The 56785-nt window shown below is 68.0% G+C and carries 55 protein-coding genes and 2 tRNA genes (2 of these 57 cut by a window edge); 48 read left to right on the forward strand and 9 right to left on the reverse strand.

Going from position 1 to position 56785, the window contains the following annotated elements:
• Window positions 1-699 carry the final stretch of a helix-turn-helix domain-containing protein gene (locus tag OB895_RS16220; RefSeq protein ID WP_079113375.1) on the forward strand. The gene continues 753 nt to the left of window position 1, outside the view, so the window shows 699 of its 1452 coding nt (coding positions 754-1452); its start codon lies beyond the left edge, outside the window; it ends in the stop codon at window positions 697-699.
• Window positions 700-838: 139 nt separating this feature from the next.
• Here the strand turns inward: OB895_RS16220 and OB895_RS16225 are convergent, their stop codons facing one another.
• Entirely contained in the window at window positions 839-1492 is a 654-nt protein-coding gene (locus tag OB895_RS16225; RefSeq protein ID WP_228385557.1) for an amino acid deaminase, read from the reverse strand.
• Between the two features lie 135 nt (window positions 1493-1627).
• On the opposite strand from OB895_RS16225, the gene OB895_RS16230 reads away from it, so the two are divergent.
• From OB895_RS16230 to OB895_RS16255, 6 genes are read left to right on the forward strand one after another with little or no spacing between them, the layout of a single operon-like run.
• Window positions 1628-2272 (forward strand): HAD family hydrolase, encoded by a 645-nt coding sequence (locus OB895_RS16230; protein WP_228385556.1) that lies wholly within the window; start codon window positions 1628-1630, stop codon window positions 2270-2272.
• 52 nt (window positions 2273-2324) lie between these two features.
• Window positions 2325-3314 (forward strand): phosphate/phosphite/phosphonate ABC transporter substrate-binding protein, encoded by a 990-nt coding sequence (phnD, locus tag OB895_RS16235; protein ID WP_042539522.1) that lies wholly within the window; start codon window positions 2325-2327, stop codon window positions 3312-3314.
• 22 nt (window positions 3315-3336) lie between these two features.
• Window positions 3337-4140, forward strand: a complete 804-nt coding sequence (phnC, locus tag OB895_RS16240) for a phosphonate ABC transporter ATP-binding protein (protein ID WP_194286046.1) — start codon at window positions 3337-3339, stop codon at window positions 4138-4140.
• On the forward strand, window positions 4137-4946 hold the full coding sequence (phnE, locus tag OB895_RS16245) for a phosphonate ABC transporter, permease protein PhnE (RefSeq protein WP_079113373.1): 810 nt from the start codon (window positions 4137-4139) through the stop codon (window positions 4944-4946). The genes phnC and phnE (OB895_RS16245) overlap by 4 nt, the downstream gene beginning before the upstream one ends.
• Complete coding sequence (gene phnE, locus OB895_RS16250; protein ID WP_079113372.1) at window positions 4943-5776, forward strand: phosphonate ABC transporter, permease protein PhnE; 834 nt, start codon at window positions 4943-4945, stop codon at window positions 5774-5776. Before phnE (OB895_RS16245) ends, phnE (OB895_RS16250) begins: the two co-directional genes overlap by 4 nt.
• A 28-nt stretch (window positions 5777-5804) precedes the next feature.
• Window positions 5805-6629, forward strand: a complete 825-nt coding sequence (locus OB895_RS16255; protein ID WP_231567495.1) for a MurR/RpiR family transcriptional regulator — start codon at window positions 5805-5807, stop codon at window positions 6627-6629.
• A 14-nt stretch (window positions 6630-6643) separates the two neighbouring features.
• On the opposite strand, the gene OB895_RS16260 is transcribed toward OB895_RS16255, so the two are convergent.
• Window positions 6644-8152 carry a PucR family transcriptional regulator gene (locus OB895_RS16260; RefSeq protein ID WP_079114031.1) on the reverse strand — a complete coding sequence of 503 codons (1509 nt, stop codon included), beginning with the start codon at window positions 8150-8152 and terminating at the stop codon, window positions 6644-6646.
• Between the two features lie 117 nt (window positions 8153-8269).
• Here OB895_RS16260 and gabT point away from each other — a divergent pair, with 117 nt between their 5' ends.
• From gabT to poxB, 7 genes are all read left to right on the forward strand, one after another.
• Complete coding sequence (gene gabT / locus OB895_RS16265; protein WP_056373790.1) at window positions 8270-9637, forward strand: 4-aminobutyrate--2-oxoglutarate transaminase; 1368 nt, start codon at window positions 8270-8272, stop codon at window positions 9635-9637.
• Between the two features lie 111 nt (window positions 9638-9748).
• Window positions 9749-11134, forward strand: a complete 1386-nt coding sequence (locus OB895_RS16270; protein ID WP_079114030.1) for a flavin monoamine oxidase family protein — start codon at window positions 9749-9751, stop codon at window positions 11132-11134.
• Window positions 11131-12015: a universal stress protein gene (locus OB895_RS16275; RefSeq protein WP_056373788.1), complete on the forward strand. Its 885-nt coding sequence runs from the start codon at window positions 11131-11133 to the stop codon at window positions 12013-12015. The genes OB895_RS16270 and OB895_RS16275 overlap by 4 nt, the downstream gene beginning before the upstream one ends.
• Entirely contained in the window at window positions 12015-13559 is a 1545-nt protein-coding gene (locus OB895_RS16280; protein ID WP_079113370.1) for an APC family permease, read from the forward strand. Before OB895_RS16275 ends, OB895_RS16280 begins: the two co-directional genes overlap by 1 nt.
• Window positions 13560-13607: 48 nt before the next feature.
• Window positions 13608-15074, forward strand: coding sequence for an NAD-dependent succinate-semialdehyde dehydrogenase (locus OB895_RS16285; protein ID WP_056373784.1), 1467 nt, complete (start codon window positions 13608-13610; stop codon window positions 15072-15074).
• Between the two features lie 73 nt (window positions 15075-15147).
• Window positions 15148-16512: an NAD-dependent succinate-semialdehyde dehydrogenase gene (locus OB895_RS16290; RefSeq protein ID WP_079113368.1), complete on the forward strand. Its 1365-nt coding sequence runs from the start codon at window positions 15148-15150 to the stop codon at window positions 16510-16512.
• 132 nt (window positions 16513-16644) lie between these two features.
• Entirely contained in the window at window positions 16645-18369 is a 1725-nt protein-coding gene (gene poxB / locus OB895_RS16295) for a ubiquinone-dependent pyruvate dehydrogenase (protein ID WP_079113367.1), read from the forward strand.
• A gap of 156 nt (window positions 18370-18525) precedes the next feature.
• Here the strand turns inward: poxB and OB895_RS16300 are convergent, their stop codons facing one another.
• Window positions 18526-21324, reverse strand: coding sequence for a hypothetical protein (locus tag OB895_RS16300; RefSeq protein WP_079113366.1), 2799 nt, complete (start codon window positions 21322-21324; stop codon window positions 18526-18528).
• 37 nt (window positions 21325-21361) lie between these two features.
• On the reverse strand, window positions 21362-23185 hold the full coding sequence (locus OB895_RS16305) for an HSP90 family protein (protein ID WP_311878276.1): 1824 nt from the start codon (window positions 23183-23185) through the stop codon (window positions 21362-21364).
• 191 nt (window positions 23186-23376) lie between these two features.
• Here OB895_RS16305 and OB895_RS16310 point away from each other — a divergent pair.
• The 8 genes from OB895_RS16310 to OB895_RS16345 all read left to right on the forward strand — a co-directional run bounded on the left by OB895_RS16310 (window position 23377) and on the right by OB895_RS16345 (window position 28628).
• Window positions 23377-23449: transfer RNA gene (locus OB895_RS16310), tRNA-Trp, on the forward strand.
• A gap of 39 nt (window positions 23450-23488) precedes the next feature.
• A complete protein-coding gene (gene secE, locus OB895_RS16315) occupies window positions 23489-23761 on the forward strand; it encodes a preprotein translocase subunit SecE (RefSeq protein ID WP_042539545.1) in 273 nt (90 codons plus the stop codon).
• Window positions 23762-23802: 41 nt separating this feature from the next.
• Complete coding sequence (gene nusG / locus OB895_RS16320; protein ID WP_079113364.1) at window positions 23803-24855, forward strand: transcription termination/antitermination protein NusG; 1053 nt, start codon at window positions 23803-23805, stop codon at window positions 24853-24855.
• 189 nt (window positions 24856-25044) lie between these two features.
• Entirely contained in the window at window positions 25045-25476 is a 432-nt protein-coding gene (rplK, locus tag OB895_RS16325; protein ID WP_042539549.1) for a 50S ribosomal protein L11, read from the forward strand.
• Window positions 25477-25487: 11 nt separating this feature from the next.
• Window positions 25488-26177, forward strand: coding sequence for a 50S ribosomal protein L1 (rplA, locus tag OB895_RS16330; protein WP_042539551.1), 690 nt, complete (start codon window positions 25488-25490; stop codon window positions 26175-26177).
• Window positions 26178-26335: 158 nt separating this feature from the next.
• Window positions 26336-27148, forward strand: coding sequence for a transporter substrate-binding domain-containing protein (locus OB895_RS16335; protein ID WP_311878280.1), 813 nt, complete (start codon window positions 26336-26338; stop codon window positions 27146-27148).
• Window positions 27149-27151: 3 nt separating this feature from the next.
• Window positions 27152-27817: an amino acid ABC transporter permease gene (locus tag OB895_RS16340; RefSeq protein ID WP_042539555.1), complete on the forward strand. Its 666-nt coding sequence runs from the start codon at window positions 27152-27154 to the stop codon at window positions 27815-27817.
• The gene (locus OB895_RS16345; RefSeq protein ID WP_079113362.1) at window positions 27804-28628 is read left to right on the forward strand and encodes an amino acid ABC transporter ATP-binding protein; all 825 of its coding nucleotides are present in this window, start codon (window positions 27804-27806) and stop codon (window positions 28626-28628) included. The genes OB895_RS16340 and OB895_RS16345 overlap by 14 nt, the downstream gene beginning before the upstream one ends.
• A 45-nt stretch (window positions 28629-28673) precedes the next feature.
• Here OB895_RS16345 and OB895_RS16350 read toward each other — a convergent pair whose 3' ends face one another.
• On the reverse strand, window positions 28674-29336 hold the full coding sequence (locus OB895_RS16350; protein ID WP_311878282.1) for a LysE/ArgO family amino acid transporter: 663 nt from the start codon (window positions 29334-29336) through the stop codon (window positions 28674-28676).
• Window positions 29337-29406: 70 nt separating this feature from the next.
• Between OB895_RS16350 and OB895_RS16355 the strand changes: the two genes are divergently transcribed.
• The 6 genes from OB895_RS16355 to OB895_RS16380 all read left to right on the forward strand — a co-directional run bounded on the left by OB895_RS16355 (window position 29407) and on the right by OB895_RS16380 (window position 33590).
• Window positions 29407-30282 carry a LysR family transcriptional regulator ArgP gene (locus OB895_RS16355; protein WP_079113360.1) on the forward strand — a complete coding sequence of 292 codons (876 nt, stop codon included), beginning with the start codon at window positions 29407-29409 and terminating at the stop codon, window positions 30280-30282.
• Between the two features lie 236 nt (window positions 30283-30518).
• Window positions 30519-31142, forward strand: a complete 624-nt coding sequence (locus OB895_RS16360; RefSeq protein WP_079113359.1) for a SipW-dependent-type signal peptide-containing protein — start codon at window positions 30519-30521, stop codon at window positions 31140-31142.
• A 2-nt stretch (window positions 31143-31144) separates the two neighbouring features.
• Window positions 31145-31762: a SipW-dependent-type signal peptide-containing protein gene (locus tag OB895_RS16365; RefSeq protein WP_311878287.1), complete on the forward strand. Its 618-nt coding sequence runs from the start codon at window positions 31145-31147 to the stop codon at window positions 31760-31762.
• A gap of 39 nt (window positions 31763-31801) precedes the next feature.
• Entirely contained in the window at window positions 31802-32434 is a 633-nt protein-coding gene (locus OB895_RS16370) for a signal peptidase I (RefSeq protein ID WP_052492908.1), read from the forward strand.
• Window positions 32431-33069, forward strand: coding sequence for a hypothetical protein (locus OB895_RS16375; RefSeq protein ID WP_311878290.1), 639 nt, complete (start codon window positions 32431-32433; stop codon window positions 33067-33069). The genes OB895_RS16370 and OB895_RS16375 overlap by 4 nt, the downstream gene beginning before the upstream one ends.
• Window positions 33066-33590, forward strand: a complete 525-nt coding sequence (locus OB895_RS16380; RefSeq protein WP_079113356.1) for a hypothetical protein — start codon at window positions 33066-33068, stop codon at window positions 33588-33590. Before OB895_RS16375 ends, OB895_RS16380 begins: the two co-directional genes overlap by 4 nt.
• On the opposite strand, the gene OB895_RS16385 is transcribed toward OB895_RS16380, so the two are convergent.
• Both OB895_RS16385 and OB895_RS16390 read right to left on the reverse strand, forming a co-directional pair.
• Window positions 33587-34279: a YqaJ viral recombinase family protein gene (locus OB895_RS16385; protein WP_042539571.1), complete on the reverse strand. Its 693-nt coding sequence runs from the start codon at window positions 34277-34279 to the stop codon at window positions 33587-33589. The genes OB895_RS16380 and OB895_RS16385 overlap by 4 nt on opposite strands.
• Window positions 34280-34367: 88 nt before the next feature.
• Window positions 34368-35732: a glucose-6-phosphate dehydrogenase gene (locus OB895_RS16390; RefSeq protein ID WP_079113355.1), complete on the reverse strand. Its 1365-nt coding sequence runs from the start codon at window positions 35730-35732 to the stop codon at window positions 34368-34370.
• 51 nt (window positions 35733-35783) lie between these two features.
• Between OB895_RS16390 and OB895_RS16395 the strand changes: the two genes are divergently transcribed.
• From OB895_RS16395 to rplL, 3 genes are all read left to right on the forward strand, one after another.
• Window positions 35784-37577 carry a glycoside hydrolase family 15 protein gene (locus tag OB895_RS16395; RefSeq protein ID WP_079113354.1) on the forward strand — a complete coding sequence of 598 codons (1794 nt, stop codon included), beginning with the start codon at window positions 35784-35786 and terminating at the stop codon, window positions 37575-37577.
• A gap of 233 nt (window positions 37578-37810) precedes the next feature.
• Window positions 37811-38299: a 50S ribosomal protein L10 gene (rplJ, locus tag OB895_RS16400; protein ID WP_042539577.1), complete on the forward strand. Its 489-nt coding sequence runs from the start codon at window positions 37811-37813 to the stop codon at window positions 38297-38299.
• 48 nt (window positions 38300-38347) lie between these two features.
• Window positions 38348-38725 carry a 50S ribosomal protein L7/L12 gene (gene rplL / locus OB895_RS16405; protein WP_042539579.1) on the forward strand — a complete coding sequence of 126 codons (378 nt, stop codon included), beginning with the start codon at window positions 38348-38350 and terminating at the stop codon, window positions 38723-38725.
• Between the two features lie 127 nt (window positions 38726-38852).
• On the opposite strand, the gene OB895_RS16410 is transcribed toward rplL, so the two are convergent.
• Window positions 38853-39857, reverse strand: coding sequence for a LacI family DNA-binding transcriptional regulator (locus OB895_RS16410; RefSeq protein WP_079113353.1), 1005 nt, complete (start codon window positions 39855-39857; stop codon window positions 38853-38855).
• Between the two features lie 281 nt (window positions 39858-40138).
• Between OB895_RS16410 and OB895_RS16415 the strand changes: the two genes are divergently transcribed.
• From OB895_RS16415 to OB895_RS16450, 8 genes are all read left to right on the forward strand, one after another.
• Window positions 40139-41458, forward strand: a complete 1320-nt coding sequence (locus tag OB895_RS16415; RefSeq protein ID WP_311878292.1) for an ABC transporter substrate-binding protein — start codon at window positions 40139-40141, stop codon at window positions 41456-41458.
• A 105-nt stretch (window positions 41459-41563) separates the two neighbouring features.
• Window positions 41564-42703 (forward strand): carbohydrate ABC transporter permease, encoded by a 1140-nt coding sequence (locus OB895_RS16420; protein ID WP_042539585.1) that lies wholly within the window; start codon window positions 41564-41566, stop codon window positions 42701-42703.
• On the forward strand, window positions 42700-43659 hold the full coding sequence (locus OB895_RS16425; RefSeq protein ID WP_079113352.1) for a carbohydrate ABC transporter permease: 960 nt from the start codon (window positions 42700-42702) through the stop codon (window positions 43657-43659). Before OB895_RS16420 ends, OB895_RS16425 begins: the two co-directional genes overlap by 4 nt.
• An 89-nt stretch (window positions 43660-43748) precedes the next feature.
• A complete protein-coding gene (locus OB895_RS16430) occupies window positions 43749-45125 on the forward strand; it encodes a cystathionine beta-synthase (RefSeq protein ID WP_079113351.1) in 1377 nt (458 codons plus the stop codon).
• A gap of 55 nt (window positions 45126-45180) precedes the next feature.
• Window positions 45181-46332, forward strand: coding sequence for a cystathionine gamma-synthase (locus tag OB895_RS16435; RefSeq protein ID WP_079113350.1), 1152 nt, complete (start codon window positions 45181-45183; stop codon window positions 46330-46332).
• Window positions 46333-46647: 315 nt separating this feature from the next.
• Entirely contained in the window at window positions 46648-48012 is a 1365-nt protein-coding gene (locus OB895_RS16440) for a multidrug effflux MFS transporter (protein ID WP_376708819.1), read from the forward strand.
• Window positions 48013-48042: 30 nt separating this feature from the next.
• A complete protein-coding gene (locus OB895_RS16445; protein WP_079113349.1) occupies window positions 48043-48678 on the forward strand; it encodes a phosphatase PAP2 family protein in 636 nt (211 codons plus the stop codon).
• Window positions 48679-48707: 29 nt separating this feature from the next.
• Window positions 48708-49307: a GNAT family N-acetyltransferase gene (locus OB895_RS16450; protein ID WP_079113348.1), complete on the forward strand. Its 600-nt coding sequence runs from the start codon at window positions 48708-48710 to the stop codon at window positions 49305-49307.
• Between the two features lie 198 nt (window positions 49308-49505).
• Here OB895_RS16450 and OB895_RS16455 read toward each other — a convergent pair.
• Window positions 49506-49590: transfer RNA gene (locus OB895_RS16455), tRNA-Ser, on the reverse strand.
• 223 nt (window positions 49591-49813) lie between these two features.
• Between OB895_RS16455 and OB895_RS16460 the strand changes: the two genes are divergently transcribed.
• The 9 genes from OB895_RS16460 to mpaP all read left to right on the forward strand — a co-directional run.
• Window positions 49814-50692, forward strand: coding sequence for a hypothetical protein (locus tag OB895_RS16460; RefSeq protein ID WP_311878297.1), 879 nt, complete (start codon window positions 49814-49816; stop codon window positions 50690-50692).
• A gap of 143 nt (window positions 50693-50835) precedes the next feature.
• The gene (gene mpaB, locus OB895_RS16465) at window positions 50836-51903 is read left to right on the forward strand and encodes a daptide biosynthesis RiPP recognition protein (protein WP_079113346.1); all 1068 of its coding nucleotides are present in this window, start codon (window positions 50836-50838) and stop codon (window positions 51901-51903) included.
• Window positions 51900-53165 carry a daptide-type RiPP biosynthesis aminotransferase gene (gene mpaD, locus OB895_RS16470; protein ID WP_079113345.1) on the forward strand — a complete coding sequence of 422 codons (1266 nt, stop codon included), beginning with the start codon at window positions 51900-51902 and terminating at the stop codon, window positions 53163-53165. The genes mpaB and mpaD overlap by 4 nt, the downstream gene beginning before the upstream one ends.
• Window positions 53155-54297, forward strand: a complete 1143-nt coding sequence (gene mpaC, locus OB895_RS16475) for a daptide-type RiPP biosynthesis dehydogenase (RefSeq protein ID WP_079113344.1) — start codon at window positions 53155-53157, stop codon at window positions 54295-54297. The genes mpaD and mpaC overlap by 11 nt, the downstream gene beginning before the upstream one ends.
• A gap of 1 nt (window position 54298) precedes the next feature.
• The gene (gene mpaA1 / locus OB895_RS16480) at window positions 54299-54433 is read left to right on the forward strand and encodes an MpaA1 family daptide-type RiPP (protein WP_257788257.1); all 135 of its coding nucleotides are present in this window, start codon (window positions 54299-54301) and stop codon (window positions 54431-54433) included.
• A gap of 40 nt (window positions 54434-54473) precedes the next feature.
• Window positions 54474-54599 carry an MpaA2 family daptide-type RiPP gene (gene mpaA2 / locus OB895_RS16485; protein WP_258184265.1) on the forward strand — a complete coding sequence of 42 codons (126 nt, stop codon included), beginning with the start codon at window positions 54474-54476 and terminating at the stop codon, window positions 54597-54599.
• A gap of 36 nt (window positions 54600-54635) precedes the next feature.
• Window positions 54636-54755, forward strand: a complete 120-nt coding sequence (gene mpaA3 / locus OB895_RS16490; protein ID WP_309690458.1) for an MpaA3 family daptide-type RiPP — start codon at window positions 54636-54638, stop codon at window positions 54753-54755.
• Between the two features lie 120 nt (window positions 54756-54875).
• A complete protein-coding gene (mpaM, locus tag OB895_RS16495) occupies window positions 54876-55649 on the forward strand; it encodes a daptide-type RiPP biosynthesis methyltransferase (RefSeq protein ID WP_311878300.1) in 774 nt (257 codons plus the stop codon).
• A 28-nt stretch (window positions 55650-55677) separates the two neighbouring features.
• A protein-coding gene (mpaP, locus tag OB895_RS16500; RefSeq protein WP_079113342.1) for a daptide biosynthesis intramembrane metalloprotease crosses the window boundary here: on the forward strand, window positions 55678-56785 show its 5' portion. The gene runs 548 nt beyond the window's last position; the window shows 1108 of its 1656 coding nt (coding positions 1-1108); the start codon lies at window positions 55678-55680; its stop codon lies off the right edge, out of view.

A 56785-nucleotide genomic window follows, 5' to 3' on the forward strand; every position in this document is an offset into this window, starting at 1 on the left:
GAGTTCCTGCGCCAGCGCGTCGAGACGAACTATCTCACCGGGGCGCTGCTGGTTCCCGAGGCCCACGTGGTGCCCGCCTTGAAGGATGCGAAGTCCCGCAGGGCCATTTCGATCGAAGACCTCCGAGACGCCTACTCGGTGTCGTACGAGACGGCGGCGCATCGGTTCACGAACCTCGCGACCCGCCACCTCGACATCCCGGTGCACTTCCTCAAGGTGCACGAGTCGGGGACGATCACGAAGGCATACGAGAACGACGACGTGAACTTCCCGACGGACAGGCTCGGTTCGATCGAGGGACAGATGTGCTGTCGCCGATGGACGAGCCGTGTCGTGTTCGACGAGGACGACCGCTTCAACCCGTATTACCAGTACACCGACACGGGCAACGGCACCTACTGGTGCACCGCCCGTGTCGAGGCGTCGAGCGAGGGGCTGCACTCGGTCAGCGTGGGCGTGCGCTTCGACGACACGAAGTGGTTCGTCGGCCGGGACACCCCGCATCGGGGGGTCTCGAAGCACTCGGTCGAGGTCTGCTGCCGCCGCGCGCCGGCCGACCTCGAGGGGCGGTGGCGCGAGAACTCCTGGCCGAACGTCAAGACTCCTCGCACCCTGCTCGCCACGCTGCCGACCGGTGCCTTCCCCGGGGTCGACACGACGGACGTCTACGAGTTCCTCGAGGCGCACGCACCGCGCTGACGTGCCTCAGCCGAGAGTCGCGGGCTTCTTCGGCACCAGGGATACGGCCACCGCCGCGACGATCGCCACGAGTGCGAAGGCGACGAAGTTCCACTCGACGCCGATCAGCATCGTGACCGGCGCGCCTGCTGTATGTGGATCACACCGCGTTCCAGCGCAGGCGAGGAGTGCTCGCGAACTCCGTCAGGACGACGCCCGCGTCGGCGACGGGGAACATCGTGATCAGCAGCGGAGTGGTCTCGGAGGCGGCGGCGACCGCGTAGACCAGAGCCGCGGGTCCCTGCTCGCGGGTGACCCCGACGCGGGTGTGTCGCTCGTCGACGGTCGCTGTGCGCGACGATGATGCGCTGTGGAGGATCTCGGATGCGGCGGTGCCTGCCCTGTCGAGCAGTGTGGCGTCTTCGCGCCAGGGCAGGAACGCGTCGGGTGTGAGAGCGCACGCCTCGGCGAGAGCGGCTGTCACCCAGCGGTCGCGCTTGAGCCCGTATGGCGTCTCGACGAGTGACAGCAGATACCCGTAGCAGTGCAGGAGGCCGGCGTTGCCGACGGGCCACTGCGCCCTCACGCCCGCTCGGCGGTGCAACTCGTCGAACAATGCCCGAGAGATCACGGGCGCGCCGATGTTCTCGTCGATCACGGTCGACCGACCCCAGGCGTCGAAGCGTCCGTGCTCGCGGTCGTCCTCGAGTGAGGCGACGAGCCACGGGAGACTGTCGACGGCTGCACGTGCGGCCGTCGCCGAGTCGGACTGCGCCCGGGTTGCAGCGGTCGTGAGGTCGTCGATTCCGGACACGGCGTTCACGCTACAAGATCCCGATGGACGGAGTGTTCACACGGCGTTCACATGATCGGGACTTTCTGTCCACAATCACTGAGCATGCTGGACGGAGCGTCCGCGAGATCAGAGTGCGGATGCGGAAAGAACACCGTGAACTCCATTCTCCTCTTCGACTTCGACGGCACGATCGCCCTCGGGGACGGGCCCGTGCTGGCGTACGCCACGCAGGTGGCTGCCGCTCTCGATGACCACCACGGCTTCGTCGACGGCATCCGCGAGACGCTCTCCGCTGCTGACGGTGAGGCCCTCGACGGCTACGACGCAGTGCGGCGGGCTGCGGCTGCTCGAGGTGCGGATGCCCGGATGCTCAGCGCCGCGTATCTCGCGAGCCGCGCAGAACTCGCCACCGCAGCGGCTCCGATCACCGCACCCGACGGCCTCGCAGCCTTCCTCGCCGCTGCTGCGGCTGACGCGGAGCTCGTCCTCGTCACCAACGCACCGGCGATCCGCATCGACCAGGCGCTGGACGCGCTCGGCCTCGCCGGGCTCTTCGACCGCATCGTCACGAGTGCGGGCAAGCCGGCCGGTCTCGATGCGTTCCTGGCTGACCTGCCCGCTGATGCGCGGGTGCTGAGCATCGGAGACATCTGGCACAACGACCTCGCCCCCGCCCACGCCCGTGGCCACGAGACCGCGCTGATCGGCGGATTCGCCGACCCGCACGCGACCCCCACCTATCGCGCTGCCGATTTCGCGACGCTGATCCCTCAGCTCACCGCATGGCTGCGTTCCTGAACCCGCACCACTCCACCCTCCCTCACACCCACCACCCCATCGAAGGATGACAATGCGTACCTCCCCCTTCCGCCGGACCGCCGCGGGGCTCGTCGCCGCGGGCGCCCTGCTCGCCGTCGTGCTCACCGGCTGCTCGACCGACACCGCCGCGCCCGACGAGTCCGCCGCCCCCGCTGCCGACCCAGAATCGCTCGTGCTCGCGCTCGTCCCCTCGCAGGACCAGGACGGCCTCGTCGACACCGCAGCTCCGCTCACCGACTACCTCACCGAGGAGCTCGGCATCGAGGTCACGGGTGTGGTCTCCAAGGACTACCAGGCCGCGGTCGAGGCGATGGGAGCAGGTCAGGCGCAGATCGGGTTCCTCCCGTCGCTGCAGCTGTGGCAGGCCAACGACATGTACGACGCATCGGTCGTGCTGCAGACCGAGCGCAACGGCAACATCACCTACCCCGCGCAGTTCATGACGAACAACCCGGACAAGTACTGCGACGACGAGCCGGTCGAGCGCGACGGGATGCTGTTCTGCAACGGCGCCGACGCCATGTCGGGTCCTGCCGGTCTCGACAGCATCGACAAGGTCGAGGGCGCGAAGGTCGCGTTGCTCGGACCCGGCTCGCCGGCCGGCTACATCTACCCGGTCCTCGCGCTGCAGGAGGCGGGACTCGACACCGACACCGACATCCAGCAGATCCCCGTGACAGCGAACGACGCGTCCGTGCTGGCGGTCTACAACGGCGACGCCGAGGTCGGCTTCAGCTTCTGGGATGCCCGCACGATCGTGCAGAAGGACACCCCCGATGTGGGTCAGAAGGTCGTCGTCTTCGCCCTGACCGAGGAGATCCCGAATGACGGCGTCGCGCTGTCGTCCGACCTGTCGCCCGAGCTGCAGGACCGCATCTCCACGGCTCTCGAAGACTTCTCGAACACCGAGGAGGGCTCCGAGATCCTCACGAGCATCTACTCGATCACGAAGCTCGCGCCCGCCGATCCCGAGTCGCTCGACGTCGTCGCCCGCGCCGCCCAGGCCCTGGGGCTCCAGTAAATTGTCCGATCAGATCCAGCACGTGGACGCCGCAGCCCAGGCTGCGGCGTCCACGCCGTGGTCCATCCGTCTCGATGGCGTCACGGTGCGATACCCGAACGGGACGGTCGGTCTCGACCGTGTCTCGCTCGACATCGACGCCGGAGAGATGGTCGCGGTCGTGGGCCTCTCAGGGTCGGGCAAGTCCACTCTCATCCGCACGATCAACGGCCTCGTGCCGGTGACGAGCGGAACGCTGGACGTCGGCGAGCACCGCGTCAGCGGAGCCTCGCCCCGCACTCTTCGACGCCTGCGCGGCGACATCGGCATGGTGTTCCAGGGGTTCAACCTCGCAGGCCGGGCGAGCGTCCTGCAGAACGTGCTCGTCGGGCGTCTCGCCCACACGCCCCTGTGGCGCACCCTGCTCGGCGCCTACCCCGACGCCGACCGGCGACTGGCCTATCAGGCGCTCGACCGTGTCGGCATCCTGCCGAAGATCCACTCGCGCGCATCCGACCTCTCGGGTGGGCAACAGCAGCGCGTCGCCATCGCACGCGCACTGGCGCAGGAGCCGCGCATCGTCCTGGCCGACGAGCCGGTCGCGAGCCTCGACCCGCCGACCGCGCACGGTGTCATGAACGACCTCCGCCGCATCAATCGGGACCTCGGCATCACCGTACTGGTCAACCTGCACCTGCTCGACCTCGCCCGCGAATACGGAGCGCGGATGATCGGCATGCGCGCGGGGAGGATCGTCTACGACGGTCCGGCAGCGAGCGCGACGGATGCCGACTTCGAGAGCATCTACGGTCGATCCCTCACCGCTGACGATCGGCTCGACACATGACCGAGGCGACACCGGCACCGCTCGAGATACCTCGGCGGCCGTCCGGCGCGTGGCGTGGGCCCGTGATCCTGCTGGCCATCGTCGCCATCACCGTGGTCATGTGCCTGCCCGGCATCGGCATCGGGGTCGACCTCTCGGCGATCGCGCGCAACTGGCAGAACGGCGCCGACAAGATCATCAAGCTGCTGATGCCCGACTGGAGCTTCTTCCCGCGCACGCTCCCGCCGCTCATCGAGACGCTGCAGATGGCCGTCATCGCGACGGCGATCGGCGCGGTGATCTCGCTGCCGCTGAGCTTCTGGGCGGCTCGCGCCACCAACCCGAACGCTCCGGCGCGCATCATCGTGCGCGGCATCCTGAACGTCATCCGCAGCGTCCCCGACCTGCTCTACGCGGCGATCCTCGTCGCGATGGTGGGTGTCGGCGCGCTCCCCGGCATCCTCGCGCTGCTGCTGTTCAATATCGGAATCATCGTCAAGCTCGTGTCGGAGGCGATCGACACCAACGACCGGGGTCCGCTCGAGGCGGGCCGCGCGGTCGGAGCCACTCAGACGAAGATCAACCGCACGCTCGCGCTCCCGGACGCCTGGCCGGCGTTCGCGAACCAGACCCTCTACGTCTTCGAGCTCAACGTCCGCGCCTCGACGGTGCTCGGTCTGGTCGGCGCCGGCGGCATGGGCCTGCTCATCGACGCCGTCCGCACGTTCTACCGCTACGACCAGCTCTCGCTCATCATCCTGGAGATCCTCATCGTCGTCATCGTGATCGACCTCGTCTCCGACGCCATCCGACGGAGGCTCGTATGACCACCGTGCTCACTCCGCCTCCTGCCATCACCGTCATCCCCGACAGGCCGCGACGCCCGTGGCTCATTGCCTCGTGGATCATCGTCACCGCCATCGTCGTGCTGGCTTTCTGGTCGATCGACATCAACTGGGCACGTCTCGCCGACCTGCCTGCGGAGATCGTCCGCTACACGTTCCTGATGTTCGGCAGCCCGAACTGGGAGCAGCTGCCCGAGGCGCTCTGGCAGACCTGGCGCAGCATCGAGATGGCGTGGGTCGGTACGATCCTCGGCATCCTGCTCGCGACCCCCATCAGCCTGCTCGCCGCGCGCGGATTCGGCCCCGCCTCGCTGCGCGCGCTGCTGCGCGGCCTGTTCTCGCTCATCCGGGCCGTTCCCGAGATCATCATCGCGATCGTGATCCTGTCGGTCACCGGGCTCACGCCGTTCACGGGTGCGCTCGCGCTGGCGATCAACGGCATCGGCACACTCGGCAAGTGGGGATACGAAGCGGTAGAGGCCGTGCCGTCCGGGCCGATCGAGGCCGCACGCGCGGCAGGTGGCGGTACCCTGCAGGTGCTGCGTTGGGGTGTCTGGCCGCAGGTCGAGCCCGCGTTCTGGTCGTTCTGGCTGTATCGCTTCGAGATCAACGTGCGCTCGTCGGCCGTGCTCGGTCTGATCGGCGTCGGCGGAATCGGTGACATGCTCACCTCCTATACCCAGTACCGTGAGTGGTCGACGGTGGGCGTCCTGCTCATCGTGGTCGTCGCTGTCACGATGCTGATCGATGCCGTGTCCGGCGCGATCCGCCGCCGGATCATGGAGGGAGCCCGCGCCCGTGTTCTCTCCTAGCGCCCCACCCACCGCTCGAATCGCCGCGGTGCTCAACACCCTGCAGCCCGCCGAACGCCGCGTCGCCGAGCTGATCGTCGAGTCGGCGGAGGCGGTGGTCGAATGGACCGCCCAGGAGCTCGCCGACCGAGCGGGTGTCGGCCGCGCCACGGTCGTGCGCGCGTGCCAGAGCTTCGGCTACCGCGGATACCCGCAGCTGCGCGTCGCGCTCGCCTCCGAACTCGGCAGCGGGCCGGGGGAGGCGGGCATCGACCACGGACCGGGCGCGCTCGGGCGGATGCGGGGCGAGATCGATCGCGTCGCGGCATCCCTTCCGGCCCTCGCGAGCCTGCTCGACGCGGATGCCGTGAGCGAGGCCGTCCGGCTCGCAGCGTCCGCTCGCCGGCTGCTCGTGCTCGCGAACGGTCTGTCCTCGCCCATCGCGAACGACCTCGCCATGCGGCTGACCGCGTCGGGTCGTGCGGCGGAGTTCATCGCGGATGCCATCGCGCAGCAGATCGCCGCACGTCATCTCACACCCGACGACGTCTGCCTCATCGTCAGCGGATCGGGCGCGAACGAGGCGAGCCTGCGCGTCGCGACCGCGGCAGCCCGGGGCGGTGCGACGGTGATCGCCCTCACCTCCTTCGCCTCATCGGCGCTGACCGAGGCCGCGACGCTGTCGCTCGTGATCGCCCCGACCGGGGTGAGCTTCCGCGACGAGCTCGAGCACACCTCGCGCGTCGCATATCTGGTGTTCGCCGAGGTGTTCGCCGCGGCCGTCACGGCGGAGCGGGGCGCGGATGCCGTGCAGGCGCGGGCTCATGCGCTCGAGGTCGTCTCCGACAACCTCGGCGAGGGCGCGGGGGAGTAGCGACGCCGAAGGCGTCAGTCCCGAGCGGTCTGCAGCAGCGCCCACAGCTCTGCGCGGGCGGGGAACGACGACAGATCGCTGCCGAGCAGGGCGCCGGCCTGCGTGATCCGCGACCGCAGCGTGTGACGGTGCACCCCGAGAGCAGCGGCCGCCGGATCGGCCTTCGCATCGTGCTCGAGCCAGGTTCGCAGAGAGCGTTCCAGGTCGCCGCCGGATCGCGCATCGTGGTCGCGCAGGGGAGCGAGGCGCGACTCGGCGACCAGGCGAGCCTCGTCGGTCGCGAGCGCGCTGAGGATGCTGGATCCTGCCGCATCGGCGAAGTGGAAGACCCCTGTGCCGGACTGCTGGCGCAGGGCCGCGAGCGCCTGAGCGTGGGCACGCGAGAACGCGTCGTACGACTCCGAGCCCGATGCGCCGACGCGGATGCCGAAACGTGCGGCGACCTCGTCGAGCAGTGCGTCGTCGGCCATCGACACGCAGAGCACGACGCCCTCCGACGACTCGGCGAGGAAACTGGCGGTGCCGTGCTCGGCGCGGCGGCGGTCCCACCAGTCGGCGAACGGTCCGGTCGGAGCGTCCGCGGCGATCGCCACCACGACGGGCGCCGACGGCATGCCGCCGAGCACCTTCCGTGCAAGGGACGGGTCGTCATCGAGCAGAGAGCTCAGCAGCTGCGAGTTCAGCCGACGCTTGCTGCGGGCGAGCTGGTCGCTCTGCTCGAGGGCGAGCCCGGCCATCGCGATCACCGAGGTCACGACCGTGCGCGCCTCGGCGTCGAGCGCATCGACGGCCAGCGCGATCACTCCCCGCAGGTGTCCGCCGCGGCCGACCGTGAAGAGCGTGAACGTCTCATCGTCGATCGTCAGCGACTGCCCTGCTTCGAGTCCGCGGGTGAGGATCTCGGTGGCGCGTTCGCCGAGCTCGGTCAGGCGGCCCGCAGACACGGCTGACCGGGGGTGCGACAGCTGCAGAGCACCGGCCGCGTCGTACATGCCGACCCAGACGCCGAGGCGACGGCCGAGTTCGGCGACGGTCGCGTCGAGTCCCCGCGGGCGGAGAGCCGCCAGTGCGAGCGCGCGCTGGGTGTCTAGCGCCCATGATCTGCGGGCATATGCCTGAGCGGCTATGGCCTCGGAGTGTGCGCGGGCGACCGCGATGAACGGCGTGCGGTAGGGCACCTCGAAGAGGGGGATCCCGCGGCGTGCGCACTCGAGGATCAGCTCCTCGGGGATCCCTGCGCGGTGCACGTCCGTGCCGAATCCGAGGCCGAGCACCCCGCGATCCGCGAGCCGCCCCACGTAGACATCGACGTCGGTGCCGGCGTCGAACTGGGTGCCTGTGGTCAGCAGAGCGAGATCCTCGGCGAGGAACGGCGTCGGGTCGGCGAGGTCGGAGCTGTGCACCCAGCGCAGTGGACGATCGAGGGCGCCGGCCGGAAGCTCTTCTTCGGCCGAGATCAGGCCGAGTCCGAGGTCACGACGTCGGAAAAGGGCGCGCAGGGTGGGCTGCTCGGTGTCATCCATGCGACGCTCCTCTCTCGTCTCCGCGGTCAGCGCGTTATACGGTCGGGCGATGATCTCTTCGAGATTGTACAGCCGGGCGAATGCGCCCACGGCGGATCCGGTCGTACGCTCACGAACATGGCTCTCCTCGACACCGCAGCTGTTGCAGTCCCCCTCGGCGGACCCGACCTCCCCCAGGAGCGTCGCCTCGTGACCGAACTCCCCGGCCCCCGATCGGCCGAGATCCTCGCCCGCAAGGCGGATGCCGTCGCCGCAGGCGTCGGGCACACCGTTCCCGTCGCCGCCGTCGCGGCCGGCGGGGGAGTGGTCGTCGACGCCGACGGCAACTCGCTGATCGACCTCGGCTCGGGCATCGCCGTGACGACCGTCGGCAATGCCCACCCCAAGATCGCCGCAGCGGTGGCCGCCCAGGCCGCGCAGTTCACGCACACCTGCTTCATGATCTCGCCGTACGAGTCGTACATCGAGGTGGCCGAGGCGCTGAACCGTCTCACCCCCGGTGACTTCGCCAAGAAGACCGCCCTGTTCAACTCGGGTGCCGAGGCTGTCGAGAACGCGATCAAGATCGCCCGCAAGCACACCGGTCGCCAGGCGGTCGTCGCCTTCGACCACGGCTACCACGGCCGCACCAACCTGACGATGGCGCTGACCGCCAAGTCGATGCCCTACAAGAGCGGCTTCGGCCCGTTCGCCCCCGAGGTCTACCGCGCACCGATGTCGTACCCGTTCCGCGACGGGCTCGAGGGCGGCGAGGCTGCGGCCCGCGTCATCCTGCAGCTCGAGAAGCAGATCGGCGCAGACAACCTAGCCGCCGTGATCATCGAGCCCATCCAGGGCGAGGGCGGCTTCATCGTGCCGGCCGACGGATTCCTGCCGGCGATCGCCGACTGGTGCCGCGCCAACGGCGTCGTCTTCATCGCCGACGAGGTGCAGACCGGCTTCGCCCGCACCGGCCACATGTTCGCGAGCGAGATCTTCGGCATCGAGCCCGACCTCATCACGACCGCGAAGGGCATCGCCGGCGGTCTGCCGCTCGCCGCCGTCACCGGGCGCTCCGAGATCATGGACGCCTCGCACGCGGGCGGCCTCGGCGGCACCTACGGCGGCAACCCGATCGCCTGCGCCGCAGCGCTCGCCGCGATCGACGTCTTCGAGAACGACGGCGTGATCGAGCGCGCCCGTGAGATCGGCGAGATCCTCGTGCAGCGTCTCGGCTCCATGCAGGAGAAGGATGCCCGCATCGGTGACATCCGCGGTCATGGCGCGATGATCGCGGCCGAGTTCGTCGACCCCGAGACCAAGGCGCCTGACGCCGCTCTGACCTCCGCGGTCGCCAAGGCGTGCGTCGCCCAGGGGGTCATCGTCCTCACCTGCGGCACGTACGGCAACGTCATCCGCTTCCTGCCGCCGCTGTCGATCGGCGACGACCTGCTCAACGAGGGCCTCGACGTCGTCGCGGCCGCACTCGCCGCGAACGCGGCCTGACAGACCAGCGGTCGCGCTCAGTCGTGACCGCCACCACACGTCCGGCCGCGACGAGGATCGGGGGATTTCGAGTCGCGGCCGGCACACACATTTCCAATGAAGGAGAAGCAGATGGCTGAGATCACTCGTGACGTGCTGATCGTCGGAGCCGGAGCCGCAGGGCTCACGGCCGCGAACGACCTGCGCAAGGCAGGCCTGTCGGTCGCCGTCCTCGAGGCGCGTGACCGCGTCGGCGGCCGTCTGTGGACCGACGTCATCGACGGCGCCATGCTCGAGATCGGCGGCCAGTGGGTCTCGCCCGATCAGGATGCCCTGAAGGACACGATCGAGGAGCTGGGGCTCGAGACCTACAGCCGCTATCGCGAGGGCGACAGTGTGTACGTCGGCCCCGACGGACAGACGCACCGCTTCACGGGCGAGATGTTCCCGGTGTCCGCCGAGACCGAGGCCGTCATCGCCGAGATCACCGAGCGTCTCGACGCCATGGTCGCCGAGATCGACCCCGACCGCCCCTGGGAGCACGCGAAGGCGAAAGAGTGGGACTCGGTCACGTGGGATGCCTGGCTGCGCGCGCAGACCGACGACGACGAAGCAGTGCGCAACCTGGCATTCGCCACCGGATCCGCGATGCTCACGAAGCCCACGCACTCGTTCTCGCTGCTGCAGTCGCTGCTGATGGCGGCATCCGCCGGTTCGTACTCGAACCTCGTCGACGCCGACTTCATCCTCGACAAGCGCGTCGTCGGCGGCCTGCAGAAGGTGCCGCTGCTGCTCGCCGAGCGCCTCGGGGACGACGTGCTGCTGAACCAGCCGGTGCGGTCGCTCGAATGGAGTGCCGACGGCGTTACCGCGACGACCGATGACACCACGGTGCGCGCGCGCTTCGCGATCCTCGCGCACGCCCCGATCCTCTACAGCCGCATCGCCTTCGTGCCGCCGCTGCCGCGTCGCCAGCACCAGATGCACCAGCACATCTCGATGGGCTTCGTGATCAAGGTGCACGCCGTCTACGACCGCCCGTTCTGGCGCGAACAGGGCCTCAGCGGCACCGCGTTCAGCCCCTACGAGCTCGCGCACGAGGCGTACGACAACACCAACCACGGCGACGAGCGGGGCACCCTGGTCGGCTTCGTGAGCGACCAGAACGCCGACGACCTGTTCACGCTGTCGGCAGAGGAGCGCAGAGAGCGGATCCTCGAGTCCCTCTCGCACTACTACGGCGACGAGGCGAAGAACCCGGTCGTGTACTACGAGAGCGACTGGGGCACGGAGGAGTGGACCCGCGGCGCGTACGCGGCGAGCTTCGACATGGGCGGACTGCACCGCTACGGCGCCGACCTGCGTTCGGCCGTCGGACCCATCCACTTCGCCTGCAGTGACATGGCGGGCGCCGGATACCAGCACGTCGACGGCGCGATCCGCATGGGGCACCTCGTCGCGTCGACCATCGTCGAAGCCGCGCGTGCCGCGGGCGACACCGCCGAGGTCGACGGATGACCGGCGCGATCGTCGTCGGCTACACGGCGACGGATGCGGGAGCGGATGCCGCAGCGCTCGGCGCACGGCTCGCGCGCAGCCTCGGCGCGGTTCTGCACCTGGTGATCGTGCTTCCCTCTGAGGGCACCCGCAACGCGGCGGTTCCGCCCGAGCGGGCATACGAAGAGCACATCCGCCGGCAGGCGAAGGAGTGGCTCGAGGATGCCGTCGTCCGGCTGCCGCAGGAGCTCACCCGCACGGGTCATGTGCGCTTCGCCGAGTCGTTCGCGGAAGGGCTCATCGCCGCCGGCGAGGAGTTCGATGCGCGGCTGATCGTCATCGGCACCGCCGGCGGCAGCATCTTCGGACGCCACCGTCTCGGCAGCGTCGCCTCTGAGCTGCTGCACTCGTCGACCATCCCCGTCGCGCTCGCCCCGGCCGGCACGGCAGAGCAGGACGACCACGTGCTCCCGCGGGTGACGGCGGCGGTCGGCAACCGCGCCGGCGCAGACAATCTCCTCGACGAGGCCGCTGCGATCGCGACCGAGTCGCGCGTCGGTCTGCGTCTGGTCTCCCTCGTGCCGTTCGACGTGCCCCCCGGTCTCGACACCGGGGCGATCCGCGTGGTCGGCGACGAGCACGCGAACGAGGTTCTCGAGATCGCCAAGGGTCTGCTGCCCGAAGAGCTCAAGGCCGAGGTCGAAGAAGCCCCCGGCGACACGGTCGAAGACGCCGTCGCTCATCTGTCGTGGCTGCCCGGCGAGGTCGTCCTCGTCGGTTCCAGCCGCCTGGCGCAGCCGCGCCGCCTGTTCCTGGGCTCGACCGCAGCGAAGATGCTGCACGAACTGCCCGTGCCCATGATCGTCGTCCCGCGCACGCGCGCCGAAGCAGGAGTCCGCTGATGAGCAGCTCGAACCGGGCGACGGAGCCCGCATCCGGTGTGACGACCGGCATCTCGCAGAAGGGCCTGCGCGCGGGGGCCGTCGGAGTCCTCGGAGCCGTCGTGATCGGCGTCTCCACGATCGCCCCGGCCTACACGCTCACCGCGTCGCTCGGCCCGACCGTCGCTGTCGTCGGCACGCAGGTTCCGGCGATCATCCTCGTCGGCTTCATCCCGATGCTCCTGACCGCGTTCGGCTATCGCGAGCTCAACCGCATGATGCCGGACTCGGGCACCTCGTTCACCTGGGGAGTGCGAGCCTTCGGCCCGTGGATCGGCTGGATGACGGGGTGGGGCCTGATCGCCGCCACCGTGATCGTGCTGTCGAACCTCGCCGGCATCGCCGTCGAGTTCCTCTTCCTGCTGATCGCACAGCTCAGCGGCAACCCCGAGATCGCCGACCTGGCCTTCAACCCGATCATCAACGTCGTCGTGTGCCTGCTCTTCATGCTCGGCGCGACGCTCGTGTCGTACCGCGACATGCAGACGACGCAGAAGTTCCAGTACATCCTCGTCGGCTTCCAGGTGCTGGTGCTCGTGATCTTCGCCACCGTCGCGATCGTCAAGGCCGTCTCCGGCGATGCCCCCGAGCCCACGGCGTTCTCCTGGTCGTGGTTCAACCCGTTCGAGGTGCCGTCGTTCAGCGCCTTCGCCGCCGGCCTCTCCCTGTCGATCTTCATCTTCTGGGGCTGGGACGTCGTCCTCACCATGAACGAGGAGACGAAGGATCCCGAGAAGACTCCCGGTCGTGCGGCGATGGTCACCGTCGTCGTCGTGGTCAGCCTCTACCTGCTGCTCGCGATCGGTCTCATCATGTTCGCCGGTGTCGGCACGGGCGACTACGGGCTCGCGAACGAGGACATCTCGGCGAACGTGTTCTTCGCGCTGTCAGACCCGATCCTGGGCCCGCTCGCGTTCCTCGTCTCGCTCGCGGTGCTGTCGAGCTCGGCGGCGTCGCTGCAGTCGACCGCCGTCGGGCCCGCCCGCACGCTGCTGGCGATGGGGCACTACGGCGCCCTGCCGAAGAAGTTCGCACGGGTCAGCCCGCGCTTCTTCACGCCCGGCTATTCGACGATCGTCTCGGCCGTCGTCGCCTCGGTCTTCTACGCCGTGATGCGACTGGTGAGCGAGAACGTGCTCACCGACACGATCCTGTCGCTCGGCATGATGATCTGCTTCTACTACGGCCTCACCGCGTTCGCGTGCGTCTGGTACTTCCGCAAGCAGTGGTTCGACTCGGCCAGGAGCTTCTTCTTCACGTTCCTGTTCCCGCTCGTCGGCGGCGCGATCCTCGCCGTGCTGTTCGTGACGACGCTCATCGACTCGATGGACCCCGCGTACGGCAGCGGATCGAGCATCGGCGGGGTCGGGCTCGTGTTCGTCCTCGGCGTCGGCATCATCGCGATCGGCATCGTCATCATGATCTGGCAGTCGATCAAGCGCCCGGCGTTCTTCCGCGGCGAGACGCTCAGCATGGATGCTCCCGCGAGCATCCGCAGACGCTGACCGCATCCGCGGCATCCGCATTCCTTCCTCCCCACAGAAAGAGATTCCATGAGCACTCAGACTGAGCAGGCGCTGCTCGACAGCATCCCCACCGGCCTCTTCATCGGGGGAGAGTGGATCGACGGCGAGACCGGCGGCACGTTCGACGTGATCGACCCGGCGACCGGAGCGGTGATCCGCACGATCGCGGATGCGACCCCCGGCGACGGCATCCGTGCGCTGGATGCGGCCGTCGCCGCGCAGGATTCGTGGGCGGCGACCGCACCGCGCACCCGCAGCGAGATCCTGCGCCGTGCGTTCGACCTCGTGCAGGAGCACAAGGAGGACCTCGCGCTGCTGATGACGCTCGAGATGGGCAAGCCGCTCGCCGAGGCACGAGGAGAGGTCGGCTACGGCGGCGAGTTCCTTCGGTGGTTCAGCGAGGAGGCGGTGCGCATCAGCGGCCGCTACGGCATCAACCCCGAGGGCACCGGCCACATGGTCGTCTCGCAGCGTCCCGTGGGCCCCTCGTTCTTCGTGACGCCGTGGAACTTCCCCTTCGCGATGGCGACGCGCAAGATCGCCCCTGCCCTCGCCGCCGGCTGCACCGTGGTCATCAAGCCTCCGGCACTCACGCCGCTGACGACGATGTTCTTCACCTCGCTGCTCGAGAAGGCGGGCCTCCCCGCCGGTGTCGTCAACGTGGTGCAGACGTCGAAGTCGTCGGCGCTGTCGGCCCCGATCATCGCGGACCCGCGTCTGCGCAAGCTGTCGTTCACGGGTTCGACCGAGGTGGGCCGCAAGCTCATCGCCCAGGCCGCCGAGGGCGTGCTGCGCGTGTCGATGGAGCTCGGCGGCAACGCCCCGTTCGTCGTCTTCGACGATGCCGACCTCGACAAGGCGGTCGACGGCGCGCTTGCCGCGAAGTTCCGCAACATCGGCCAGGCCTGCACCGCCGCCAACCGCTTCATCGTGCACCAGGACGTCGCCGACGAGTTCGCCCGCAAGGTCACCGAGCGCGTGAAGGCGATGAAGATCGGCCGCGGCACGGAAGAGGGCGTGGCCATCGGACCGCTCATCGACGAAGACGCCGTCGCGAAGGCCGGCGAGCTCGTCGATGACGCCGTCGAGCGCGGAGCAACGCTGCTCGCCGGAGGCAAGGCGCTCGAGGGCACCGGCACCTTCTACGAGCCGACCGTGCTCACCGACGTGGTCGCAGGTTCCGCGATCCTTCGGGAGGAGATCTTCGGCCCGGTGCTCGCGATCGCGACCTTCGAGACGGAGGACGACGCCGTGCGCCTCGCGAACGACACCGAGTACGGGCTCGTCTCGTACGTGTTCACCGAGAACCTGCAGCGCGGGCAGCGGATGATCGACAAGCTCGAGACCGGCATGATGGGTCTGAACGTCGGTGTCGTGTCGAATGCAGCTGCCCCCTTCGGCGGCGTCAAGCAGTCGGGCGTCGGCCGCGAGGGCGGTCTCGAGGGCATCCACGAGTACCTGTCGACCAAGTACACCCTGATCCCGATCTCCTGATCCTTCCGGTCGTCGGGCGGGCGGAGCTCCGCTCCTCGCTCGACGACCGGGAACCGAACGAGAGGAAAAGAACATGACCGATTACGCCGTCATCAACCCCGCCACCGGAGAGACGCTGGCGTCCTTCGACACGTTCACGGATGCGCAGATCGAGGAGGCGGTCGCGGCCGCCGACGCCGCGCACCGCGACTGGTCGCGTTCCTCGACCGTGGCTGAGCGCGCAGCGCTGCTCCGTCGTGCAGCCGAGCTGCACCGCGAGCGTCGCGAGCAGCTCGCCGACGTGTTCGTGCGCGAGATGGGCAAGCCGCGCGAGGCGGCACTCGGAGAGGTCGACTTCGCCGCCGACATCGCCGAGTACTACGCAGACCAGGCCGAGGCGATCATGGCCGACCAGCCGATCGCCATCCTCGGAGAGGGCTCGGCGATCGTCCGCAAGTCGTCGCTCGGACCGCTCGTCGGGATCATGCCGTGGAACTTCCCGGCGTACCAGATCGTCCGCTTCGCGGCGCCGAACCTGATCGTCGGCAACACGATCCTGCTGAAGCCCGCGCCGCAGTGCCCCGAGTCGTCGACCGCGATCGAGGCGATCTACCACGACGCCGGATTCCCGAAGGGCGCCTACCAGAACGTGCTCGCGACGAACGAGCAGATCGCCGACATGATCGCCGACCCGCGCGTGGCCGGCGTCTCGCTCACGGGCTCGGAGCGCGCAGGCGCCGCGGTCGCCGAGATCGCCGGGCGCAACCTCAAGAAGGTCGCGCTCGAGCTGGGCGGCTCAGACCCCTTCATCGTGCTGTCGACCGACGACCTCGACGCCACGGTGCAGGCCGGCGTCGACGCGCGTCTCGACAACAACGGACAGGCGTGCAACGGCGCCAAGCGCTTCATCATCGTCGACGGCCTGTACGACGAGTTCGTCGAGAAGTTCACCGCCGCGATGGCGGCCGTGCAGCCCTCGGACCCGACACTCGACGACACCGTGCTCGGGCCCGTCTCATCTGAGACGGCGGCCGAGAACCTGCAGAAGCAGATCGACCAGGCCGTCGAGCAGGGCGCGACGCTGCTGACCGGCGGAACTCGCGACGGAGCGTTCTTCGCGCCGACCGTGCTGGCCGATGTGACGCCCGAGATGAACGTCTACCGCGAGGAGCTCTTCGGCCCCGCCGCGGTCGTCTACCGGGTCGCCGACGAGGACGCCGCCGTCGCTCTCGCGAACGACACGACCTTCGGTCTCGGGTCTTACGTCTTCACCACCGACGCCGAACAGGCCGAGCGCGTCGCCGACAACATCGAGGCGGGCATGGTCTACGTCAACCTCGTGCTGGCCGACAGCCCCGAGCTGCCGTTCGGCGGCATCAAGCGCAGCGGCACCTCGCGCGAGCTCGGCCACCTCGCGGCCGACGAGTTCGTCAACAAGAAGCTCATCCGCATCGGCTGAGCGACGCTCGCCGCACGAAGGGGCGGATGCTGCGGCATCCGCCCCTTCGTGCGCACGGTGGCCGGTGCCTGACGCGCCCGGGGTCCGACGGATGCCGGAGCCCGCATGCGCACCCGGGCGTAGGTTGGAAGCATGGCAACCGTCGCAGCGAACATCGTCAAGACCCTCCGCGCCAACGGGATCGACCGTGTCTACGGCCTTCCGGGTGATTCCCTCAACGGCTTCACCGACGCCCTCCGAAAGGACGGCGGCATCCGCTGGGTGCACGTGCGGCACGAGGAGTCGGCGGCCTTCGCGGCGGCGGCGGATGCGGCGCTCACGGGCGAGCTCGCCGTCGTCGCCGGCTCGTGCGGACCGGGCAACCTGCACCTGATCAACGGCCTCTACGACGCCAACCGCTCACGAGTCCCCGTGCTCGCGATCGCGGCGCACATCCCCACGACCGAGATCGGCACGGGGTACTTCCAGGAGACCCACCCGCAGGAGCTCTTCCGCGAGTGCAGCGTCTACGTCGAGTACGTCGCAGACCCCAAGCAGATGCCGCGCCTTCTCGAGATCGCGATGCGCGCGGCGATCGAGCAGCGCGGAGTCGCGGTGCTCGTGATCCCCGGCGACGTCGCCCTGGCCGAGATCGCCGACGACCGAGCCGTGGTCATCGAGCGATCCCACCCCGTGATCGTGCCGAGCGGCGACGAACTCGCCAGGGCGGCGACACTGCTCAATGCCTCGAAGAAGACCACGATCCTCGCCGGAGCCGGTGTCGAGGGCGCCCACGACGAGGTCATCGCACTCGCCGATCGGCTCGGCGCGCCGATCGTGCATGCGCTCCGAGGCAAGGAGTTCATCGAGTACGACAACCCGTTCGACGTCGGAATGACGGGCCTTCTCGGCTTCGCCTCCGGCTATCGGGCGATGGAGGCGGCTGACACGCTGCTCGTGCTGGGCAGCGACTTCCCGTACGAGCAGTTCTATCCCGAGCACGCGACGACCATCCAGGTCGACATCCGCGGCTCACAGCTCGGCAAGCGGCATCCGCTCGATCTCGGTCTGGTCGGTGATGTCCGCGCCACCGCTGAGGCACTGCTGCCGAGGCTGGCGGAGAAGAGCGACCGCGATCACCTCGATGACTCGACCGCGCACTATCGCAAGACCAGGGCGAAGCTCGACGACCTCGCGACACCGACGAAGGCCGGTCGGCCGATCCACCCGCAATACCTCGCGCGACTGCTCGATGAGCAGGCGGCAGATGACGCGGTGTTCACTGCAGATGTGGGCTCGCCGACCGTCTGGGCCGCCCGCTACCTGTCGATGACCGAGAATCGACGGCTGATCGGCTCGTTCACGCACGGATCGATGGCCAATGCCCTGCTGCACGGCATCGGCGCGCAGGTCTCGCATCCCGATCGACAGGTCATCGCACTCGCCGGCGACGGCGGACTCGCGATGATGCTGGGCGAACTGCTCACCCTCACGCAGAACAAGCTGCCCGTGAAGACGATCGTGGTGAACAACTCGTCGTTGAACTTCGTCGAGCTCGAGATGAAGGCCGCCGGTTTCGTGAACTACGGCACTGCGCTCGACAACCCGAGCTTCGCGGCGATCGCCGAGGCCATGGGAATCTTCGCCCGCCGCGTCGAGAACAGCGAGGATCTGCCGGATGCCGTCCGCGAGGTGCTCGCACACGACGGCCCCGCGCTGCTCGATGTCGTCACCGAGCGGCAGGAGCTGTCGATGCCGCCGGCGATCGAGGCCGCGCAGGTCAAGGGCTTCGCGCTGTACGCGATCCGCACGGTCATGTCGGGCAAGGGAGACGAACTGCTCGACCTCGCGCGCGCGAACTGGCGTCAGTTCCTCTGAGCTTCGGGCGCTCGGGAGGACAACGCCTCTTGGGGAGGAGGAATCGGCCCGATTCCTCCTCCCGAGGGGAAGATCTCCTCCCGACGAGCAGGCAGCCGCGGTGAGGTGCTGCCACGGTGTCGAAACCGCGGCGAAGCGAAGGCTCCGAACCCGCGCCTAGCTCTCGATGAGCGCGCGCACCTCGGCTGCCTCGACCTGGCGACCGAGCGACTCGAGCACGTTGCCGAGCTCGAGCGCCGACACCTGACGCAGCGGCGCATGCTCCACCGCGTGCTCGAGCGCGCTGCGGTAGACCGGCACGGCGTCAGCCGCGCGGTCGTCGCCAGCGAGCAGGCGGGCGGCGAACAGCTCGGAGCCGCCCGCCGACCCCGCATCCCCGATCGCCGCGAATCCGTCGGCTGCCGTGAGAGCAGCGGCAACAGCCTCGTCGATCCGCCCGAACTGAGCGAGCACCCGACCTCGCGAATCGGTCACGTCGGCGAGCAGCCACCCCGCCTCGTGCTCCTGAGCCAGCGCTGCGACCTCGTCGAACAGGGCGAAGGCGCGGTCGTCCTGCTTCGCGCCGTAGGCCTGCCCGAGGTTGTGCAGCACGTCGGCGAGGGCGCCGACCGCCTCGGGGGCCTTGCGCACGATCTCGGATGCCGCTTCGAGCGACTCGATCGCGTCGTCGTGCTCGTCGAATCGGGCGAGGATCTTCGCACGTTCGGTCAACGCCATGGCCTGATCGGCGTGTTCCTCCGCCTCACCGAAGAGATCGGCCGCATACCCGAAAGCGCCGACCGCCTGACCGAACTCGCCGGCCGAACCCAGGGAGCGGGCGAGGAGCGATGCCGTCATCGCCCGAGAAGCGGCAGGCACCTCGGCCTGCTCCTCACGCTCGAGCACCTGACCGAACAGCTCGGCGGCCACCTCGGCGTCACCCGCGGCGAGCATCGCCCGCGCGAGGCGGAAGTCCGCCCCCGCCTGGTCGCCGCCCTCCTGGGCGACGAGACGCGAGGTGACGCGGTAGCGGGCGACCGCCTTCTCGGGGTCGCCGGCGTCCTCCCAGAGCGCCCCGGCGAGCAGGTGCGCCGTTGCCAGTGCTGTGGTCGCGCCGAGCCCGGCGAGCAGCCGGGACGCCTCATCGGCATCCGCCGCGCCTCGCGCGTAGTCTTCGCTGCCTCCGCGCACCCTGGCACGCGTCTGCAGGGCCTGGGCGCGGTGACCGACGCTGAGATCGTCCTGGGCCAGGAAGCGATCGAGCAGAGCGGATGCCGCCTCGATGTCGCCCTTCTGCAGCACCGCCGCGATGGCCACGAGAGTCGTCGTGTTCGAGAGGCGCACATCGTCCGCGTCGGCGAACGCCCGGGCGGCGATCTCCGCCATGTCGAGCGCCGCATCCGGTTCGTCGGCCTGCATGTGCAGCGAGGCCCGGCTGATCGCGACATCTCCCCGCGACCAGGCCGGGAGGGACTCGGCGTTCGCGAGCTCGTCCTCGAGCGCCGCTGCGGCATCGGCGGTGTTCAGCCCGAAGGTCGCCAGACCCACGCGCTGCTCGAGATCGGCCTGTGCATCGAGGCCGGCGGCGCGCAGTGCATCGATCCGTGCCGGCAACAGGTCGGCGGCCTCGTCGGCGCGATCGAGCGCGATGAGGATGCCGAGGCGCATCGACATGAGCTGAGCGACCTTCGAGGGGTCCTCGACCGCCAGGGCATGCGGCAGAGCCTGCAGCGTCTCGTGCTCCGCCCCGAACTGGGCGAGATCCATGACCCGGTCGAACCAGGCGTCCGGATCGCCGGGCGTGGCCGAGTCCGGCGTGGTGGCGAAGGCGTCCGACCTGATCGGCACGTCGTAGTGCTCGTCTGCGAGAGCGCGCATGCGGGCGAGGCTGCGTGCGTGGCCCTCGGTGCCGTCGCGGCGATCGAACTGGGAGCCGATGCGCTCGGCAGCGCCCCATGCGGCGGCGGCGAGTTCGGCTGCGCCCCACGCCCCATCGTGCTCGCCGAAGAACGCGATGAGCGAGGGGGAGTCGGCACCGCGCACCGGGGCGTCGCCGTGGCCTGCTGCGGTGACGCGGTCGAGGGCGAAGGCGAATGCGGCCAGCGCCGCGAAGTGCGCGTCGACGTTGAGGCCGTCGTGCGCGAGCCACGCGATATGGCGCTCGACCTGGGCGAGCGCCCTGGCCTCGTTGCCGGTGAGGGCGGAGAACACGATGTTGTTCGCGACGATGCGCAGGTTGTCGGGGTTGTCCTTCGCCAGACGGTAGCTGCGCAGATGCGCGCTCTTCGCCTCGTCGAGGCGTCCAGCGCGCAGGTAGGGCACGAGCACGCGCGACAGCGCATGCTCCGGCTCTTCGCCGCATGAGAATCCGCCCTCGAGCATCTCCTCGACGAGCCGGATGGCCTCGGCGTCTCGATCGGTCTCTGCGAAGAACCCGGCGAACTGGCTGCGCCCGCACGCGTCGCAGTGGCTATGGTCGTCGCGGGGCGTGGCTTCCAGCTGCACGCGCAGCGCTTCGGCGTCGTCGATGCGCCCGGCGTCCCAGGCGTCCTCGAATCGGGCCGTGAGCACCCCGCTCATGCCGAGCCCGGCTGTGCGGTAGTGCGTCTCCATGTCGTCGAGCACCGCCGCGATCTGCTCGACGGAGAAGGCGGGAGACGAACGCAGGGACGAGGCCATCCACTTGAACTGCCACATCAGATCGGCCCCGCCGTACTCGAGATCGGCGGGGAACCGCTGCGGGTCGGCGTCGTGCCTGGCGAGGCACCACGCGAAGGAGTTCAGCATCACGTCGGTCGCGCCGTTCATGTTCGCCGACGCGGTCTGCCGCATCCGTGCCTCGTACTCGAGCCGCTCGTCGCCGAGCTCGACGGCGAGTGCGACGGCATCCGCCACCAGCGCCTGCTCCGCCGGGCCCCACGGAGTGCGGTCGATCTCCTCGATGAGCTGCGTGAAGCGCTTCTTCGGACGTGTCATGGGAATCCTTCGGACGGAGCGGATGGCAGAGCTGCGGTCAGACGGCGTCGCCGAAGGGGATCGAGTCCTCTTCGATGCCGGCCGACAGCGACACGAGGTCGGAGAGCGCCGTCGTCATGAGTGCACGATCGGCGTCGGAGAGCGGATGGTGACCGGCCAGCAGAGCCTGGATGTAGAGCAGCTGCACGGTGCGGGCGAACACCGCGTCGTCCTGCACGCGCACGAGCGCCCGCACGACGCGGTTCGACCAGTTCAGGCAGAGGCGCGCGCTCAGATCGTCGTCGCGGGAGGCCGAGACGGTCGAGTTGATGCGGTCGAGCACGCCGCCCCACAGCGATCCGGTGATGCCTTTCGTGCGACCGCGGTCGGTCCGGCGCAGCACCTCCGGATCGGCGACGTAGAGCGCTGCGAGCTCCGGCTGGTCGATCGAACGCACCGTGACGGAGCATCCGGATGCCGTCAGCACGCGGCCCGCTCGTTCCTCCAGCGCCATCGCGGCATCGCGGTCGTCGAGGGGCGGCGGGTCGAGGCGGTCGAGCTCACCCGCGACGTCGACGAGCTCGATCGTGACATGGGGGTAGAGGTCCGGCAGCATTCGCACGAGGTCTGCGTCGTACAGGTAGCCGCCGTTGACCAGGACCTCGGAGCCGGGCGAGATGCCGGCGACCTGGCGGAACTCGTCGACCGTCTGCGCGTAGCGCACGTGCGGGTACCGCTCGACGAGATCGCCGATGCGCATCGTGCCGTGCGTCGTCTCGAGGGTGAGCCACCGGGTGATGAACGTCGCCAGCTCGTCGTCGTGGCGCACGAGAGACTTCAGACCGACCTCGTGGATCGCCACGAACTGGGCCAGTCTGTGCGGCTCGCGCAGCCCCAGCTCGAGCACCCAGCGGCGGATGCCGGCGCCCAGCTGCTCGCGGACGCGCTCGAGCGCCGCGTCGTCGACGAGTGACTCGCGGCTCGCCGTCGGGGCGAGGCCGGTCGAATCGACGACCGCCCGCACGAAGAAGGCCCATTCGGGCAGCACGTCGTCGACCCGCTCGCCGAGCAGCATCCTGCCGAGGTACATGCGAGTCGCCTGGCGGGCACCCGGTGGGGGAGCGTAGGGGAGCACGAAAGCGAGCCCTCGAGTGCCCGTGGCGGGTTCGCTGAGCTCGATCGCGTCGAGCGGAGTGGCACCCAGCAGGTCGCGTCCGTACTGCACCGCGCCGTCGATGTCGTCGACGGCGTCGAGGAAGGGCGCGCGTCTCGTGATGTCGATGTCGCCGTTCGAGGACTCGAGCGTCACCCGCACGGGCAGGAACTCGGCGAAGGCGGTGGCCAGTTCGCGCACGGCTGCGGGGCGCAGCAGCTCGTCGGCGTCGAATCGGGGCTTCAGGTGCACGCTCGTGCCGACGGGCAGGTCGTCGTCGATCTCCACGACGCGGAAGGTGCCGTCGGCGCTGCCCGTCCACTCGACGGCCGAACCGCCCCGTGCGCTGCGCGAGCGGATCACGATCGAATCGGCGACCATGAAGCAGCTGAGCAGGCCGATGCCGAACTGACCCAGATAGTCGCTGCGAGGGAGATCGAAGATGTCGCGCTTCGAGCTGCGTCCGACCGTGGCGAGCAGATCGCCCACCTCGGCGGCGTTCAGGCCCACTCCGTCGTCTCGCAGCACGAACTCGCCGGAGTCGTCCGTCAGCGCGGTGATGCGGATGCTCCCGCCTCCGCCGTCGACCTCGCGTCGTGCCGTGATGGCGTCGCGGGCGTTCTGCAGCAGCTCGCGCAGATACACGCGCGGGCTCGAGTAGATGTGGCGGCTCAGGAGGTCGACGACACCGCGCAGGTCCACCTGGAACTGCTGCACGTCAGCGCTCACTGCGCCCCCTCCCGTTTCATCCGCTCGCCGAGCCTAACAACAACGACGAGAGCGGGCCCGGTTCGGCACCGACCGGCGGATGCCGTATGCTTGACCAGCAGTTGTTGTCTGCATTCTTTCGCCGTGCCCGGTCCTTCCGGTCCGACAGCGGTGGCAGGATGGAGACGACACCCCGAGACCTCCCGGTCTCTAGGGCGGTAGCTCAATTGGCAGAGCAGCGGTCTCCAAAACCGCAGGTTGCAGGTTCGATTCCTGTCCGCCCTGCGCGTCAGCACACGCTGACACACGAAAGGTACATTCAGGATGGATCAGGACGAACCGCGCGGCGAGGTCGTCGCGGCCGGCGCCACCCGCGAGAAGAAGCGTGGCATCGCGGGCTTCTTCGCAGGGATCGCCCTGTTCTTCCGTCAGGTCATCGCAGAGCTGCGCAAGGTCGTCACGCCGACCCGCAAAGAGCTGGTCAAGTTCACCGCAGTGGTGCTCGTCTTCGTTCTCATCGTCATGGGCATCGTCTACGGACTGGACACCCTGTTCGCCTGGGTGACGCACATCGTCTTCGGGGTCCCGGGCGCCTGACGCCCTCGCGGCCCTGGCCGCAGTGATTGGAAAGAAACAACGTGTCTGAACGATATTCCGACGACGCCGACTGGGCGACGGCTGCCGAGCAGTCCAGCGAAGAGGACGAGGCCCAGGAGGGCAACGTGCTCGCTGCGGAGGAGCAGTCGGTCACCTCGGCCGAACATGTCGCCCTCCACATCGAGGACGTCGACGGAGACGACGACGCCGACGTGCAGGACGACGACACCGACATCGACATCAACGACCCGGAGGCGGACGCTATCGTGAACGACGCTCTCAACCTGGACGAAGCGGCTGAGTCTGAGGCTGCAGCCGAGGTCCTCAACGACTCTGTGGCGGAAGAGACCGCCGAGCTCAAGGCTGCTGAGGCCGACGAGGTCACCCCGTACGACGGACCCGACGTCAACGGCGACGATGACATCGTGGCCGGGGCCGACGACGCCGAGTCCGACGAGGACGACGCCGAGGAAGACCCGTACGAGGCCTTCCGCATGGACCTCCGGATGCTTCCGGGCAAGTGGTACGTCATCCACTCGTACGCCGGATTCGAGCGCAAGGTCAAGGCCAACATCGAGCAGCGCAAGTCGACGCTCGAGGTCGAGGACGAGATCTACCAGATCGAGGTCCCGATGGAAGACGTGGTCGAGATCAAGAACGGCCAGCGCAAGATGGTCACCCGCGTGCGCATCCCGGGCTACGTGCTCGTGCGCATGGAGCTCACGGAAGACACCTGGTCGGTCGTGCGCCACACTCCCGGAGTCACCGGCTTCGTGGGCAACGCCCACAACCCGACCCCGCTGCGCTTCGAAGAGGCCTTCAACATGCTGAAGTCGCTCGTCGAGGTCAAGGACGTCCCGACGGCCAAGAACATCGCGTCGAAGGGCGGCCTCGCGGTCGCTCGTCCGCTTCCCGCCGAGGTCGACTTCGAGGTCGGCGAGACCATCACGATCAAGGAGGGCTCGTTCGCGGGTCTTCCCGGTTCGATCAGCGAGATCAAGCCCGAGAGCGGCAAGCTCACCGTGCTCGTGTCGCTCTTCGAGCGCGAGACCCCGGTCGAGCTGTCGTTCGACCAGGTCACGAAGATGATCTGACATACGCCTCAGAGAACGGCCGTCCCATTCCGGGGCGGCCGTTCCTGCGTAGGAGGCATGCCTCCGGATCAGGTAGACTTGTGTGGTTTGCGTGCCGCTTCGGCGTGCGCGCGGACGACCGCAGCCCGGAGATGCCGGGTTCGCGGGAGAGCGGATGCACCCGCATCCGTTCGATGAAAGGAAGAGGATATGGCACCGAAGAAGAAGGTGACCGGCCTGATCAAGCTTCAGATCAACGCCGGTGCAGCCAACCCGGCGCCGCCGATCGGCCCCGCGCTCGGTCAGCATGGCGTCAACATCATGGAGTTCTGCAAGGCGTACAACGCCGCGACCGAGTCGCAGCGCGGCAACGTCATCCCCGTCGAGATCACCGTCTACGAGGACCGCAGCTTCACGTTCATCCTGAAGACCCCGCCGGCCGCGGAGCTCATCAAGAAGGCCGCCGGTGTGGCCAAGGGCTCGTCGACGCCTCACACGGTCAAGGTCGCGAAGATCACCAAGGACCAGGTTCGTCAGATCGCCGAGACCAAGCAGGCCGACCTGAACGCTAACGACATCGAGGCTGCCTCGAAGATCATCGCCGGCACCGCCCGTTCCATGGGCATCACGGTCGAGGGCTGAGGAGAATAATCATGGCTACGAAGTCCAAGGCTTACAAGGCTGCCGCCGAGAAGATCGAGGCAGACCGTTTCTACACTCCGAGCGAGGCAGTCGCCCTCGCGAAGGAGACCGGCTCGTCGAAGTTCGACTCGACCGTCGAGGTCGCGCTCAAGCTCGCAGTCGACCCCCGCAAGGCAGACCAGATGGTGCGTGGCACCGTCATCCTGCCCCACGGCACCGGCAAGACCGCCCGCGTCATCGTCTTCGCCACCGGCCCCGCGGCCGAGGCAGCGATCGCCGCAGGTGCAGATGAGGTCGGCGGCGCCGAGCTCATCGAGAAGGTCGCCGCAGGCTGGACCGCGTTCGACGCGGCCGTCTCGACCCCGGAGCTCATGGGCCAGGTCGGTCGTCTCGGAAAGGTCCTGGGTCCGCGTGGACTCATGCCGAACCCGAAGACCGGCACGGTGACCCCCAACACGGCCAAGGCCGTCGAGGAGATCAAGGGCGGAAAGATCGAGTTCCGCGTCGACAAGCACGCCAACGTGCACTTCGTCGTGGGCAAGTCGTCGTTCTCGGCTGAGCAGCTCGACGAGAACATCGGCGCAGCGCTCGAGGAGATCGTCCGCCTCAAGCCGTCGAGCTCGAAGGGCCGTTACATCCAGAAGGGTGCGGTGTCGACCACGTTCGGCCCCGGCATCCCGCTGGACGTCAACGCCATCTGAGTGTGATTCCGGAAAGGCCCCCGCATTCTGCGGGGGCCTTTCTGCATCCAGAACGACATCGAGCGTCATCGGATGTTGGGGTGCGGGTCGGATGCCGCGTACTGTGAATGAGTTCCGCGCCACAGCAATCGCGCCTCATCGCACCCCAGGAGGGTCACATGTCCCGTCGCCTCATCGCCGTCACCGCACTGGTCGTCACCGCAGCAGCACTCACCGCCTGCAGCGGAAGCACGACCCCCGCTGAGAGCAGCTCGAGCGAGGCCGGCTCGGACTTCGGTCTCGTCAACGACGGCGTGCTCACGGTCGCCACCGAAGGGACCTACCGTCCGTTCAGCTTCCACGGCGACGGCGGCACGGGTGACCTCACCGGCTTCGACGTCGAGATCATCCAGGCTGTCGCCGACAAGCTCGACCTCGAGATCGAGTTCCAGGAGACCCAGTGGGACGCGATCTTCGCGGGCCTCGACGCCGGACGCTTCGACCTCATCGCGAACCAGGTCAGCATCAACGAGGAGCGGCAGGAGAAGTACCTGTTCAGCACTCCGTACACCGTCTCGCCCGGCGTCATCGTGGTCGCCGATGACGACGACTCGATCTCCTCGTTCGACGACCTCGAAGGCAAGACCACCGCGCAGTCCCTCACCAGCAACTGGTATGAGCTGGCCACCGAGTCCGGTGCCACGGTCGAGGGCGTCGAGGGCTGGGCGCAGGCCGTCGAGCTGCTCCGCCAGGGCCGTGTCGACGCCACCATCAACGACAAGCTGACCTTCCTCGACTACGAGACCACCAACAGCCCGTCCGGTCTGAAGATCGCCGCCGAGACCGAGGAGGCGGGCGAGCAGGCGTTCGTGTTCACCAAGGACAAGACCGACCTCGTCGAGGCCGTCGACGGCGCGCTCGAAGAGCTGCGGGCAGACGGCACCCTGGCCGAGATCAGCGACAAGTACTTCGGCGAAGACGTGACGCAGTAGCCGATGGAGAATCCCTGGCAGCTGTTCTTCGATTCACTCGGGCCGATAGCCCTGGCGGGAGTGACGGTGACGGTGCCGCTCGCGCTCGTGTCGTTCGCGCTGGGGCTCGTGCTCGCGATCGGCGTCGCCCTGATGAGGATCTCGGTCAATCCGCTGCTGTCGGGGATCGCCAGGTTCTACATCTCGGTGATCCGAGGCACGCCGATGATCGTCCAGTTGTTCGTGATCTTCTACGGGCTCGGGTCGATCGGACTCAAGATCGACCCGTGGCCCAGTGCGATCATCGCGCTGTCGCTCAACGTCGGCGGCTACGGGGCAGAGGTCGTGCGCGCTGCCATCCTGTCCGTCCCGAAGGGGCAGTGGGAGGCGGCGTACACGGTCGGCATGAATCGCACGCGCACGCTCACCCGCGTCATCCTTCCGCAGGCCGCACGGGTCTCGGTGCCGCCCCTGTCGAACACGTTCATCTCGCTCGTCAAGGACACCTCGCTCGCCTCGCTGATCCTTGTGACCGAGCTCTTCAAGGTCGCGCAGCAGATCGCATCGGCGACTCTGGAGTTCATGGTGCTGTATCTCGCGGCCGCCCTGGTCTACTGGGTGCTGTGCCTCGTGCTGTCGTTCGGTCAGAGCGCACTCGAGAGGAGACTGGATCGCAATGTCGCTCGCTGATGCTGCACGCACGCCCCACACGTCCACCGCAGACGCTCTTCTCACGGTGCGCGGCCTGCACAAACGCTTCGGCGACAACGAGGTGCTCCGCGGCATCGATCTGACGCTGCACCGCGGCGAGGTCGTCGTGCTGATCGGCCCGAGCGGGTCGGGCAAGACGACCGTCCTGCGCGCACTCAACGGCCTCGAGACGCCCGATGCAGGCACGATCGTCGTCGCAGGCGGGCCCGACATCGACTTCGCCCCTGAGACGCCGGTGTCGAAGCGCACGCGGGCACAGAAGCGACTCGCGCTGCGTGATCGTTCGGCGATGGTCTTCCAGCACCACAACCTCTTCCCGCACCTCTCGGTGCTCGAGAACGTGATCGAGGGGCCGTGGCGCGTGCAGGGGCGCCCCAAGGCCGAGGTCGTCGCAGAAGCACAGGTGCTCCTCGCCAGGGTCGGGCTCGCCGATAAGGCGGACGCCCGCCCGCACGAGCTCTCCGGTGGGCAGCAGCAGCGTGTCGGCATCGTTCGCGCTCTCGCGCTGCGCCCCGACCTCCTGCTCTTCGACGAGCCGACCAGCGCGCTCGATCCCGAACTCGTGGGGGAGGTGCTGCTGGTGATCAAAGAGCTCGCCGATGAGGGCTGGAGCATGGTGGTCGTCACGCACGAGCTGAGCTTCGCGCGCGAGGCGGCTGACCATGTCCTGTTCATGGATGCGGGCGTCGTCGTGGAAGAGGGCGCCCCGGGCGACATCTTCGGCGCCCCGCAGCACGAGCGCACGAAGAGATTCCTCACCCGCATCATGAGGCCCCTCGACGGCGAGTGACCGCAGACCGTGCCGAGACGCCGGGGTCGATGGCCTCGAGGCGTCTCAGGCGCCGAGCACCGGCAGCACCAGGCTGACAGCCAACGTGATCATGACGATCGCGATGAGGGCGTCGAGGATGCGCCATGAGCGTTCGGTGCGCAGCCAGCGACCGAGGTACCGGGCGCCGAACCCCAGCGCGGTGAACCACAGGATGCTGGCCATGATCGCTCCGGCCGCGAACAGCCAGCGATCCTCGCCGTGGGTGGCCGCGATCGATCCGAGCATCAGCACGGTGTCGAGATAGACATGGGGATTCAGCCAGGTCAGCGCCAGCGCCGTCGCGACCACCGGAGCGAGCGCAGTGCGCGTCGCGGTCGCCGTGGCAGGGCCGCTCGATCGGCCAGTCGCTCTTTCACCGACTGCAGGGTCGACCCGCAGCTGCTCGCCGCCCCGCCACGCTCGACGAGCCGCGAGGATCCCGTAGACCAGCAGGAACAGGGCACCCGCCCAGCGAGCGACGACGATGAGCCAGGGAGCCGCTGAGATGACGAATCCGAGTCCGGCGACGCCCGCGGCGATCAGCAGGGCGTCCGAGACGGCGCAGATGATGACGACGGGCAGCACGTGCTCACGGCGAATGCCCTGACGAAGGACGAAGACGTTCTGAGCGCCGATGGCGACGATCAGGGACAGGCCGAGGCCGAGGCCGGAGAACACGGGGAGCATGATCCCACGCTAGGTCCGAGTCGACATCAACACCAGTTCGTATTCCTTGTCTACCATTAGCATCGCTAATGTGAAGATCGACCCCGAACTTGCCGTCACCCTTGCCGCGGTCGCTGACGAAGGAACATTCGACGCGGCATCCCGCGCGCTGGGGGTGACCCCCTCTGCGGTGAGCCAGCGGCTGAAGAGCCTCGAAGAGCAGCTCGGACGCGTGCTCGTGGTGCGCGCCAAGCCGGCGCGCCTCACAGAGGCTGGTGAGTCGGTCGTTCGACTGGCGCGGCAGATCGCCCTGCTCGAACACGACGCCCTCACCGCGCTCGGTCTCGACGATGTGAACGCGCCGCGCACCCGCATCCCTCTCGCCGTCAATGCGGACTCGATGGCGACGTGGTTCCTCAGCCCGCTGGCGAGACTCTCTGCGACGCACGAGCTCGATTTCGACCTGCATCGCGACGACCAGAACTTCACGGCCCGTCTGCTCGAGTCGGGCACCGTCATGGGGGCGGTCACCAGTGAGGCGGAACCCGTGGCCGGATGCTCCGTCTCGCCGCTCGGCGTGCTGGAGTACCACGCGATGGCCGCGCCCGCGTTCGCCCGGCGCTGGTTCGGCGACGGCGTCACGGCCGAGGCTCTCGCCGCCGCGCCCTTCGTCGACTTCGATCGACGCGACACGCTCCAGCATGAGTGGCTGAGCGCCATGGGCGTCGCTCAGCACGGGGTCCCCAGGCACTACGTGCCGGCGTCGCATGATTACGCGCTCGCCGTCCGGCTGGGACTCGGCTGGGGGATGGTGCCGCTGCTGCAGGGCGATCATGAGCTGGTGCGGCTCGGGGGACCACCGCTGCGCGTCAGCCTCTACTGGCAGCAGTGGAATCTGCGGTCTCGGCTGCTCGACACCATCGCCGCCGAGGTCGCGGACGAGGCTCGGCGGGTGCTGTCGCGCTGACGGCAGGATCCGTCGAGGGTGAGTTCGGGCACGACAACCAGCCGATCGGTTCTCGATCATCACAGACATTCAGTCATGAAATACCGATGTGGACGCCTGATCGTGATCACAGACCCCTTGAAATAAGACATTCCTTGGACAAAGCTGACGGGAACGACATGAACACTCGGATGCGGGCCGCAGAAGGGCGGCCATCCCCAGCATCTGCGGTTCATGAATTCCTGAGGGGGAATGTCATGGCTGAGAAGGATACGCAACGCAAAGTTCTGGCAGTTCTGGCCGGTGGGCTGGTGCTCGGCGTAGGGATCGGGGTGACGCTCGCGGCCTGGAACGATTCGGAGTTCGCGACCGGCACGTTCACCGCAGGCTCGTTCAACCTCGAGGGCTCGACGACGAGTGCCACGACCGGATATGCCAACCACAACGTCGACCTGGGGCAGACGGCCGCAGCGCTCGTCTTCGAGCTGCCGGCTGTCGCATCGTCGATGTCGCCGGGCGACGTCGTCTACGCGCCGTTCTGGGTGCGGCTCGACAGCACCACCACGAACAGCGCCACGCTCGTCCCGTCGGGGATCACCGCGGGAACGGGCGGAAACGAGGCGAACCTCTCGTACACGGTCACAGCGATCGACGCGGGTGATGCGTGTGATGCCACCGCAGCAGGGACGGTCGTCGCGTCGGGAACGACACTCAGCGCTCAGACCGGAGCCACCTCGGTTCCGCTGACCGAGGGCACCCCGGCAGGGACCGCGGGAACGCCCGTTCAGCTGTGCTTCGCGGTGACAGCCGGTGCCGGTCTCACGCAGGGTGCGACCGCGACCGCGACATGGGAGTTCACGGCCACCTCGACTGCGGACTGATCATGGCTGTCACCCGCAGAGGCGTGCGGGAGGCGAAGCGGCTGCTCTCCCGTCGGATTCGAGCCGTTCTCGCGGGCGGCCTGGTGTTCGGCGTCGGCGCGACCATGACCCTCGCCGCCTGGAACGATTCCGAGCACGGCAACGCGACATTCACCGCGGGGCGGTTCGACATCGTGGGTGCGACCGACGGCACGACGTTCTCGAGCCACCCCGTCGGCACTCCGGCAGCGCTGTCGTTCAGCGCACCGTTCTCGGCCATGGCTCCGGGAAACACCGTGTACTCGCTGTTCAGCGTGCGCACCGCGAACCCATCCGTCGCGGGCACGCTGCAGCTGAGCGTGACCTCGACGGCGGGAACCGGTCTCGGCACCTACCTGCGTTACGGCGTGCGGGCGATCGCCGGGACGACGTGCAACGGCACGACCTATACGGCCGGCACCGCGGTCGTTCCCGACAACTCGCTGATGTCGGTCGTCGGCACCGGAACCCAGGCGGTCTCGGCGAACGGCGGGACGACGGTGAACTACTGCTTCGCGGTGACGTTGCCCGCTGCGACCGACAACGGAGCTCAGGGACTGACGGCGATCCAGACATGGCAGGTCGTCGGCACCTCCAGCTGATGCGCGGGCAGAGCTACGGATGATGTCTGAGGAGGAACGATGAGCGCACCCACGAGGCGGAGCCTGCGTGAGCAGACGGCGACCGTCGACGCGTCGCCCTCCGCGCCCGCAGCGTCGGCATCCGTTCCGAGGCGTTCGACCCGTCGAGGTCTCGGGCGCGTGCTCGCCGACGCCCTTCTCTGGCTCTCGGCGATCGCCGGCGTCGCCTGCATGGTGCTGGTCGTCGTGGCCCTCACGGCGAACATCACCCTCATCATGTTCCGCACCGGATCCATGGCGCCGACGATTCCGGCAGGCTCCGTCGCGGTCGTCCAGAGCGTCGCCGCCTCGCAGGTGCAGGTCGGCGACGTCGTCACCGTCGATAGGGCGGGCGACCTGCCTGTCACTCACCGGATCACGTCGATCACTCCGGGGTCGAACGAGGATGAGCGTGTGATCACGATGCGAGGAGACGCGAACGCAGCCGACGATCCGTACCCGTACACCGTGCAGACGGTGCGAGTCGTGCTGTTCTCCGTTCCGGGAATCGCCACCGTGATCGTCGCGATGGGCAACCCCTACGTGCTCGGCGGCCTCACCCTCGGCGCGACGGCCCTGGTCGTCTGGGCGTTCTGGCCGCGCTCGTCGAAGGATCGTCGCGTGCGGACCCACACGGCGGGGGCCGGCCGATGAACCGGCGGGCCGCATGCGCGACGAGCGCCTCGGCGGTCGTTCTCGGAGCGCTTCTCGCGGGCCCTGCGTGGGCGTCGCCGTCCACGCAGGTGGTGCAGGGAGATGTTCTGCGGTTGGTCTCGGTCGCCGACTGGGACGCTGCTTCGAGCCTGTTGCCAGGACAGCCAGTGCACTGGGACGTGACGGTGAGTGCGGAGGCGCCCGACCCGGGAGTCGTGGCGGTGGGCGTGAGCGCGTCGGGAGATGCGTCGCTCATCGTGGATGCCTACCGGTGCGAGCTGGTGTGGGACGAGACCGGCTGTGCCGGCGGCGTGGAAGAGCTGACAACCGGCTGGCCGATTCCCCGAGACGGCGCGGAGGTGGACCTCCTCGAGATGCCGGACACGGAGGTCGCGCACCTGAGGCTCGTCATCTCTCTGGCCGGCGACGACGCCGGAAGCACGCAGGTGCGGGTGCATGCGCGCGGCGCCGGGGAGTCGGCCGTGATCGGCCCGGACGGGGGACTCGCGACGACCGGCCTCTCACCGCTCGCGCCCTGGACGATCGGCGCGGCCATCGCCGTGGGCGCCGTCGGAACGTTGCTGTTCGTGGCGGGCCGCCGCCGTGTCCTCGTCGAGAGGGAGGACGGGGCATGACCGGCCGACGTGGGCGGCGCGTCCTCGCCGGCGTCGCGGGGGCAGCTCTTCTGCTGGGCATCGGCATGGCACCGTCGGCTCAGATGACCGAGGCGGCTTTCACCGACAGCGACTACGCCCGGACGACCATCACCGCACTGCGTCTCGCTCCACCTCAGATCACCGGCTTCTCCTCGTGCATCCGGCCGCCCGTGCTGGGCGGTTCGTTCATGAAGATCGTCTTCCAGTGGCCGAACGCTGCGGCACCGTACTCGACCATGACATCGGCGAACGTGCAGTGGCGCGTCGGCACGACGGTGATCGCCCCCGTGGTCACGGGGCCGGATGCCCAGGGCAGGTACACGGCGGACATCACGACAGGATTGCTCTCGGGGCTGCTCGGGTCTTTGCTGGGCGCGGACGTCATCCTCGAGATGCGGACGACGTATTCGGGGTGGACCTCTCCCGGAGTCACCACAGCCACCTACAACGCTCCGCTGATCGCGGGCGCGCCGACCTGCACTCCCGCCAACGGCGTCTAGTCGGCGAGAGCGAGCGCGCGGAAGGCGTCGCGCTCGCGAAGGTGCTCGCGGCGACTGGCGGCGGCCGCTGCCGCAGCATCCGCTATCCGGGTGGGCACCTGCATGCCGGTGGTTCGTCGGTACAGCTCGTCGATGAGGTCGGTGGCGAGGCCGACGAGCTTCGCGATCTCGCGGTCGTCGCGATCGATCCAGACGCAGCGGGGCTCATCGTGGATCGGAGCGAAGTCGACGTGCTCCTCCCAGACGAAGAGAGTGCGCTCGGCGCCGAGCACGTGCTGCTGCCACCAGATCTGGCGGAGGTAGGTGCGGGGGATGCCGCGGAACGCCTTGTTCGTGGTCTTGATCTCGGCGAGCTTCACGCGGCCGTCCGCGTCGACGGCGATGCCGTCGGGGGTCGCCAGGTGCCGGTGCTCGACCTCGGCGCGGAACAGGGCGGACGACGGCAGGATGCCGTGGGTCGCCGCCACCCAGGCGGCGATCTCGGGCTCGCGGCGTCTCCCGTGATCGGTATAGGCGTTGCCTCCGAAGCGGGGGCCACCGCCGAGCTTCGAGTCGGCCGCGCGCGCGATCGACCTCTCGCTCGTGAGTCCGGCGACGTCCGTGGCGGTGATCCCGCGCGAGCGTGCCCTCATCCAGGCCACGCGGTCGCGGGAGTCCGCGACGATGCGAGCTTGGAGTTCGGGGGTCACCTATCGAGGGTAACCCCGGTCGCCGACTCTCCCTCCCGCACACGCCGCTCCGTGGCATCCCCCGGGCTCTCTCCGCGTCGGAAAGGGGTCAGCCGAGCTCAGGCCACCCCTGGGGGCCGAAGGATCCGGCGACGTAGTCGTCGAGCGGCACATCGCCCTGCCGCCACGCCTCGAGGATCGGGGCCACGATGCGCCAGGACTGTTCGGCGGCGTCGCCGCGCACTGCCAGCATCGGGTCGCCGTCCAAGACGCCGGACAGGACCTCGGCATACGCCTTGAGCGCACCCTCTCCGAGCTCGGCCGACAACGTGGCCCGCTCCAGCTCGAACGGGTCCTCGGACGCATTGAGGTTCAGCTCGAGGGACATCCGGTCCGGTCCCAGCGAGAACCGCAGCACCGCGCCGTCCGACGTGCCCGTGAGTCCCCGTGGCAGGTGGCGGACCGGACGGAAGCGCACGACGATCTCCCTTGCAGGCGTGCCGAGGGCTTTGCCGGAGCGGAGCCGGAACGGGATCCCCGCCCATCGGGCGTTCCGCACCTCGAACGTCGCCTCGGCGAGCGTCTCGGTCTGGCGGTCGGGGTCGACCCCCGGCTCGTCGACGTACGACGGCTTCGCCGCGCCGTCGATCTCTCCTGCGGTGTATCGGGCTCGACGCGACGACCCCGCGGGGTCGTCGCCCCACACCGCGGTCGCACGCAGCACCGCAGAGGTCGCGGCCCGGAAGTCGATCTCATCGAGAGTCGCCGGCTCCTCCATCGCGAGCACGGCGAGCACCTGCAGCAGGTGGCTCTGGATCATGTCGACCAGTGCGCCCGCTTTGTCGTAGTAGCCCGCGCGTCCCTCCAGCGCCAGCGACTCGTCGTAGACGATGTCGACCGACTCGATGCTCTCGGCAGACCAGAGCGGCTCGAGGATGCGGTTCGCGAACCGCGCCCCGAGGAGGTTGAGCGTGGTCGAGCGGCCGAGGAAGTGGTCGACCCGAAACACCTGGCTCTCGGGCACGAGGTCGGTCAACGTCCGGTTCAGCTCTTCGGCGCTCGCCTCGTCCGTGCCGAAGGGCTTCTCCATGACGAGCATCGCGCCCGCCGGCAGCATGTCGGGGGTGAGAGTCGCGACAGATGCCGCGGCCACGGCGGGCGGCACGGCGAAGTAGAGCGCGACCTGCCCGGTGCAGTCCTTCAATAGTGCGCGGAGGTCGTCCGGATGTGTGATGTCGGTCCGCGTGTACGTCACGTCCACGCGGGACGCGGCGTCCTCGGCATCCATCGACGCGAACGACGCGCGGACGACGGACTCGAGATCCGCGTCGGTCCACTCCTCGCGGTCGGCGCCGACGATGCGCACCGCGCGGGAGGGCTCCCGCGTCAGCAGCTGTCCCAGCGCGGGGAGGAGGAGCCGGGCGGTGAGGTCGCCACCGGCCCCGAGGATCACCAGCGTCGTCGCATCGGTCATGGTCTCACCGTATCCCGTCCACTCGACGGACGGTCGTGCCAGAATCGGTCGATGCCCGCTCCCATCGAGGACTACGCCCTGCTCAGCGACTGCCGCACCGGCGTGCTCGTCTCGAAGGAGGGCAGTATCGACTGGCTCTGCCTTCCTCGCTTCGACGCGCCGTCGTTGTTCGGAGCCCTGCTCGGAGAGGCGAGCAACGGATGCTGGAGCCTGCGGCCGCTCGATGCCGCCGCGACCTCGCAGCGCCACTACGTGTCGGACACGTTCATCCTGGTCACCCGATGGGAGACGGCCGGCGGCATCGCAGAGGTGCAGGAGTTCATGCCGCTGCACTCCTCGCGCAGCGATGTCGTTCGCAGGATCGTCGGCATCGCGGGCCACGTCGAATTCGTCACCGAGCTGCGCCTGCACTTCGACTACTCCCGCAGGCTCCCGTGGGTGCGGCAGGTGGGCACGAGTGACGAGCCGGCGCTGCGCGCGACGGCCGGACCGGAAGCCGTGACCGTGCGCGGCGTGCGGCTCGTCGCGGAGGACCACCGGCACCGTGCGACGTTCACGGTCGCCGCGGAGGAGGTCCGTGACCTGACGCTCAGCTGGTTCCCCTCGCACGAGCACGCGCCGGCGGCACTCGACATCGACGACGCGATCGCCGCCACGCGATCCTGGTGGCAGGGGTGGGCGAGCGGGATCCAGCACGACGGCGCGTACCGCGGCGAGGTCGTGCGGTCTCTGCTGGTGCTGAGGGCACTGACGAACAAGGACACCGGTGGCATCGTGGCTGCGGCCACGACATCGCTTCCCGAAGACTTCGGCGGCTCGCGCAACTGGGACTACCGCTTCGTCTGGTTGCGGGACGCCGCCCTGACGCTCGAAGCCCTCATCGCTCACGGGTTCCTCACCGAGGCGCACCATTGGCGGCGGTGGCTGCTCCGAGCCGTGGCCGGTGAGCCGAACGAGGTGCAGATCATGTACGGGATCGCGGGAGAGCGCGACCTCATCGAACGAGAGCTCACGAGTCTGCCCGGCTATGGAGGTGCGGCCCCGGTGCGGATCGGCAACGGCGCGGTCGACCAGTACCAGGGCGACGTGATCGGCGAGGTGCTCGTCGCTCTGGAGGCGGCCCGGATCGCCGGCCTCGAGGAAGGGGACTTCTCCTGGCCCCTCCAGCGGGCGCTCATCGAGCAGGTGATCGCCTCGATCCAGCGTCCCGACAACGGCATCTGGGAGATCCGGGGCGAGCCGCAGTGGTTCACGCATTCGAGGGTCATGATGTGGGCGGCGCTTGACCGCGGCGTCCGGGCCGTGCAGGAGCATGGCCTCCCGGGCGACGCCGATCGATGGGCGGGCGTCCGTGACGGACTGCGGCGCGAGATCGACGAGCACGGAGTCGACGCGGACCACGGGTACTTCGTTCAGCACTACGGCTCGATCGAGGTGGATGCGTCGCTGCTCGTGCTGCCTCAGGTGGGGTTCTGCGACCCTGACGATCCGCGGATGCTGCGAACGGTGGAGCAGATCGAGCGCACCCTGCTCACCGACGGATTCCTCCGCCGCTACCGCACGGAGTCGGGTGTGGACGGGCTCGACGGCGATGAGCATCCCTTCATCGCGTGCAGCTTCTGGCTGGTCGAGCAGTATACGACGAGTGGCCGTGTCGACGAGGCGCGCGATCTGATGGAGCGGTTGATGGGGATGACGAACGACCTCGGACTGCTGTCGGAGGAGTACGACGTCGCGAACGCGCGGCAGGCCGGCAACACCCCGCAGGCGCTCTCGCACCTGAGTCTCATCCGCGCCGCCGACGCGCTCGCGGGCCACGGAGGTCGCGCCGCGCACCGTCGGTGATCCCGACCGATTTGGGGCCGGGGATGCCGTGGGGTACAGTTGTCGTAACCGAAGACCGCTGGTCATCGTCGTGTGCGCAAGCGCATGAGGATCGAAGCTCTGCTCAGCAGGGGCCCGCGCAGGACACGAACTTCTCAAAGCTCCGTGCGCTTGCGCCGGAGCTTTTCTGTTGCCAGCGGTCGGAACCGGCGCCTCACCTCCGTGGGGCGCCTCGTACACACCAAGGAGTGACCATGGCGCAGAAGGACGCATCGGTTGCCGAGCTCACGAAGTCATTCGAGAACTCGACTGCCGTTCTGCTGACCGAGTACCGCGGTCTGACGGTTGCCCAGCTCAAGGAGCTGCGCAACAGCATCCGTCAGGACGCTGAGTACGCCGTGGTGAAGAACACGCTGACCAAGATCGCCGCCAACAAGGCTGGCATCACCGCGCTGGACGACGACCTCAAGGGTCCGTCGGCCGTCGCGTTCGTGCACGGTGACTTCGTCGCCACTGCCAAGGCTCTTCGTGACTTCGCCAAGGCCAACCCGCTTCTCGTGATCAAGTCGGGCATCTTCGAGGGCAACGCCCTCACCGCCGACGAGGTCAACAAGTACGCCGCGCTCGAGAGCCGTGAGGTTCTGCTGGCGAAGGCTGCGGGCATGATGAAGGCCACGATGGGCAAGGCTGCCGCCACCATCGATGCTCTTCGCGAAAAGCTGGAGACCGCTGAGGCCGCGTGAGCGACCTGCGATCTCGTTCAACAAACCCATCTATCTAGGAGATACATCATGGCTAAGCTCACCACTGAGGAGCTGCTCGAGCAGTTCGCAGGCCTGACCCTCGTCGAGCTCAACGACTTCGTCAAGGCGTTCGAGGAGAAGTTCGAGGTCACCGCTGCTGCCCCCGTCGCCGTTGCAGGCGCAGGCGGCGGCGCTGCTGAAGAGGTTGAGGAGAAGGACTCCTTCGACGTCATCCTCGAGGCTGCCGGCGACAAGAAGATCCAGGTCATCAAGACCGTCCGCGAGCTCACCTCGCTCGGCCTCGGCGAGGCCAAGGCTGTCGTCGACGGTGCTCCCAAGGCCGTGCTCGAGGGCGCGAACAAGGAAGCCGCCGAGAAGGCAAAGGCTGCTCTCGAAGAGGCAGGCGCCACGGTTACCCTCAAGTAATCCGTTCCAGGTCGCGGCGCGTGCGCCTCGACCTGGATGCGTCTGAACGCTTCACGAAAGCCCCGGGTCCGCCCGGGGCTTTCGTGCGTCCGGGGCCGGTGAGAGGCCTCGCGAGCGAGGTCGCGGGTCAGCGTCGACCCGCGGTGGAACTGCGAACGACCAGGGCGGATGCTGTCACAGTGCGCTCTCGTGGCGAGTCCGGCTGGTCTATCTGCTGCCGCAGCAGCCGCACCGCCTCGTGCCCCTGCTCCCGTGGCGACTGCTTGATGGTGGTGAGCGCGAACATCTCGGCGTGCTCGTGGTCATCGACCCCGACGATGCTGAGTTCGGTGGGGACGGCGATCCCCAGGCGCCGGGCCGCGATCATCGCTCCGATCGCCGCCTCATCGCACACGCCGACGATCGCGGTGGGTCGCCCTCGGCGATCACCGAGCAGCTCGACGGCGGCGGCGTAGCCGCCGGGCATCGTCGGGCGCGCATCCGCGATCCTGGCGATCGCTTCGAGGCCCGCTGCAGCGAGTGCCTCGAGGTATCCCTCGACACGCTGGGCGTCGCCGAAGCTGAGGTCGTCCGGATCCGTGGAACCACCGACGAATGCGATGTCGGTGTGGCCGAGTTCGATGAGGTGCTCGGTGGCGATGCGAGCGGCGGCGACGTCATCGATGGACACCGCGCTCGACCCTTCGCTGTAGGGGCCGACACTGACGAGCGGCCGCTCTGAGCGATGCAGCCGCTCGAGCTCCTGCGCGCTGGGTTGGATGCCGACGGCGATGATCCCGTCGAACCGCCGGCCGGGCAGCACCGTGTCGAAGAGGCGCTCGCGGGTCTCGCTGCCTTCGCGGATGCCGTAGAGGGCGAGCTCGTAGTCGAGAGCGAACAGCGACTCCTGGATCCCGGCCAGCAGCTCGGAGAAGTACCAGCGGTCGACAGGAGGCATGATGACGCCGACGGTCTGCGTCCGCCCCGTGGCGAGGCTCGTCGCGGAGGAGTGGGCGACGTAGGCGAGTTCATCGGCGGCATCGGCGACCCTCTGACGGGTGCCGTCGGAGACGTATCCGCGTCCGCTGAGCGCTCGGCTCGCCGTCGCCTTCGACACGCCTGCGCGCGCCGCGACGTCCGCGATCGTGCTCATCGGTCCTCCTCGACCATGCCTTTCGACGCGAGTCCCCGCCTCCACGCCGATGAAAGCGTAACCGTTCAGCGGCGGGAAAGGAACCGGTTCCATACGAATTGCTCGGGAGCGCTCCCACGTCCGAGCATCGGACATCACGAAAGGTTGCGAGCTTGTGATCCTGGCTTATTGTGTCGCGGCGTGAGACCCCGGTAGGTTGTCCTGGAATCGGTTCCCGATTCTGCGCCGAGGGGCGGCGCAGGATGACGTGGGAACCGTGAAACTCGAAGAGGAGAATTCACATGGGTCTGTCACAGCGTTCCCGGCGTTACGCGCCAATCGCACTGCTGGGAGTCGCGGGCATCGCGCTCGCCGGCTGTGGTGCTCCCGGCGGCACGGACGGCGGGGGAGAAGGCGGTGGTGGCGGCGATAACTCCGTCACGATCTACGGCACGATCGTCGAGGGAGAAGCGGAACTCCTCGCGGAGTCCTGGGCGGACTTCGAAGAAGAGAACGACATCGAGATCAAGTACGAGGGCAGCCAGGACTTCGAGACTCAGCTCGGAACGCGCGCACAGGGCGGCAACCCGCCCGACATCGCGATCTTCCCGCAGCCCGGACTCTTCGCGGACTACGCCGCCCGCGACTTCCTGAAGCCAGCACCCGAAGCGGTCGAGGCGAACGCGAAGGAGTACTGGACGCAGGGGTGGGTCGACTTCGGCACCTACGAGGACGAGTTCTACGGCGCACCGCTCATGGCGAGCGTCAAGGGCTGGGTCTGGTACTCGCCCAAGAAGTTCGCCGAATGGGGTGTCGAGGAGCCGACGAGTTGGGAAGAGCTGCTCACGCTCACTCAGAAGATCCAGGAGACGAGTGGCAAGGCTCCGTGGTGCGCCGGCTTCGAGTCGGGCGTCGCGACGGGTTGGCCCGGAACAGACTGGATCGAGGACCTCGTGCTCCGCAACGCCGGAGCAGATGTCTACGACCAGTGGGTCAAGAACGAGATCCCGTTCACCGACCTGCAGATCAAGGAGGCGTTCGACGCGACGGGTGAACTCCTGCTCAACCCGGCCTACGTCAACGGCGGCTTCGGTGACGTGCGCTCGATCAACTCGACCGCATTCGGTGATGTCGCCCCGGCAGTCGCCAGCGGCGAGTGCGCGCTGACCCACCAGGCGTCCTTCCTCTCGGGCTTCTTCCCCGAGGGCACGGACATCTCCGAGGAGGGCGACGTCTGGGCCTTCCTGCTTCCGAGCCAGAGCGAGGACGAGACGTTCATCACCGGTGGTGGCGAGATCGTCGGCGCGTTCAGCGACGACGAGGCGACGCAGAAGGTGCTGGAGTACCTCTCGAGCCCCGAGTGGGCGGACAGCCGTCTCGCACTCGGCGGCGTGACCTCTGCGAACAAGGGCGTCGACATCGAAGCCGTCGAGAACCCGATCCTGCAGGAGTCGATCAAGCTGCTGCAGGACGACTCGGTGACGTTCCGCTTCGACGGATCCGACCAGATGCCCGGAGCCGTCGGCTCCGGAACCTTCTGGAAGGGCATGGTTGCCTGGATCAACGGGACCTCGACTGACGAGGTGCTGACCCAGATCGAGACCGGTTGGCCCTCCAGCTGATCGGATGAGGTGGGCCGCCCCGATGGGCGGCCCACCCTCTCTCGCACTCGGACCACGCATGGGCGCGCCGTCCGCTGATCAGCTCCGTCTCATGAAGGGGAATCCATGAACGCGACTGTGTTCTTCCAATGGATCGGGTCTCTGCCCCCGATCGTCCAAGCTCTCGCCGTCGTCCTCGCCTTCGCGGTGGTCGTCGTCGTCATCTTGCTGCTCGTCGACATCGCGCCGCGAAAGGGCGCGCTCTACACCGGCATTCGCCTCGCGATGTGCCTCCTCATCCCGTTCGCGGTGATGTGGTTCTTCAACTCGTACTACTGGGCGATGGGAGTGGCAGTCGCCGTGGGAGCGCTGTTCTTCTTCCTCGACTACCGATCCCGCGACGGAGCGGGATACCTGATCCAGCTCGTCGCCTTCATGGCGCCGGCGATGCTGCTGCTGGTGGCAGGACTAATCCTTCCGTCGATCCAGACCGTCTACGCGTCATTCTGGAACTCGACCGGCAGCGACTTCGTCGGCTTCTCGAACTACCTCTGGATCTTCACGCAGTCCGACGGCGTCACCTCGGTGGTGAACACGATCGTCTGGGTGCTGCTGGTTCCGACGCTCTCGACGATGGTCGGTCTGGCCTACGCGGTCTTCATCGACAAGACCCGCGGCGAGAAGATCTACAAGCTGCTGGTCTTCATGCCGATGGCGATCTCGTTCGTCGGCGCGAGCATCATCTGGCGTTTCGTGTATGCCTATCGCGGTCCGGAGTTCGAGCAGATCGGTCTGCTCAACCAGATCCTGGTCTGGTTCGGCGGAGAGCCGCAGCAGTTCCTGCTGAACGGTCCGTGGAACAACCTGGCGCTGATCGTCGTGCTGATCTGGGTGCAGACCGGGTTCGCGATGGTCGTCCTCTCGGCATCCATCAAGGGCGTGCCCACCGAGCTTCTCGAAGCGGCCGAGCTTGACGGCGCGAACGCCTGGGAGCGATTCCGCTCGGTGACGATCCCGTCGATCCGACCGGCGCTGATCGTCGTGCTGACCACGATCTCGATCGCCTCGCTGAAGGTGTTCGACATCGTGCGAACCATGACCGGTGGCAACTACGGCACATCCGTGCTCGCGAACGAGATGTACACGCAGTTCTCCAAGTTCGAGGCGGGTCGCAGCGCTGCGCTCTCCGTCATCCTGTTCATCCTGGTGCTCCCGATCGTCATCTACAACGCGCGCCAGATCAAGAAGCAGCGGGAGATCCGATGACCGACACCGTGAACTCAGACACCGGCCAGAGCACCAGGGCGATCACGACCGCCGGACGCTTCGAAGCGTCGGCAGGCCGTGCACGCAAGCGGCTCAGCCGCCCGTGGGCGACGGTCGCATCGATCGTCATCGCCGTGGTGTGGACCATCCCGACGCTCGGACTGTTCATCTCGTCGTTCCGTGAGAGGGATGCGATCGAGACCACCGGGTGGTGGACGTTCTTCACCAATCCACAGTTCACCATCGACAACTACGTGGCGGTGCTGCAGTCGGGCACCACGCAGCTGACGATCCTGGAGTCCTTCTTCAACTCGATCGTGATCACGATCCCGGCCACGCTCATCCCGCTGATGATCGCGGCGATGGCGGCGTACGCGTTCTCGTGGATCGACTTCAAGGGACGCAACGCGCTGTTCATCTTCGTGTTCGCACTGCAGATCGTGCCGATCCAGATGGCGCTGGTGCCGCTGCTGTCATCGTTCTCGCGGGGGATCAACCTGTTCGGCGTGCAGGTGACGCAGGGACTCGACGCCTCCGGCGGCTATGCGCAGGTGTGGATCGCCCACACCATGTTCGCGCTGCCGCTGGCGATCTACCTGCTGCACAACTTCATGTCGGAGATCCCCGGCGAGATCATCGAAGCCGCGCGCGTCGACGGTGCATCCCGCGGCCAGATCTTCTTCAGGATCGTGCTGCCGCTGACGATGCCGGCGATCGCGTCGGTGGCGATCTTCCAGTTCCTGTGGGTATGGAACGACCTGCTCGTCGCCCTGGTGTTCGCCGACGGCGCCGCCTCGCCGATCACCAAGGTGCTCGCCGAGATCACCGGCCGCGGTGAGGGCTGGTACCTCCTGACTGCAGGTGCGTTCGTGTCGATCATCGTCCCGCTGATCGTGTTCTTCTCGCTCCAGCGGTACTTCGTGCGAGGACTCCTGGCGGGTTCCACGAAGGGCTGATCGGCTCCGTACGACAGGTCGAGCACACGATGCCGCGATCGGGCGCAACACAGCCCCGGTCGCGGCATCGTCGCACGTACGCTGTGAACATGAAGTACGCAGACTCCATCGTCGACCTCGTCGGCGACACGCCCCTCGTGAAGCTCCAGCACGTCACCGAGGGCGTCGCGTGCACCGTGCTGGTGAAGCTGGAGTACCTCAACCCCGGCGGTTCCGCGAAGGATCGCATCGCCTCGAGGATCATCGATGCCGCCGAGGCCTCGGGCGACCTGAAGCCGGGCGGCACCATCGTGGAGCCCACGAGCGGGAACACCGGCGTCGGCCTCGCACTGGTCGCCCAGCAGCGCGGATACAAGTGCGTCTTCGTGCTGCCCGACAAGGTCGGGGAGGACAAGATCGACGTGCTGCGGGCATACGGTGCCGAGGTGGTCGTGACGCCGACCTCGGTCGCGGCAGAGAGCCCGGAGTCGTACTACAGCGTCAGCGATCGGCTCGCCCGCGAGATCCCCGGGGCGTTCAAGCCGAACCAGTACGAGAATCCGAACGGACCCCGCAGCCACTACGAGACCACCGGTCCCGAGATCTGGCGCGACACCGACGGACTGATCACGCACTTCGTCGCCGGCGTCGGCACCGGGGGCACGATCACGGGCACCGGTCGCTATCTGCGTGAGGTGTCGGAAGATCGCGTGCGCATCGTGGGAGTCGACCCGGTGGGCAGCGTCTACAGCGGTGGCACGGGACGCCCGTATCTGGTCGAGGGGGTCGGCGAGGACATCTGGCCCGGCGCCTACGATCCGAGGGTTCCGCATGAGATCGTCGCGGTCGACGACGCGGAGTCGTTCGCGATGACCCGGCGACTCGCTCGTGAAGAGGGAATCCTCGTCGGCGGCTCCAGCGGCATGGCCGTGGTCGGCGCGCTGCGGGTCGCTCGCGACCTGCCGGCGGATGCTGTGATGGTGGTGCTGCTGCCGGACGGCGGACGCGGCTACCTCAGCAAGATCTTCAACGACGGCTGGATGCGCTCCTACGGCTTCAGCGAGGTCGAGGAGGGCGAGACGGTGGCCGACGTGCTGGCCGCCCGCACCGCCCGGCTGGGGGAGGGGATCCCCGATCTGGTGCACGCGCACCCGACCGACACCGTGCTCGAGGCCATCGGCATGATGACCGAATACGACGTCTCGCAGCTGGTGGTGCTGAGCGCGGAGCCGCCCGTGATGATGGGCGAGGTCATCGGCACGGTCGACGAGAAGGGTCTGCTCGACCTGCTGTTCCGCGGCGACGCCAAACCGGCGGATGCCGTGGGAGCACACGTGGGGGAGCGGCTGCCGCTTCTCGGCATCCATGCCCCTCTCGCGCAGGCGAGGGCCGCTCTGGCCGACGCCGACGCGCTGCTCGTCACGCTCGACGGCAAGCCGCACACCGTGCTCACCCGGCAGGATCTGCTCTCGTACCTCTCGCGCTGACGCCCGGCGTAACAGGGCCAGCCGACCTCCCCGGGGCGGACGTAGGCTGAGGAGCATGTCAGAGCATGCCTTCGCCACCCGAGCCATCCACGCCGGTCAGGCACCCGACCCGACCACGGGGTCGATCATCCCGCCGATCTATCAGGCGTCCACCCATGTGCAGGACGGCATCGGCGGGTTCCGCGACGGCTACGAGTACAACCGCGCAGGCAACCCGACGCGCTCCTCGCTCGAGACGCAGCTCGCGGCGCTCGAGGGCGGCGCGAACGCCCTGTCGTTCGCCTCGGGGCTCGCAGCAGAGGACGCGCTGCTGCGCGGCATCCTGAAGCCCGGCGACCATGTCGTGCTCGGCAACGACGTCTACGGCGGCACCTACCGCCTGTTCGCCCGCGTACTCGCACCGTGGGGGATCGAGTTCTCGACGGTCGAACTGTCCGACGTCGACGCGGTGCGCGCGGCGATCCGCCCCGAGACGAAGATCGTCTGGGTCGAGACACCCAGCAACCCGCTGCTGAAGATCGTCGACATCGCGCTCGTCGCCGAGATCGCGCACGCCGCCGGTGCCATCGCGGTCGTCGACAACACCTTCGCCTCTCCGGCACTGCAGCAGCCGCTCTCGCTCGGCGCCGACCTCGTCGTGCACTCCACGACGAAGTATCTCGGCGGACACTCCGACGTCCTCGGCGGCGCGGTGGTGTTCGGAGACGACCGCTTCTTCGAGCAGGTCAAGTTCCAGCAGTTCGCCGTGGGCGCGGTCTCTGCCCCGCTCGACGCCTGGCTCACGACCCGCGGCATCAAGACGCTCGCGGTGCGGGTGCGCCAGCACTCCGAGAACGCACAGGCCATCGCCGAGTGGGCCACGGCGCGCCCCGAGTTCGCGACCGTGTACTACCCGGGGCTCGCCTCGCACCCGGGGCACGACATCGCCGCAGGGCAGATGAGCGGCTTCGGCGGGATGCTGTCGCTCGGACTGTCGGCGGGTGCGGATGCCGCCAAGGCGTTCGCCGAGTCGACCGAGCTCTTCCAGCTCGCCGAGTCCCTCGGCGGCGTCGAGTCGCTGATCGGCTATCCGCCGGACATGACCCACGCCTCGGTGAGAGGAACCGCGCTCGCCGTGCCCGAGAACGTGGTGCGCCTGTCGGTGGGCATCGAGGGCGTCGACGACCTCATCGCCGATCTCGAGCAGGGACTCGCGCGCCTCCGCTGATCGCAGGTCGTCGGTCGGCGGTCGGCGGTCGGAGGTCTGTCCGCCGGGTCCGCCGTCCGCCGAGGTCGGCGGTCGCGGGGCGCGGATCACCATACGGGCGCTGGCTCAGAAGACGAATGCATGCGGAGACCGCGCGTTTCGGCATCCATCCGTCCTCGCGGCATGCGGGTGTGCGCCAGCGGGCTGTAACATGGACTCTTCGCCCGATTCGAATCGATTCGACAGCGTTCGCCGATTCGGTGGCCCTTGCGACGCGAACACATCCCTCGAGCGCCCCCTCCTCGAACACGCCCCTAGAACTCCGGAAGGACCGTCGTGCCCGACGCTCCACGCACTGATTCCATCTCGACGACCCCCGCGCCCGAGCGGACGGCGACGGGCAGCATCCGCATCCCGTCGGCGACGGGGGCGATCCGCACCCTCGGGTCGAACCCCGCCACGGCCCCGATCATGCTGCACCCCGGCGACTCGATCTCGAACGGCCGCCGCGCACTGTACATCGTGCTGCTCGGTGCTCTCACCGCGCTCGGACCCTTCACGATCGACCTGTACCTGCCTGCCTTCCCGGTGCTCGAGCAGGACTTCGAGACCACGGCCGCCGCCATCCAGTTGACCCTGACCGGCACGATGATCGGGTTCGCACTGGGCCAGCTCGTGGTGGGCCCGCTCAGCGACAAGGTGGGTCGGCGCATTCCGCTGATCATCGTGACCGCGCTTCATGTGCTGGCCAGCGTCGCCGCCGCATACGCCCCGACCCTTCCGCTGCTCAGCGGCGCCCGCGTGCTCATGGGAGTGGGAGCCGCCGCAGGTGGCGTCGTCGCGATGGCGATCGTGCGCGATCTGTTCGGCGGTCGTCGTCTGGTCGTGATGCTGTCGCGCCTCGCTCTGGTCTCGGGCGTCGCGCCCGTGATCGCCCCGCTGATCGGGTCGTGGCTGCTCACGTTCATGCCGTGGCGGGGCATCTTCGTCGTGCTCGCCCTCTACGGCGTGGTGATGCTGGTGTCGACCGTGGTGTTCGTGCCCGAGACGCTGCCGATCGCGCGTCGCCAGGAGAAGGGCGGCGCGACCGTCCTGCAGCGCTACCGCTCGGTGTTCTCCGACCGTGTCTTCATCGGCGTGCTGATCATCGGCGGCATGACCTTCTCCGGCCTGTTCTCCTATCTGTCGGCATCGCCGTTCCTGTTCCAGCAGACCCACGGGCTGGATGCGCAGCAGTACGGCCTGCTGTTCGCGGTCAATTCGCTCGGCGTCGTCGCCGGCGTCCAGACCGCCTCGCGACTCGCCGCACGATTCGGCCCGCAATGGGTGATGGCGTACTCCACAGCCGTGCTGCTGCTCGCCGGTATCGCCATCATCGTGACCGACCAGCTCGGGCTCGGCCTCTGGGGCACGGTCATCCCACTGTTCGTCTTCATGACGGCCTGCGGCTTCACCTTCCCGAACGTGCAGGTGCTCGCGCTCGACCGCCACGGCAAGGCGGCAGGCACTGCGGCGTCGGTCATCGGTGCCACGAACTTCGGCGTCGCGGGACTCGTCTCGCCGGTCGTCGGATGGATCTCGCACGGCACCGGAATCACCGCCACGAGCATGGCATCGGTCATGGTCGGATGCGCCGCGATCGGCATCCTTTCGCTGTGGCTGATCGTGCGACCGCGGACTGTCGGCATGCTGGCTCCCTGATTTTCAGCTTCCGACCGGCAGAATGGTTCGATGAGATCACGAACGCTGCTGTGGTGGGGAACAGGGATGCTCGTCGCGGCGACGCTCCTCGGAGCGGCGATAGTGTTCGGGTACACCGAGCCGCCAGGGTTCGACACCTGGTGGAATGACACGATCAGCGCGTCGCGCTCCGACTGGATGCTGTCGTTCGCATTGCTGCTCGATCACATCGGCGGCGGCTGGGTCGCGATCCTCCTCGTGCCCCTGCTGGTGATCATCGCGCTCCTGATCGCGCGCCGATGGCAGGCGGCCGTGTTCGCCGCCGTGGCGTTCCTCGTGAGCGCCGGTGCGGTGCAGCTGCTCAAGCACCTGTTCGGCCGGGCGCGTCCGGAGGACATGATCGTGGCGAGCGACTTCGGTTCATTCCCTTCAGGGCATGCGGCGAACGCAGCGACGATCGCGATGGTGCTGTGGCTCGTGTTCCCGCGGGTGTGGACCGCGATTCTCGGCATAGCGTGGGTCGTCGCGATGGCGGTCTCGCGCACCCTGCTATCGGTGCACTGGGCCACCGACACGCTCGGCGGCGCACTGGTCGGGGCCGGCGTCGTGCTGGTGCTCGGAGCGTGGCTGCTGCCGTGGGTGACGGGGTCGCGGCGAGACGATCCGGCGGTCACCTCGGTAGGCTGACAGCCCACCCCACTCATCGAGGAGCAGCAGTGTCCCGCATCCGTCCGTATCGACCGTCCGACCGCGATGCCCTCTACGAGGTGTGCGTGAGGACAGCGGATGCCGGGGCGGACGCGACCGGCCTGTTCTCCGATGACTCGCTCTGGGGCGACCTGTTCGCGGTGCCCTATGCGGAGAGGCACCCCGACCTCGCCTGGGTCGTCGAGACCGACGACGAGCGGGTGATCGGCTACATCGTGGCGACCGACGACACGGACGCCTTCGCGACCTGGTTCCGCGACGAGTGGTGGCCGACGCGGCAGGACCGGTATCCGCAGCCCGTCGAGCCGACGACCCGCGAAGAGCGGATGATCGAGCACGGCTACGCGCAAGCGCCCGGACGCAACGGCAATGCCGCGGAGTACCCCGCCCACCTGCACATCGACCTGCTGCCCGAGACGCAGGGGCAGGGACTGGGACGACAGCTCATCGAGACGCTGTTCGCCGAGTTGACCCGCCGCGGAGTGCGCGGGCTGCACCTGGGTATGGACCCGAACAACACCGGTGCCGCCGCCTTCTACGAGCGCCTCGGCCTGACGCCCCTGCCTGCAGAGCCGGGCGGACAGAGCTTCGGAGTGCGCTTCGTCTGATCTGCAGATGGGCGGACGCGTGCTGTGCGCGCTTCCGCCCGAGGGGACGAACTCCGCCTGACGGGGTGTGGATCTCGGGGTGGATGCCGGTGACGGCGGGACTCCGGTGCTCGCTGCGCTCGCTCCTCCCCGAATCCCCGGTGCTCGATGAAAGCACGAAGGGCCCCCGCTGGCGCGGGGACCCTTCGTGCTTTTCGGCGGTGACGGCGGGATTCGAACCCGCGGTTGCTTGCACAACACACGCTTTCCAAGCGTGCTCCTTCGGCCGCTCGGACACGTCACCAGGGAACAACCTGAACAGTCTATCCGATCGCGCGGACAGCCCCGACCAGGCGTCTCGGATGCCGGTGCTGCCGCCATCGCGCGGGATTCCGTTGAACCGATATGCGATGTGTCTTCGTCTTGCGCTCGCACCGACGCCCTTCTTAGCCTCGGGAGTGGACGCAATGTCGTCATATGAAATCACTCCTGCGTCGATCGGGCGCTACTGTCCCGGAAGGTACTAGATGACGACTGTCGAAACCACGGCCGCGCCCGGCTCGGCTCTGCGCGTGGCACTGCGCACTGCTCACTCCCGGTCGCTCGCAGACCTCGGACTCAATGCGATCGGTCGCGCCCGCTTCGGGTGGCGCGATCGGTCGATCGGCTCGGTGGTCGAACGCGCGGGTGCGCGGTATTGGCTGCGCGTCGTCTGGTCTGCCAGAGATCGGGCGCGTGGTTCCTGGTGGACCGGCAATCGGGACGCCTCGCAGATCGACGGGGTTGCGAAGCCGCGCCTGCTCGAGGTGCGGGCGTGGGAGGAAGGGCCACTCGTGTATCGCGCCGAACTCATGACCCTGCTGCCCGGGCGAGCGTGCGCGACGGACGCCGTGCTCGCAGGAGCGCCTGCGCTCGACGAGTCGTGGTGGGGAGAGCTGGAGCGCAACCTCGAAGCCCTGTCGGATGCGAGGACGGATCGGATGGTGCTCGACCCTGAGATCATGCGCCGGCGGATCAGCGTCTTCTTCGGCATCGAGATGGACATCGACTCGGATGATTGGGTGCCGAGCCACGGCGACCTGCACTGGAACAACATCCACCGCGATCCGTTCGCGATCGCCGACTGGGAGGCGTGGGGCCTCGCGCCGCGCGGTTACGACGCCGCGTTTCTGCTCGGTCACTCGCTGGCAGTGCCGCACGTCGCCGATCAGATCGCCCGACGCTTCCGGCGCGACCTGGAGTCGGAAGGCGGCATCGTGTCGCAGCTGTACGTGATGACGAAGCTGCTGACCCGTGCCGACGCAGGGGAGCACGAGCATCTCGTCCCCGCGCTTCATCGCCATGTGGGGCGCCTTCTCGGCACCAGGGTTCCCCCGGGCCGAAGGTCGTCGTCGAGCACCACCTGAGGCCGCCTCCGCGGGCGGAAACCGAGCTCTGACTTCGCATTTCTCATCCTAAATGGAAAATATTGCAGCACATTTGATGGATATATAGCCTCATATGAGGACGCGCCGATGCCCGAAAGGCATCCCGACATTTCTGGGGAGAAATGCACATCAGCACGAGTGAGGCATCGCGGAAGAGGCACGAACCGGAGCTCGTCGGGGCACGGGCGCTCCGTGAATGGATCACCGGTGAGCAGGAGCAGTACTCGCGGGTGTTCCTCGTCGAGAGCGGCGCCTCAGCGGAGACAGTCGCCGCGGTGGCCCGCGAAGACGACGCGGTTCTGCTGCACGCGCAGAGCGGCCCCTATGACGGACCGGCCGATGCCATTCGCTTCACGGGTGCGCTGAGTGAGGTCGGTGACGAGCTGTTCTTCGGCGAACGCGGCGTCGAGCTCCAGGACTACGTCGCTGCGGCGTTCGTGCAGATCATCGGACCCACAACGGTGGGCTTCTTCGACGAGACCGGTTGGCAGTCGTTCCTCGACGACGCCGATCTCGCTCGTCGCACGGGAGTCTTCCCGTCGTCATTGATCGACCCGCGGGTGCTGCTCGCGAACCGCCGCGCGCTTGCGGCACCGGGCGAACTCGCGACTCCGAGCGCGATCAGGGTGGGCTCGGACGGTCGGATCAGCGTCGGTCTGCAGGGCGAGGTCATCGGCGAGGTCGACGAGCTGGCGACCGTGATCGAGTCCCGCTTGCCTCGGGCTGTGGCGCTAGGAGGCATGGTGCCCAGACAGGCACTCATCGAGGGCCTGACCGGCCGCGGCTGGATCGGTCGCTATCTGCACGCGACGGACCTCATCAAGATGCTCCGCTTGGCGAACGGCGTCGAGAAGATCTCGGGATTCGGCTGGTCGTTCGTCGATGATGCCCGCGCCGACGCCGAACCGTCGGCCTCGGATCCGTTCCTGCTCGAGACCTCAGGCGGCTTCGTGCTCGCCGACGTGACGACGTTGCGTCGGCAGCTGCTGTCGCCGATGACAGCCAAGGTCGTCGATGCCACTCAGACCTCGAGCACACCTGAGATCGCGGTCGATCGATTGGCTCGGGAGTGCGGCTTGTCCGAGTCTGACGCGAACGCCCTGTGCCGCGACGCTGCCACCGCACTCAACATCCATTTCGGCACACGGGCCCACGCGTCACGCCACACGGCTTCGGGCAGCGGGCGATGAGTGTTCCGCACGCGTTGTGGACGTCGATGCTCCCCGCAGACGCCACCTTCACGCAAGAACGGGTCGCTGTCAGGGCCGCCGGAAATCGCATCGAGTTCGCGGACGGATCCACACGCCTCAGCGCGACGAGCGGACTGTGGAACGTTCCTCTCGGTTTCGGAAATCGTGCGGTCGCTGACGCCGTCAGCAGAGCGACGCACGACGCCTCGTACCTGACCCTGTTCCGCGCACCGCATCGATACGCCGAGGTCGCGGCCGAAGCGCTGATCGAACTCGCCGACCCCAGCCGGTACAGCCGTGTCATCTTCTGCACGTCGGGCGGGGCAGCGAACGACTCCGCGATGAAACTCGCACGGCAGTACTGGGCGCAGCAAGGAGCCGCGTCGCGTTCGCTGGTCGTGGGTCTGAAAGGCAGCTATCACGGCACGATGTACGGCAGCCACGCACTGAGCGGAGACGACCTCCTGCAATCCGTCTACTCCGTCGACCGGAGGTCGGTGCGGCATGTGTCTCACAGCGATGACGGAGAGGAGCTGGAGGCGCTGCTGAAGCGGGAAGGCTCCAGGGTCGCGTCAGTGGTCGTGGAGCCCGTCCTGGGCAGCGGCGCGCACCCGTTGTCCGACGCTTTCATATCCCGGATCCTCGACCTGCGAGAGGAATACGGCTTCCTGATCGTCGCGGACGAGGTCGCGACGGGCTTCGGACGCACCGGCACGATGTTCGCCACAGATGAGTGGGCTGCCGCGCCAGACGTGCTCGTTCTGTCGAAAGCGCTGACGAACGGCGCAACGGGCGCCGCTGCGCTGCTGGTGGGCGCTCGCGTGGCGTCCGAGTTCGTGCGCGGCGGCTGGACCTTCGTCCATGGCGAGACGCAGGCGGGGACGCCGGCGTGTGCGGCTGCCATCGTCGCGGTGATCGAAGAGCTGCGCCGTATCGACGTGGAGTCGACCACGCGAGCGCTGGCGGCAGACCTGTGGCACCTGGCGACTCGGCTGAAGTCCGACGGGGTCGTCGCTGAGGTGACAGGGCGGGGGTGCTTCGTGGGGCTGACCCTTCGCAACCAGGATGCGAGTCAGCTCACCGGCGCCGAAGTTCTCCGTGTCGTGGCCGCCATCGCGGAGAAGGGTGTGCTCGTGCAGCCCGGCCCCAGCGCCATCGAACTGATGCCGGCATACGGGTTCAGCGCGACTGAACTTCTCGAGATCGATTCGGCTGTGCGCGCCGGCGTCGCGCAGGTGCAGGAGCATCAGCGTGAGCTCTGAGTTCGCCGGTCGGGTTCCGACGCTCTGGCACGGGCGCGGCATCACGCGGCAGACGACCACGCGGCTCACCGCCGATCGCGAGACCCTCGTGATCGCGGATTCGTCGGTCGCAACACACGTCGTCGACCGTTCGGCCAGAACCATCGAGGTGGACGCTCACTCCATGACCGTCGCAGTTGTCGTCGGGATAGCGCAGGAGATCGCTCGTCGGCCCCCGAGCGTGATCGTGGCCGTCGGCGGCGGGAGCATTCTCGATGCCACCAAAATCGCATCGCTCTCGCTCGCCCCGGGGCGAACCTTCGACTTCGCCGTCGAACGCGCGTCGAGGTCGGCGTTGACATTCCTGCCGGATGCCCGGCCGGCCGTGGACGTCGTGGCGGTGCCCACGACGCTCGGTACCTCGTCGGAGACGAACAGCGTCGGCATCCTCAAGCACGAAAGAGGTTATCGGCTCATCGTCGGGCGCTCCCTGAGACCCCGACACGCCATCATCGATCCCTGCAATCTGATGACCCTCACGCCGGCCTCGGTCAGGGAGGGCGCACTCGAGGCGTTCCTCCGTCTCGCAGGCGCATCCACGAGCTCACGGCGAAGTGCCAGAGGGCGACGCGACGCGGTCGTGATCGGAGGCGCCCTTCTCGAAACGGCCTCCGGCGAGGTGAATGCCGCCGCCTCACGCCTGCGTCTCGCCCGTCTGAGCGCGGCGACTCAGCGCAGCGGGGCGCTGAGAGGGCAGGATCCCTACAGCGCCCGCCACTGGTATGTGGCCAACGAAGTCGCCTTCGCTCTGGAGGTTCGCAAGATGGTCGCCACGGTTGCGGTCATCGCGGCGGTCTGGCGTCGAGTGTGCTCGGGAGACCCGCGGTGGGGAGATCGCGAGAGCCTCGAAGAGTTCTGGACGGGTGTAGCCGGGCGGGTGGCACTGCCCCTCGACCCCCCAGCGGGTATCGCCGCGCTCATCGACCGCTGGGGGATCCCGACTCCGCCACGGCCCACCGCCCAGACGATCCATCGCATTTCCGCCGCCGCGGAAACGGCGTGGGGAAACCGCTACCCGATGCTCGCGGGGCTCTTCGCGGACGACTTCTGCGATCTGCTCCGTGATTCCTACTGGAGCGAAGGAGGTGAATGAGATGAACGAAAGCGTGCACACGAGTGTCCAGTTCCAAGAGCTGGAGGGAATGGATGCCCCCAGTTGGGAGAGCTTCTATCAGGGCGCGATCAGTGCGCTGGTGCTGATCGGGATCGGCGCTGCCGCAGCGACGTGATCCTGTCGAGCAGACAAGACGAAAGGGGAGGGAGGTGAGTATGCACGCAGCAATGCCGACCCTCGAGTTCACCGAACTGGAGGCCATGGAGGCGCCGGATGACGCCCTTGATTGGACCCGCGGATTCGCCGTCGGCGTGATCATCGGAATCATCGCGCTGACATAGAAACCGCCTTCGCAAGGCATACCGAGGAGGTAGTAGATGCAGACGGAGTCGCTCGAGTTCGTGGAGCTCGACCACATCGATGCACCACTCGAATGGTGGGAGCACGCGAGCTACATCATCGCCATCATCGGCGGTGCGGCAGCGATCGCGACCTGACCGAAGGGGTGCGGGTGGGTTCGACGCGCCCGCACCCCGTTTTCCCCGCTGAGAGGTGATGCGTGAATGTCCAGTTCTCTTACTGAAGCCGTAGTGGCGAGGCTCCGCACGGTCGGAGCGGTGCCCAAGGAGCAGGATCTGTATTCGGGTGCCGGCACTGATTTCTACGACCGGCTGGTCGGGTCCGACCGTGCGGAGATCAGAGAGATGCTCGCGCTCGCGAGAGGAACCGAAGGACCGATCCTCGATGTGGCGGCGGGGAGTGGGAGGTTGACCGTCCCGCTGGTCAGATCGGGCAAGCGGGTGACCGCGATCGATCTTTCCGACGACATGCTCTCCCGTCTGCGTCGGACGCTGCCGGACCACGCGACGCTCGAGTGCGTCGTCGCGGACATGCGCGACTTCTCGCTGCCGCAGCAGTTCGGGCTCGTGATCATCGGAGCGACCTCCATCACGTTGCTCGATCGTGTGGGGAGGTCCCTCCTCTACGCCACTGTGCGACGCCACCTCACAGCTCACGGCGTCTTCGCCTTCACGGTTGCCGGAAACGCCTCCGCGGAGAGCTTCTCTGTGTCGACAGACTGCGAGATCGAGGTCCCCGGTCCTGACGGCGCGGAGACCTATGTGTTCTCTCAGCAGGTGGAAGAGGATGGCGCGGCGCGCATCGTCAACTGGGTTCGCGTCGCCGACCTGGTGGAGGGCGGCGACGTGACAGTTCTCACGAGCCGTCTGAGAGTGCTCGACCACGTGCTCCTCTCGCGAGAGCTCGTTCACGCGGGGTTCGCCGTTCCGGCCGTCTCTCCCGTTCGGACGCTCGGCGGAGAGGACATCGTTCTGCTCACCACGACATTCGCGGGACACTCGGGGGCGAGGGATGACGATGCCTCCCGGTAGCCTCCCTCGACGCCGACAGTCTCACTCGGTGGAAGACGCGCTCAGTGCCGACGCGCGCCCTCGCCTCGCCTCCGGAGTCGACTTCGAACAGGCGGCCGAAGACGGGACGTGGATCGCGATGATCCACGGTGTGCCGTCATCGAGGGTCTCTCGAGCGGTCGTCGACCTGATGCGAGCGATGAACGGCGAAACGGCGCTGCAGGATCTGCACCGGCGCTTCGCCCCTTCCGAGTCGTGGGAGAACTTTCTGCAACTGGCCCAGCGCTTCGACACCTGTGGGCTCCTCGAGGGCGGCGAGAAGCTCCCACCCGGCCGCCTGGTCTATCGGCCCCCATTCACTCTGCAGATCGCGACGCTCCGCGCACCCGCCATCTTCGGTCGTCTGGACCGACTGATCGTCCCGCTCCCACGCCGAGCGATGCAGGTGTCCGCTGCGGTGCTGATCTGTCTGGGACTTCTTGCCGCAGCCGCTCAGGCGGAGGAGCTGCGCGACGCCCTCACCTCGCCGGTGCCGCTCATCGCGCTGGTGTATCTCGTCGGAGCGCTCTCGCTCATGACGCTGCTCCACGAGAGCGCCCACGGACTCACGCTCACGAGGTTCGGAGGCAGACCGCGCCGGGCGGGCTTCATGCTCTTCTACCTGAGTCCCGCGTTCTTCGTGGACGTGACGGACGGATGGCGGCTCCCCGAACGCCGCCAGCGCGTCGCGATCGCGCTGGCAGGGCCTGCGGTGCACGCTGTCGTCGGCGCGACCGCGCTTCTCGCGGCGCTGATGCTCCGTCACCCCTTGATCCACCAGGCAGCGCTGCTCCTCGCCGTCTCCTGCGGCGCCATCGTTCTCCTGAATCTGATCCCCTTCGTGCGGTTCGACGGGTACCTCGCGCTCATGAGCGCTCTGGACGAGCCGAACCTCCGGGGTCGCGCGATCCTCGACGGCTCGAACTTCCTGACCGGTCTGCTGTTCGGAGCTCAGCGGATGACCAAGACCCTGAACACGTGGTGGAGTGTGCCGTTCGGTCTCGCGAGTCTCGTCACCCCGGTCGTGCTGGTGGTCTTCGCCGTCGCACGCATAGCTCGAGCGCTTGCCGGCGGTGGACCGGTCCTCGGCGTGCTCGTCGTCGCGCTCGAGGCCGTCG

The sequence above is a fragment of the Microbacterium forte genome (genome assembly GCF_031885415.1).
Lineage (GTDB): Bacteria > Actinomycetota > Actinomycetes > Actinomycetales > Microbacteriaceae > Microbacterium > Microbacterium forte.

Coding starts and splice junctions, on each gene's coding strand:
- phnD (WP_042539522.1), top strand. CDS start 2,325: ATGCGTACCTCCCCCTTCCGCCGGACCGCCGCGGGGCTCGTCGCCGCG.
- phnE (WP_079113373.1), top strand. CDS start 4,137: ATGACCGAGGCGACACCGGCACCGCTCGAGATACCTCGGCGGCCGTCC.
- phnE (WP_079113372.1), top strand. CDS start 4,943: ATGACCACCGTGCTCACTCCGCCTCCTGCCATCACCGTCATCCCCGAC.
- OB895_RS16260 (WP_079114031.1), bottom strand. CDS start 8,152: ATGGATGACACCGAGCAGCCCACCCTGCGCGCCCTTTTCCGACGTCGT.
- gabT (WP_056373790.1), top strand. CDS start 8,270: ATGGCTCTCCTCGACACCGCAGCTGTTGCAGTCCCCCTCGGCGGACCC.
- OB895_RS16270 (WP_079114030.1), top strand. CDS start 9,749: ATGGCTGAGATCACTCGTGACGTGCTGATCGTCGGAGCCGGAGCCGCA.
- OB895_RS16275 (WP_056373788.1), top strand. CDS start 11,131: ATGACCGGCGCGATCGTCGTCGGCTACACGGCGACGGATGCGGGAGCG.
- OB895_RS16280 (WP_079113370.1), top strand. CDS start 12,015: ATGAGCAGCTCGAACCGGGCGACGGAGCCCGCATCCGGTGTGACGACC.
- OB895_RS16285 (WP_056373784.1), top strand. CDS start 13,608: ATGAGCACTCAGACTGAGCAGGCGCTGCTCGACAGCATCCCCACCGGC.
- OB895_RS16290 (WP_079113368.1), top strand. CDS start 15,148: ATGACCGATTACGCCGTCATCAACCCCGCCACCGGAGAGACGCTGGCG.
- poxB (WP_079113367.1), top strand. CDS start 16,645: ATGGCAACCGTCGCAGCGAACATCGTCAAGACCCTCCGCGCCAACGGG.
- OB895_RS16300 (WP_079113366.1), bottom strand. CDS start 21,324: ATGACACGTCCGAAGAAGCGCTTCACGCAGCTCATCGAGGAGATCGAC.
- secE (WP_042539545.1), top strand. CDS start 23,489: ATGGATCAGGACGAACCGCGCGGCGAGGTCGTCGCGGCCGGCGCCACC.
- rplK (WP_042539549.1), top strand. CDS start 25,045: ATGGCACCGAAGAAGAAGGTGACCGGCCTGATCAAGCTTCAGATCAAC.
- rplA (WP_042539551.1), top strand. CDS start 25,488: ATGGCTACGAAGTCCAAGGCTTACAAGGCTGCCGCCGAGAAGATCGAG.
- OB895_RS16335 (WP_311878280.1), top strand. CDS start 26,336: ATGTCCCGTCGCCTCATCGCCGTCACCGCACTGGTCGTCACCGCAGCA.
- OB895_RS16340 (WP_042539555.1), top strand. CDS start 27,152: ATGGAGAATCCCTGGCAGCTGTTCTTCGATTCACTCGGGCCGATAGCC.
- OB895_RS16345 (WP_079113362.1), top strand. CDS start 27,804: ATGTCGCTCGCTGATGCTGCACGCACGCCCCACACGTCCACCGCAGAC.
- OB895_RS16350 (WP_311878282.1), bottom strand. CDS start 29,336: ATGCTCCCCGTGTTCTCCGGCCTCGGCCTCGGCCTGTCCCTGATCGTC.
- OB895_RS16360 (WP_079113359.1), top strand. CDS start 30,519: ATGGCTGAGAAGGATACGCAACGCAAAGTTCTGGCAGTTCTGGCCGGT.
- OB895_RS16365 (WP_311878287.1), top strand. CDS start 31,145: ATGGCTGTCACCCGCAGAGGCGTGCGGGAGGCGAAGCGGCTGCTCTCC.
- OB895_RS16370 (WP_052492908.1), top strand. CDS start 31,802: ATGAGCGCACCCACGAGGCGGAGCCTGCGTGAGCAGACGGCGACCGTC.
- OB895_RS16375 (WP_311878290.1), top strand. CDS start 32,431: ATGAACCGGCGGGCCGCATGCGCGACGAGCGCCTCGGCGGTCGTTCTC.
- OB895_RS16380 (WP_079113356.1), top strand. CDS start 33,066: ATGACCGGCCGACGTGGGCGGCGCGTCCTCGCCGGCGTCGCGGGGGCA.
- OB895_RS16390 (WP_079113355.1), bottom strand. CDS start 35,732: ATGACCGATGCGACGACGCTGGTGATCCTCGGGGCCGGTGGCGACCTC.
- OB895_RS16395 (WP_079113354.1), top strand. CDS start 35,784: ATGCCCGCTCCCATCGAGGACTACGCCCTGCTCAGCGACTGCCGCACC.
- rplJ (WP_042539577.1), top strand. CDS start 37,811: ATGGCGCAGAAGGACGCATCGGTTGCCGAGCTCACGAAGTCATTCGAG.
- rplL (WP_042539579.1), top strand. CDS start 38,348: ATGGCTAAGCTCACCACTGAGGAGCTGCTCGAGCAGTTCGCAGGCCTG.
- OB895_RS16410 (WP_079113353.1), bottom strand. CDS start 39,857: ATGAGCACGATCGCGGACGTCGCGGCGCGCGCAGGCGTGTCGAAGGCG.
- OB895_RS16415 (WP_311878292.1), top strand. CDS start 40,139: ATGGGTCTGTCACAGCGTTCCCGGCGTTACGCGCCAATCGCACTGCTG.
- OB895_RS16420 (WP_042539585.1), top strand. CDS start 41,564: ATGAACGCGACTGTGTTCTTCCAATGGATCGGGTCTCTGCCCCCGATC.
- OB895_RS16425 (WP_079113352.1), top strand. CDS start 42,700: ATGACCGACACCGTGAACTCAGACACCGGCCAGAGCACCAGGGCGATC.
- OB895_RS16430 (WP_079113351.1), top strand. CDS start 43,749: ATGAAGTACGCAGACTCCATCGTCGACCTCGTCGGCGACACGCCCCTC.
- OB895_RS16435 (WP_079113350.1), top strand. CDS start 45,181: ATGTCAGAGCATGCCTTCGCCACCCGAGCCATCCACGCCGGTCAGGCA.
- OB895_RS16445 (WP_079113349.1), top strand. CDS start 48,043: ATGAGATCACGAACGCTGCTGTGGTGGGGAACAGGGATGCTCGTCGCG.
- OB895_RS16460 (WP_311878297.1), top strand. CDS start 49,814: ATGACGACTGTCGAAACCACGGCCGCGCCCGGCTCGGCTCTGCGCGTG.
- mpaB (WP_079113346.1), top strand. CDS start 50,836: ATGCACATCAGCACGAGTGAGGCATCGCGGAAGAGGCACGAACCGGAG.
- mpaD (WP_079113345.1), top strand. CDS start 51,900: ATGAGTGTTCCGCACGCGTTGTGGACGTCGATGCTCCCCGCAGACGCC.
- mpaA1 (WP_257788257.1), top strand. CDS start 54,299: ATGAACGAAAGCGTGCACACGAGTGTCCAGTTCCAAGAGCTGGAGGGA.
- mpaA2 (WP_258184265.1), top strand. CDS start 54,474: ATGCACGCAGCAATGCCGACCCTCGAGTTCACCGAACTGGAGGCCATG.
- mpaA3 (WP_309690458.1), top strand. CDS start 54,636: ATGCAGACGGAGTCGCTCGAGTTCGTGGAGCTCGACCACATCGATGCA.